47 protein-coding genes and 7 pseudogenes (2 of these 54 only partly in view) are annotated in these 57,671 nt (G+C 60.4%); 11 read left to right on the plus strand and 43 right to left on the minus strand.

Features of this window, described 5'->3' with window-relative positions:
• A protein-coding gene (locus JN403_RS24355; protein ID WP_205484635.1) for a CNNM domain-containing protein crosses the window boundary here: on the plus strand, window positions 1-160 show its 3' end. It extends 1,079 nt beyond the left edge of the window; only the last 160 of its 1,239 coding nucleotides appear in the window; its start codon lies beyond the left edge, outside the window; its stop codon occupies window positions 158-160.
• 301 nt (window positions 161-461) lie between these two features.
• Window positions 462-1,784, plus strand: coding sequence for an MFS transporter (locus JN403_RS24360; RefSeq protein ID WP_172610876.1), 1,323 nt, complete (start codon window positions 462-464; stop codon window positions 1,782-1,784).
• 80 nt (window positions 1,785-1,864) lie between these two features.
• On the opposite strand, the pseudogene purT reads toward JN403_RS24360, so the two are convergent.
• The 4 genes and pseudogenes from purT to JN403_RS24380 all read right to left on the minus strand — a co-directional run bounded on the left by purT (window position 1,865) and on the right by JN403_RS24380 (window position 4,625).
• A pseudogene (gene purT, locus JN403_RS24365) lies at window positions 1,865-3,045 on the minus strand (formate-dependent phosphoribosylglycinamide formyltransferase).
• Between the two features lie 117 nt (window positions 3,046-3,162).
• On the minus strand, window positions 3,163-3,426 hold the full coding sequence (locus tag JN403_RS24370) for a DUF1289 domain-containing protein (protein ID WP_205484637.1): 264 nt from the start codon (window positions 3,424-3,426) through the stop codon (window positions 3,163-3,165).
• Window positions 3,426-3,950, minus strand: a complete 525-nt coding sequence (locus JN403_RS24375) for a gamma carbonic anhydrase family protein (RefSeq protein WP_205484639.1) — start codon at window positions 3,948-3,950, stop codon at window positions 3,426-3,428. The genes JN403_RS24370 and JN403_RS24375 overlap by 1 nt, the downstream gene beginning before the upstream one ends.
• A gap of 63 nt (window positions 3,951-4,013) precedes the next feature.
• On the minus strand, window positions 4,014-4,625 hold the full coding sequence (locus JN403_RS24380) for a CoA pyrophosphatase (RefSeq protein WP_205484641.1): 612 nt from the start codon (window positions 4,623-4,625) through the stop codon (window positions 4,014-4,016).
• A 153-nt stretch (window positions 4,626-4,778) separates the two neighbouring features.
• Here JN403_RS24380 and JN403_RS24385 point away from each other — a divergent pair, with 153 nt between their 5' ends.
• Both JN403_RS24385 and JN403_RS24390 read left to right on the plus strand, forming a co-directional pair.
• On the plus strand, window positions 4,779-5,330 hold the full coding sequence (locus JN403_RS24385; RefSeq protein ID WP_205484642.1) for an NUDIX hydrolase: 552 nt from the start codon (window positions 4,779-4,781) through the stop codon (window positions 5,328-5,330).
• A 50-nt stretch (window positions 5,331-5,380) separates the two neighbouring features.
• Entirely contained in the window at window positions 5,381-5,944 is a 564-nt protein-coding gene (locus JN403_RS24390) for a L,D-transpeptidase family protein (protein ID WP_205484643.1), read from the plus strand.
• Between the two features lie 54 nt (window positions 5,945-5,998).
• Here JN403_RS24390 and JN403_RS24395 read toward each other — a convergent pair whose 3' ends face one another.
• Both JN403_RS24395 and purL read right to left on the minus strand, forming a co-directional pair.
• Window positions 5,999-6,310 (minus strand): YqfO family protein, encoded by a 312-nt coding sequence (locus JN403_RS24395; protein ID WP_205484644.1) that lies wholly within the window; start codon window positions 6,308-6,310, stop codon window positions 5,999-6,001.
• 6 nt (window positions 6,311-6,316) lie between these two features.
• Window positions 6,317-10,215: pseudogene (gene purL / locus JN403_RS24400) on the minus strand (phosphoribosylformylglycinamidine synthase).
• Between the two features lie 212 nt (window positions 10,216-10,427).
• Here purL and mltF point away from each other — a divergent pair.
• Window positions 10,428-11,888, plus strand: a complete 1,461-nt coding sequence (mltF, locus tag JN403_RS24405) for a membrane-bound lytic murein transglycosylase MltF (RefSeq protein WP_163022058.1) — start codon at window positions 10,428-10,430, stop codon at window positions 11,886-11,888.
• Between the two features lie 33 nt (window positions 11,889-11,921).
• On the opposite strand, the gene tadA is transcribed toward mltF, so the two are convergent.
• A complete protein-coding gene (gene tadA / locus JN403_RS24410) occupies window positions 11,922-12,446 on the minus strand; it encodes a tRNA adenosine(34) deaminase TadA (protein ID WP_275900188.1) in 525 nt (174 codons plus the stop codon).
• A pseudogene (locus JN403_RS24415) lies at window positions 12,403-13,775 on the minus strand (multicopper oxidase family protein). Before JN403_RS24415 ends, tadA begins: the two are co-directional and overlap by 44 nt.
• A 171-nt stretch (window positions 13,776-13,946) precedes the next feature.
• Between JN403_RS24415 and JN403_RS24420 the strand changes: the two are divergent.
• Window positions 13,947-16,880 (plus strand): membrane-targeted effector domain-containing toxin, encoded by a 2,934-nt coding sequence (locus JN403_RS24420; RefSeq protein WP_205484646.1) that lies wholly within the window; start codon window positions 13,947-13,949, stop codon window positions 16,878-16,880.
• An 87-nt stretch (window positions 16,881-16,967) separates the two neighbouring features.
• Here the strand turns inward: JN403_RS24420 and guaA are convergent, their stop codons facing one another.
• The 3 genes from guaA to JN403_RS24435 all read right to left on the minus strand — a co-directional run bounded on the left by guaA (window position 16,968) and on the right by JN403_RS24435 (window position 20,835).
• Window positions 16,968-18,545, minus strand: coding sequence for a glutamine-hydrolyzing GMP synthase (gene guaA, locus JN403_RS24425; RefSeq protein ID WP_172610857.1), 1,578 nt, complete (start codon window positions 18,543-18,545; stop codon window positions 16,968-16,970).
• A gap of 144 nt (window positions 18,546-18,689) precedes the next feature.
• Window positions 18,690-20,159 (minus strand): IMP dehydrogenase, encoded by a 1,470-nt coding sequence (guaB, locus tag JN403_RS24430; RefSeq protein ID WP_122535039.1) that lies wholly within the window; start codon window positions 20,157-20,159, stop codon window positions 18,690-18,692.
• A gap of 127 nt (window positions 20,160-20,286) precedes the next feature.
• Window positions 20,287-20,835: a sugar ABC transporter ATPase gene (locus tag JN403_RS24435; protein ID WP_205484647.1), complete on the minus strand. Its 549-nt coding sequence runs from the start codon at window positions 20,833-20,835 to the stop codon at window positions 20,287-20,289.
• Between the two features lie 135 nt (window positions 20,836-20,970).
• Here JN403_RS24435 and xseA point away from each other — a divergent pair, with 135 nt between their 5' ends.
• The 3 genes and pseudogenes from xseA (at window position 20,971) to leuA (ending at window position 25,326) form a co-directional block, all read left to right on the plus strand.
• Window positions 20,971-22,350, plus strand: coding sequence for an exodeoxyribonuclease VII large subunit (gene xseA, locus JN403_RS24440; RefSeq protein ID WP_205484648.1), 1,380 nt, complete (start codon window positions 20,971-20,973; stop codon window positions 22,348-22,350).
• Window positions 22,351-22,353: 3 nt separating this feature from the next.
• Window positions 22,354-23,196 (plus strand): peptidoglycan DD-metalloendopeptidase family protein, encoded by an 843-nt coding sequence (locus JN403_RS24445; RefSeq protein WP_205484650.1) that lies wholly within the window; start codon window positions 22,354-22,356, stop codon window positions 23,194-23,196.
• A 448-nt stretch (window positions 23,197-23,644) separates the two neighbouring features.
• Window positions 23,645-25,326: pseudogene (gene leuA / locus JN403_RS24450) on the plus strand (2-isopropylmalate synthase).
• A 92-nt stretch (window positions 25,327-25,418) separates the two neighbouring features.
• Here leuA and JN403_RS24455 read toward each other — a convergent pair.
• From JN403_RS24455 to trmJ, 23 genes and pseudogenes are all read right to left on the minus strand, one after another.
• Window positions 25,419-25,826, minus strand: coding sequence for a hypothetical protein (locus JN403_RS24455; protein ID WP_205484652.1), 408 nt, complete (start codon window positions 25,824-25,826; stop codon window positions 25,419-25,421).
• Window positions 25,827-25,950: 124 nt separating this feature from the next.
• A complete protein-coding gene (locus JN403_RS24460) occupies window positions 25,951-26,388 on the minus strand; it encodes a hypothetical protein (protein WP_205484654.1) in 438 nt (145 codons plus the stop codon).
• A gap of 58 nt (window positions 26,389-26,446) precedes the next feature.
• Window positions 26,447-27,238: an amidohydrolase gene (locus JN403_RS24465; protein ID WP_122535031.1), complete on the minus strand. Its 792-nt coding sequence runs from the start codon at window positions 27,236-27,238 to the stop codon at window positions 26,447-26,449.
• Window positions 27,226-28,374, minus strand: a complete 1,149-nt coding sequence (locus JN403_RS24470) for a pyridoxal phosphate-dependent aminotransferase (protein WP_205484656.1) — start codon at window positions 28,372-28,374, stop codon at window positions 27,226-27,228. The genes JN403_RS24465 and JN403_RS24470 overlap by 13 nt, the downstream gene beginning before the upstream one ends.
• A gap of 116 nt (window positions 28,375-28,490) precedes the next feature.
• Window positions 28,491-29,963, minus strand: a complete 1,473-nt coding sequence (gene der, locus JN403_RS24475; RefSeq protein ID WP_065990003.1) for a ribosome biogenesis GTPase Der — start codon at window positions 29,961-29,963, stop codon at window positions 28,491-28,493.
• 149 nt (window positions 29,964-30,112) lie between these two features.
• Window positions 30,113-31,262: pseudogene (gene bamB, locus JN403_RS24480) on the minus strand (outer membrane protein assembly factor BamB).
• On the minus strand, window positions 31,255-31,896 hold the full coding sequence (locus JN403_RS24485; RefSeq protein WP_122535028.1) for a tetratricopeptide repeat protein: 642 nt from the start codon (window positions 31,894-31,896) through the stop codon (window positions 31,255-31,257). Before JN403_RS24485 ends, bamB begins: the two are co-directional and overlap by 8 nt.
• Before the next feature lie 38 nt (window positions 31,897-31,934).
• Window positions 31,935-33,224, minus strand: coding sequence for a histidine--tRNA ligase (gene hisS / locus JN403_RS24490; protein WP_205484658.1), 1,290 nt, complete (start codon window positions 33,222-33,224; stop codon window positions 31,935-31,937).
• Window positions 33,225-33,245: 21 nt separating this feature from the next.
• Entirely contained in the window at window positions 33,246-34,355 is a 1,110-nt protein-coding gene (gene ispG / locus JN403_RS24495; protein ID WP_065990008.1) for a flavodoxin-dependent (E)-4-hydroxy-3-methylbut-2-enyl-diphosphate synthase, read from the minus strand.
• Between the two features lie 3 nt (window positions 34,356-34,358).
• Window positions 34,359-35,392, minus strand: a pseudogene (locus JN403_RS24500) (RodZ family helix-turn-helix domain-containing protein).
• Window positions 35,392-36,150 (minus strand): type IV pilus biogenesis/stability protein PilW, encoded by a 759-nt coding sequence (gene pilW, locus JN403_RS24505; protein ID WP_205484660.1) that lies wholly within the window; start codon window positions 36,148-36,150, stop codon window positions 35,392-35,394. The pseudogene JN403_RS24500 and the gene pilW overlap by 1 nt, the downstream one beginning before the upstream one ends.
• A gap of 26 nt (window positions 36,151-36,176) precedes the next feature.
• A complete protein-coding gene (gene rlmN, locus JN403_RS24510) occupies window positions 36,177-37,325 on the minus strand; it encodes a 23S rRNA (adenine(2503)-C(2))-methyltransferase RlmN (RefSeq protein ID WP_205484662.1) in 1,149 nt (382 codons plus the stop codon).
• A 27-nt stretch (window positions 37,326-37,352) separates the two neighbouring features.
• Window positions 37,353-37,778: a nucleoside-diphosphate kinase gene (gene ndk, locus JN403_RS24515; RefSeq protein WP_007916882.1), complete on the minus strand. Its 426-nt coding sequence runs from the start codon at window positions 37,776-37,778 to the stop codon at window positions 37,353-37,355.
• Window positions 37,779-37,868: 90 nt separating this feature from the next.
• Complete coding sequence (iscX, locus tag JN403_RS24520; protein WP_205484664.1) at window positions 37,869-38,069, minus strand: Fe-S cluster assembly protein IscX; 201 nt, start codon at window positions 38,067-38,069, stop codon at window positions 37,869-37,871.
• A gap of 13 nt (window positions 38,070-38,082) precedes the next feature.
• Window positions 38,083-38,424: an ISC system 2Fe-2S type ferredoxin gene (gene fdx / locus JN403_RS24525; protein ID WP_065990018.1), complete on the minus strand. Its 342-nt coding sequence runs from the start codon at window positions 38,422-38,424 to the stop codon at window positions 38,083-38,085.
• 3 nt (window positions 38,425-38,427) lie between these two features.
• Window positions 38,428-40,290, minus strand: a complete 1,863-nt coding sequence (gene hscA, locus JN403_RS24530) for a Fe-S protein assembly chaperone HscA (RefSeq protein WP_205484665.1) — start codon at window positions 40,288-40,290, stop codon at window positions 38,428-38,430.
• Window positions 40,291-40,338: 48 nt separating this feature from the next.
• Window positions 40,339-40,857 (minus strand): co-chaperone HscB, encoded by a 519-nt coding sequence (hscB, locus tag JN403_RS24535; RefSeq protein ID WP_074886345.1) that lies wholly within the window; start codon window positions 40,855-40,857, stop codon window positions 40,339-40,341.
• A gap of 8 nt (window positions 40,858-40,865) precedes the next feature.
• Complete coding sequence (gene iscA / locus JN403_RS24540) at window positions 40,866-41,189, minus strand: iron-sulfur cluster assembly protein IscA (protein ID WP_065990022.1); 324 nt, start codon at window positions 41,187-41,189, stop codon at window positions 40,866-40,868.
• Between the two features lie 51 nt (window positions 41,190-41,240).
• Complete coding sequence (gene iscU, locus JN403_RS24545; protein ID WP_062383507.1) at window positions 41,241-41,627, minus strand: Fe-S cluster assembly scaffold IscU; 387 nt, start codon at window positions 41,625-41,627, stop codon at window positions 41,241-41,243.
• 89 nt (window positions 41,628-41,716) lie between these two features.
• Window positions 41,717-42,931, minus strand: a complete 1,215-nt coding sequence (locus JN403_RS24550) for an IscS subfamily cysteine desulfurase (RefSeq protein ID WP_205484666.1) — start codon at window positions 42,929-42,931, stop codon at window positions 41,717-41,719.
• Between the two features lie 44 nt (window positions 42,932-42,975).
• The gene (gene iscR / locus JN403_RS24555) at window positions 42,976-43,467 is read right to left on the minus strand and encodes a Fe-S cluster assembly transcriptional regulator IscR (protein ID WP_122535019.1); all 492 of its coding nucleotides are present in this window, start codon (window positions 43,465-43,467) and stop codon (window positions 42,976-42,978) included.
• A 167-nt stretch (window positions 43,468-43,634) separates the two neighbouring features.
• A complete protein-coding gene (gene cysE, locus JN403_RS24560) occupies window positions 43,635-44,417 on the minus strand; it encodes a serine O-acetyltransferase (protein WP_122535018.1) in 783 nt (260 codons plus the stop codon).
• Window positions 44,417-45,190, minus strand: a complete 774-nt coding sequence (gene trmJ / locus JN403_RS24565; protein ID WP_122623401.1) for a tRNA (cytosine(32)/uridine(32)-2'-O)-methyltransferase TrmJ — start codon at window positions 45,188-45,190, stop codon at window positions 44,417-44,419. Before trmJ ends, cysE begins: the two co-directional genes overlap by 1 nt.
• 235 nt (window positions 45,191-45,425) lie before the next feature.
• Here trmJ and suhB point away from each other — a divergent pair, with 235 nt between their 5' ends.
• Window positions 45,426-46,241 carry an inositol-phosphate phosphatase gene (gene suhB, locus JN403_RS24570; RefSeq protein ID WP_205484667.1) on the plus strand — a complete coding sequence of 272 codons (816 nt, stop codon included), beginning with the start codon at window positions 45,426-45,428 and terminating at the stop codon, window positions 46,239-46,241.
• Between the two features lie 41 nt (window positions 46,242-46,282).
• Here the strand turns inward: suhB and JN403_RS24575 are convergent, their stop codons facing one another.
• Window positions 46,283-47,212 carry a LysR family transcriptional regulator gene (locus JN403_RS24575; RefSeq protein WP_205484668.1) on the minus strand — a complete coding sequence of 310 codons (930 nt, stop codon included), beginning with the start codon at window positions 47,210-47,212 and terminating at the stop codon, window positions 46,283-46,285.
• Between the two features lie 128 nt (window positions 47,213-47,340).
• Between JN403_RS24575 and JN403_RS24580 the strand changes: the two are divergent.
• Window positions 47,341-48,584 (plus strand): annotated as a pseudogene (locus JN403_RS24580) (cation:dicarboxylase symporter family transporter).
• Between the two features lie 74 nt (window positions 48,585-48,658).
• On the opposite strand, the gene JN403_RS24585 reads toward JN403_RS24580, so the two are convergent.
• From JN403_RS24585 to queA, 8 genes are all read right to left on the minus strand, one after another.
• The gene (locus tag JN403_RS24585) at window positions 48,659-50,257 is read right to left on the minus strand and encodes an argininosuccinate lyase (protein WP_205484669.1); all 1,599 of its coding nucleotides are present in this window, start codon (window positions 50,255-50,257) and stop codon (window positions 48,659-48,661) included.
• Window positions 50,258-50,323: 66 nt separating this feature from the next.
• Window positions 50,324-51,565, minus strand: coding sequence for an OprD family porin (locus JN403_RS24590; RefSeq protein WP_205484670.1), 1,242 nt, complete (start codon window positions 51,563-51,565; stop codon window positions 50,324-50,326).
• Between the two features lie 252 nt (window positions 51,566-51,817).
• Complete coding sequence (locus tag JN403_RS24595; RefSeq protein ID WP_122535017.1) at window positions 51,818-52,363, minus strand: glycine zipper 2TM domain-containing protein; 546 nt, start codon at window positions 52,361-52,363, stop codon at window positions 51,818-51,820.
• A gap of 117 nt (window positions 52,364-52,480) precedes the next feature.
• Complete coding sequence (secF, locus tag JN403_RS24600; protein ID WP_205484672.1) at window positions 52,481-53,392, minus strand: protein translocase subunit SecF; 912 nt, start codon at window positions 53,390-53,392, stop codon at window positions 52,481-52,483.
• Window positions 53,393-53,401: 9 nt separating this feature from the next.
• The gene (gene secD / locus JN403_RS24605; RefSeq protein ID WP_205484673.1) at window positions 53,402-55,270 is read right to left on the minus strand and encodes a protein translocase subunit SecD; all 1,869 of its coding nucleotides are present in this window, start codon (window positions 55,268-55,270) and stop codon (window positions 53,402-53,404) included.
• A 62-nt stretch (window positions 55,271-55,332) separates the two neighbouring features.
• Entirely contained in the window at window positions 55,333-55,671 is a 339-nt protein-coding gene (gene yajC, locus JN403_RS24610) for a preprotein translocase subunit YajC (protein ID WP_037012510.1), read from the minus strand.
• 53 nt (window positions 55,672-55,724) lie between these two features.
• A complete protein-coding gene (gene tgt / locus JN403_RS24615) occupies window positions 55,725-56,840 on the minus strand; it encodes a tRNA guanosine(34) transglycosylase Tgt (RefSeq protein WP_192171046.1) in 1,116 nt (371 codons plus the stop codon).
• Window positions 56,841-56,854: 14 nt separating this feature from the next.
• Window positions 56,855-57,671: the 3' portion of a tRNA preQ1(34) S-adenosylmethionine ribosyltransferase-isomerase QueA gene (queA, locus tag JN403_RS24620; RefSeq protein ID WP_205484674.1), read on the minus strand. Its footprint extends 263 nt past the window's final position; the window shows 817 of its 1,080 coding nt (coding positions 264-1,080); its start codon lies beyond the right edge, outside the window — the gene reads right to left on this strand; it ends in the stop codon at window positions 56,855-56,857.

Consider the following 57,671-nt stretch of genomic DNA (forward strand, 5'->3'; position numbering starts at 1 on the left):
AACCCTCAACGGGCTGATCACTGAAGCGCTGGAGACAATCCCTAACAGCGCGGTCTGCCTGAAGATCGGGCCCTACCGCCTGGAAATCCTCGAGACCGAAGACAACCGCGTCAGCCGGGCGTTGGTGTGGTTGAACACCCGCACCAAAGACGTGATCTGAGAAGGCAGGCGGCGCCCTGAAACACTTGTTTCCGCGCCAATCCCCTTCCTATAATCGATCCGCTTACCCAGCCCCGCCGATCCGCGTGCTACCCGCACAATGCGCGATCCGGCCAGTCACACAGCCTGACCGCTCACGCGACACCCTGGCCTTCGCTCCCATCCCGAGCACGCCACGCGCCTTGCCCGCATCCGGGCTAGTCTGTTCAGCGCTGGACCAAAAAAACAATTAACGATTGCCGCAGCGCGCGAACGAATCTTCGTCTCTCGCTGACAGGCGATACGACTGCCAGGGATTTCCCATGACCACGACTTCTGCCTGTCCAACCCGTGACGAGAGCGAGGCCCGCCCCGCCAACTCGGCGGCCCGCGTCGCCACGGCCAGCTTCATCGGCACCGCCATCGAGTTCTATGATTTCTACGTATACGCCACCGCCGCCGCACTGGTGATCGGGCCGGTGTTCTTCCCACAGACGTCCAGTACCGCACAGATGCTTTCGGCGTTTCTGACATTCGGGATCGCCTTTCTCGCACGTCCGTTGGGCTCGGCGCTGTTCGGCCATTTCGGTGACCGTGTCGGCCGCAAATCGACATTGGTGGCCTCGCTGCTGCTCATGGGCGTCTGCACCACGCTGATTGGCGTGCTGCCGGGTTACGACGCCATCGGGTCGTGGGCGCCGATCCTGCTCTGCGTACTGCGCTTCGGCCAAGGCCTTGGACTGGGCGGCGAATGGGGCGGGGCCGCGTTACTGGCGACCGAGAACGCCCCCAAGGGCAAACGGGCGTGGTTCGGCATGTTCCCGCAGCTGGGCCCATCGATCGGCTTCCTTGCGGCAAACGGGCTGTTTCTGACACTGGCGATGACGCTGGATGACGAGCAATTCCGCTCCTGGGGCTGGCGCGTGCCGTTTCTGCTCAGCGCCGTGCTGGTGATCATTGGCTTGTATGTGCGCCTGAAGCTTGAGGAAACGCCTGTTTTCGCCAAGGCCATCGCCCGCCATGAGCGTGTGAAATTGCCGATTGCTGAGCTGTTCGGTCAATACTGGAAGCCGATGCTGCTGGGCGCAGCGTCGATGGTGGTGTGCTACGCGCTGTTCTATATCTCCACCGTCTTCTCGCTGAGCTATGGCGTAAAAACCCTGGGTTACAGCCGCGAGTCGTTCCTCGCGATGCTGTGTTTTGCCGTGCTGTTCATGGCCCTGGCGACACCGCTTTCCGCGTTGGCAAGTGATCGATTCGGTCGCAAGCCGGTGCTGGTCATCGGCGGCGTGCTGGCGATCCTGTCGGGCTTCCTGATGGAGCCCTTGCTGACCCACGGTACGACCTGGGCGGTGACGCTGTTCCTGTCGATCGAGCTGTTCCTGATGGGCGTCACCTTTGCGCCGATGGGGGCGATGTTGCCGGAGCTTTTTCCGACGCGTGTGCGGTATACCGGCGCGTCGGCGGCCTACAACATCGGGGGTATCGTCGGTGCCTCGGTCGCCCCTTTCTTCGCGCAGAAGCTGGTGGAAATGGGTGGCCTGAGCTGGGTCGGTGGGTATGTCTCGGCGGCGGCACTCATCAGCGTGATCGCCGTGCTGTGCCTGAAAGAAACCCGGCACGCGGACCTGGATACGATTGCCTGAGCAAACCGGACATCGACGGTGCGTGATCGCGAAACAAAAACGGCGCCCCTGAAGGCGCCGTTTCTTATTCAGCGTGACGCTTACAACTGAACCTTCACCGCCATCGACGCGCGAGTGGCCTTGCGACGGGCCGCTTCGATCGACTCGTCGCGCGCCAGGGCAACGCCCATGCGGCGCTGTCCATTGACCTCGGGCTTGCCGAACAGGCGCAGCGCGGTGTCCGGTTCGCTCAGGGCCTGCTCCAGGTTGGCGAACGCCGTTTGGGTCGACTGGCCTTCTACCAGAATCACCGCCGACGCCGATGGCCCGAACTGGCGAATCAACGGAATCGGCAGACCGAGAATGGCACGGGCGTGCAGGGCGAACTGCGACAGGTCCTGAGAGATCAGCGTGACCAGACCGGTGTCGTGGGGGCGTGGCGAGACTTCACTGAACCAGACCTGATCGCCCTTGATGAACAACTCGACGCCAAACAGACCGCGGCCACCCAGGGCCTCGGTCACTGCTTTGGCAACGCGCTCGGACTCGGCCAATGCCACCGGGCTCATGGCCTGGGGCTGCCACGATTCCTGATAATCGCCCTTCTCCTGACGATGGCCAACCGGCGCACAAAGGTCGTGCCGCCGACGTGACGCACGGTCAGCAGAGTGATTTCGTAATCGAAATCAATGAAGCCTTCGATGATCACCCGGCCTTTGCCGGCACGACCGCCTTCTTGCGCATAGTCCCAGGCCTTCTGGATGTCAGCGTCGGTTTTCAGCAGGCTCTGGCCCTTGCCCGACGAGCTCATCACCGGCTTGACCACGCACGGGAAGCCAAGGTCTTCGACGGCTTTTTTGTAGTCTTCGAAGGTGTCGGCGAAGTGGTAGGGCGAGGTCGGCAGGTCCAGTTCTTCAGCGGCCAGACGACGAATACCTTCGCGGTTCATGGTCAACTGCGCGGCACGGGCCGTCGGAATGACCGTGAAGCCTTCGGACTCCAGTTCCACCAGGGTCGCGGTGGCAATGGCTTCGATTTCCGGGACGATGTAATGGGGCTTCTCGGACTCGATCACCGCACGCAAGGCGGCGCCGTCGAGCATATTGATGACGTGGCTGCGGTGCGCGACCTGCATCGCCGGAGCATTGGCGTAGCGGTCAACAGCAATCACTTCAACGCCCAGGCGCTGAAGTTCGATCACTACTTCCTTGCCAAGCTCGCCACAACCGCAGAGCAAAACGCGGGTCGCGGTCGGCGACAGTGGAGTTCCGATTTGAGTCATCTCAGGTCCTCGTGGAGCAGGTCGAGGGTCGCTCGGCGTGTGCAAGCAACCGCAGGTAGAAAGGCGCGCAATTTACCATGAAGGCCGGGGAATGGGATGCAGCCGCCTGGGCTTGATTCACCGTCGAGGGCTGTTGCCACTGACTTGAAACATCATCCCGCCGGCCCTCGCCCGTTCATCACAGGCGATCAAGACAGCGCGGCGTTGCTGATTGTCCATACGGCTCCAGACGGTGATCTCAGCCACGGTGCGCTGACAACCCGTGCAGATATCGGCGTCGTCCAGTGCGCAAATGCTCACGCAGGGCGAGCGGACCGGCTTTTCATGGATCGGCTTTTCATCGACGGGTGCTGCATTGATTGGGGGTTCGGCGCTGGACATCAATCTTCCTGTGGGGCCAGGTCACGCGCGTAGCGTTGGGCGTTGTGGACGTAGTGAGCGGCGCTGGCGTCGAGCATCTGCTTCTGGGCATCTGTCAGCTCGCGGACGATTTTGCCGGGCGACCCCATGACCAGTGAACCGTCAGGGATGACTTTGCCTTCGCCGATCAGCGAATTCGCGCCGATGATGCAATGTTTGCCAATCTGCGCGCCGTTCAGGATGACTGAGTTGATGCCGATGAGCGTGCCGTCACCCACGCTGCAACCATGCAGCATCGCGTTATGACCGATGGTCACGTCGCGGCCAATGGTCAGCGGCGACCCCATGTCGGTGTGCATCACCGTGCCGTCCTGCACGTTGCTGTTCTCGCCGATGTCGATCAGCTCGTTGTCGCCACGCAACACAGCGCCAAACCAGACGCTGGCATTGGCCTGCAAACGCACATTGCCGATGACGGTGGCTGTCGGCGCAATCCAGCTGCTGGCATGCGCGTCGACGCGGGCATCGCCCAGGCGGTATTTCATGGTTTGCTCCTCATGGTTAGGCCCTCAATGGCTCAGTCCTCATGCTCGCGCGGCGGCTGCGGGTCAGGATTTCAGCGTGTGGATGATCGATCGTTTGGGCGGCTCGTTAAGGTCGATGCCGCTGTCGAAAAGCAGGTTCATCAATTCGACGATCATGATCGCGGTCAGGCCCCAGATCTTGTACTCCCCGAAGCGATAACTCGGCACGTACCAACTGCGCCCTTCATAGTCGATGCGATGGGTGTGTTCGCGCGCATCCTGACGGAAGAAGTCCAGTGGCACGCTGAACACGGCCGCGATCTCGCCATCATTGGGTGTGTATTCGACGAAATCAGGAATAACGCCGACATAGGGCGTCACTCTTATACCGTGTTTGGAGATCAACGGACTCAAGGGGCCGATCACTTCGACGAGACCAGGCGGCAAACCGATCTCCTCCTGGGCTTCGCGCAGCGCCGTGAAGATTAGGTCAGGGTCTTCCGGATCACGCCGCCCGCCCGGGAAGGCCACCTCGCCGCCGTGGGTCGACAGGCCACTGGCGCGCAGCGTCAGTACCAGTTCAGGTTCTGCGTTGCGGGTAATGGGTAGAAGCACGGCGGCCTCGGGGAAGCGCGCGTCCGTTTCCAGCATCACCGGCGTGTAGCTGCTCATACGGTGAAGTAGCTCATCCAGCATGGGAATTCTCGATCGGTTGCCTGCCCGGCATCATGCACCAAAGCGACGACGCGCCCAAGTCTTGTAGGACAACCCGCGCGTGCAAGACGCCTCTTGCCGTCCACCCGCGCTACAGCTCAAGATAGCCGCTGCCAACAGGAACCCGATTCGATCATGAAATTCTGCAGCAACTGCGGCAAACAGGTCATCCAGCGTATTCCCGAGGGCGACAGCCGCCTGCGTTACGTGTGTGAACATTGCGACACTATTCACTACCAGAACCCCAACATCGTGGCCGGCGTCGTGCCGGTGTGGGGCGAAAAGGTGTTGCTGTGCCGTCGAGCCATCGAGCCACGAATGGGCTACTGGACGCTGCCCGCAGGGTTCATGGAAAACGGCGAAAGCGTCGAGCAGGCCGCCCGCCGGGAAACCCTTGAAGAGGCGTGTGCAGAGGTCGAGGACCTGCAGCTGTATTCGATGATCGACGTGCCGCACATCAATCAGGTGCATATCTTCTACCGCTCGAATCTGGTCAAACCGGAGTTCGCTGCCGGTATCGAAAGCCTTGAAGTGAAGTTGTTCGACGAAGCGGATATCCCGTGGTCGGAGCTGGCGTTCAATACGGTCAAGCGAACCCTGGAGTGTTTTTTCCGCGACCGGCGGCATCAAGATTTCCAGGTACGCACCGATTGTCTGTCTGTCACACCGCCGCTCAAGGCCCTTTGATCGAAACGATGCTGCGCGATTGCCGCGCAGGCTTCAGGGATACCCTTTTCATGCGTTGGTTGCTTGTCGTTTTATGCCTGTCGGTGGTGCCGCTGTCCCAGGCTGCGTTCACTCAGACCATCGTGCCCAAAGGCAGCGAACAGAAGTTCGTTGGCGGGAAGGTCGTCGACACCCAGAACATCGCGGACCGCACCATCGATAAGGTGTTGGTCCTCAAATCCGCACATCAGTTGCAGCTGATCAGCCGTGGCGAGGCGCTGAAGACCTACCGGATCTCACTGGGCAAAGCGCCTAACGGACCCAAGCTGCAGGAAGGCGACCAGCGCACGCCGGAGGGTTTCTACTGGCTCGACTGGCGCAAGACCAGCGACGCCTACAACCTGTCGATGCACATTTCCTACCCCAACATTTCCGATGCCGCACGCGCCCGACGCGAAGGTGTGAAACCCGGCAGCATGATCATGATTCACGGCACGCCGATCAACGACGATTACCCGGAGTGGTATTTCCACACGCTGGACTGGACGAACGGCTGCATTGCCATGCGCAACAGCGATATTCGTGAGGTGTGGGATCTGGTGAAGGACGGCACGATGATCGAGATTCGGCCGTAGGATTTTGCGGGGGTGATGCAGATCGCTCCAATCTCGAGCCATGCTGCAGGAAAGCTAGATATCTTCCAGCTTCCAGACATCGTAAGCCGGTACTTCATAGGGATGACTGTTCTTCAGCGCAGCAACCGCCTGCCTGATCAGCTCATCTGACACGACAAGCTCGACCTTCCATTCCTGAACCTGCTCGACCTCGCCGGCCTGCCCGATGAACGGCTGGCTGCCGTCCAGCGGACGAAACTGGCCTTGCCCGAGCACCTGCCATGAGCAGCAGTCATACGCGCCGATTCGCCCCGCACCGGCGGCGAACAACGCGTTTTTGACCTGCTCCACATGGCTTAATGGCACAAAGAAGGCCAGCTTGTACATCAGCGATCAGTCCACCCAAACGCGCGCGTTGCGGAACATGCGCATCCACGCGCCGTCCTCTTCCCACTCATCCGGGCGCCACGAGTTGGTCACGGCGCGGAACACGCGCTCAGGGTGCGGCATCATGATCGTCACGCGACCGTCGAGGGTGGTGAGACCCGCGATACCACGGGGCGAACCGTTCGGGTTGGCCGGATAGGTTTCGGTGACCTTGCCGTGGTTGTCGACGAAACGCACGGCAACGGTGCCGGACAAATCGGTTTCAATCAGCGACTCAGGGGTCTTGAACTCAGCGTGACCTTCACCGTGGGCAATGGCGATCGGCATGTGCGAGCCGGCCATGCCTTGCAGGAAGATCGACGCCGACTTCTGGATTTCGACCATCGCCACGCGCGCTTCGAACTGCTCCGAGCGGTTGCGCACAAAGTGCGGCCAGAACTCGCTGCCCGGGATCAGCTCGCTCAGGTTGGACATCATCTGGCAACCATTGCAAACCCCCAGCGCGAAGCTGTCGCTGCGGGCGAAGAAGCCCTGGAACGCATCCCGTGCACGGCTGTTGAACAACGCCGACTTGGCCCAGCCTTCGCCGGCACCCAGCACGTCGCCGTAGGAGAAACCACCGCACGCCACCAGACCTTTGAAGTCGTTGAGGTCAACGCGACCGGCGAGGATGTCGCTCATGTGCACGTCAACCGAGGCGAAGCCGGCGCGGTCAAACGCAGCTGCCATCTCAACCTGACCGTTGACGCCCTGCTCACGCAGCACCGCCACTTGTGGGCGCACGCCCTTCTTGATGTAAGGCGCAGCGATGTCGTCGTTGACGTCGTAGCCCAGCTTCACGTTCAGCCCCGGGTTGTCTTCTTCCAGCAGTGCATCGAATTCCTGATCGGCGCAATCGGCGTTATCACGCAGGCGCTGGATCTGATAGCTGGTTTCGCTCCACTGACGCTGCAGCAGGCGACGATCGCCTTTGAACACGGTGTCGCCGCTCAGGCTGATGATGACATCGCTGTTGTTGATCGGCTTACCGATCACGGCGACGCAATCTTCGCCCAGGCCGGCAGCGCTGAACTGTGCGAGCACAAGCGGCGTGGCGTCCTGGCGAACCTGGATCACCGCACCCAGCTCTTCGTTGAACAGAATGGCTGCGACTTTTTCGCGCTTGGCGGTCAGCGTGTCGAGTTCGAGGTTCAGGCCACAATGGCCTGCGAACGCCATTTCCAGCACGGTCGCCATCAAGCCACCGTCGGAACGGTCGTGATAGGCCAGCAGGTGGCCGTCGGCGTTGAGGCCCTGAATGACGGCGAAGAAGGCTTTCAGGTCTTCGGCGTCATCGACATCCGGTGCAACGCTGCCGAGCTTGCCGTGGGTCTGGGCGAGAATCGACGCTCCCATGCGGTTCTGGCCACGGCCCAGGTCGATCAGGATCAGATCGGTCAGGCCCTTGTCCATGCGCAGCTGCGGGGTCAACGTCTTGCGAATGTCGGTGACCGGCGCGAAACCGGTCACGATCAGCGACAGCGGCGAGGTCACGGTTTTCTCGGTGCCCTCATCGCTCCAGCGGGTCTTCATGGACATTGAGTCCTTGCCCACCGGAATGGTAATGCCCAGCTCGGGGCACAGCTCCATGCCCACTGCTTTCACGGTGTCGTACAGACGCGCGTCTTCGCCCGGATGGCCGGCAGCGGACATCCAGTTGGCGGACAGCTTGATGTCGGAAAGCTTGCCGATGCTCGACGCTGCGATATTGGTCAGGGTCTCGCCAATCGCCATGCGGCCGGACGCCGGAGCGTCCAGCAACGCCAGCGGAGTGCGCTCACCCATCGCCATGGCTTCGCCGGTGTACACATCAAAACTGGTTGCCGTGACGGCGACGTCCGCCACCGGCACTTGCCAAGGGCCGACCATCTGGTCGCGATTGACCATGCCGGTGATGCTGCGGTCGCCGATGGTAATAAGGAAGCTTTTGCTCGCCACGGCCGGGTGATGCAGCACGCGCTGCACGCTTTCTTCGATGTCGAGGGTGCCCGGATCGAAGTCGTCGCCCAGCTCTGTTTCACGCTCGGCCGAACGGTGCATGCGCGGGGCCTTGCCCAGCAGCACTTCCAGCGGCATGTCGACAGGGTTGTTGCCGAAGTGACTGTCGGTGACGGTCAGTTGAGGCTCTTCAGTCGCCTCACCTACGACCGCAAACGGGCAACGCTCACGTTCGCAGATGGCTTTGAAGCGTTCGAAGTCAGGGGCGCTGACGGCCAGGACGTAACGTTCCTGAGACTCGTTGCTCCAGATTTCCAGCGGGGCCATGCCCGGCTCGTCGTTCGGCACGTTGCGCAGCTCGAAGCGGCCGCCGCGACCGCCGTCGTTGACCAGCTCAGGGAAGGCGTTGGACAGACCGCCCGCGCCGACGTCATGGATGAACGCGATCGGGTTGGCGTCGCCCAGCTGCCAGCAGCGGTCGATGACCTCCTGGCAACGGCGTTCCATTTCCGGGTTTTCACGCTGCACCGAGGCAAAATCCAGGTCAGCCGAGCTGGTGCCCGTCGCCATGGAAGAAGCCGCGCCGCCGCCCAGACCGATCAACATCGCCGGGCCGCCGAGCACGATCAGCTTGGCGCCGACGGTGATTTCGGCTTTCTGCACGTGCTCTTCGCGGATGTTGCCCATGCCGCCAGCGAGCATGATCGGCTTGTGGTAGCCGCGAACTTCATCGCCGTGTGGCGTGCTGATCGACTGCTCGAAGGTACGGAAATAACCGGTCAGCGCCGGGCGACCGAACTCATTGTTGAACGCCGCGCCACCCAGCGGGCCTTCGATCATGATGTCCAGCGGCGTCACGATGCGCTCGGGTTTGCCGTAAGGCTTTTCCCAAGGCTGCTCGAAACCCGGAATGTTCAGGTTGGACACCGTAAAACCGGTGAGGCCGGCTTTCGGCTTGGCACCACGGCCGGTCGCGCCCTCGTCGCGGATCTCGCCGCCGGAACCGGTGGCTGCGCCCGGAAACGGAGCGATCGCCGTCGGGTGGTTGTGGGTTTCGACCTTCATCAGAATGTGCACCGGCTCCTGAACAGCACCATACTCGCGGCTTTCAGGATTCGGGAAGAAGCGGCCGGCAACGCTGCCGACGATCACCGAGGCGTTGTCCTTATAAGCGGACAGCACGCCTTCGTTGTGCATCTGGTAGGTGTTCTTGATCATGCCGAACAGGCTTTTTCCTGGCTCTGGCCGTCGATATCCCAACTGGCGTTGAAGATCTTGTGACGGCAGTGCTCGGAGTTGGCCTGCGCGAACATCATCAATTCGATGTCGTGGGGGTTGCGCTTGAGCCCGGTGAACGCGTTCACCAGGTAATCGATTTCGTCTTCGGCCAGGGCCAGACCCAGTTCGACGTTGGCTTTTTCCAGGGCCGCGCGGCCGCCACCCAGTACGTCGATGGCGATCAGCGGCTTGGGCTCGGCGTGGCTGAACAGGCTGGCGGCCTCTTCCAGCGCGCCCAGGACGATCTGGGTCATGCGGTCGTGCAGCGCGTCGGCGATCAACTGTGCGTCGGCGTCGCTGAATTGGCCTTCTACATAAAAGGCAATGCCGCGCTCAAGGCGCTGGATCTTGGTCAGGCTGCAATTGCGCGCGATGTCGGTGGCCTTGCTCGACCATGGCGAAATGGTGCCGAAACGCGGGAGGACCAGGAACAGGCGGCCCGCAGGCTCCTGCACCGGTACGCTCGGGCCGTATTTCAGCAGGCGGGCAAGCACTTGCTGCTCGTCTTCGGTCAGGACGCCATTGACCTCAGCGAAGTGGGCGAATTCAGCGTACAGGCCACTGACAGCCGGAACTTTATCGTTCAGCTGCGCAAGTAATTTCTTGTGGCGGAAGGCGGAAAGGGCGGGAGCACCACGCAGGATCAACATCGTCGGGACAGCCTCGGGAAGGGGTGTGCTTTGAGGCCGTGCATTCTAGCCTAATCAGTCTGCGTCGGCACCCGAAACCACGGCGTGGGATGCACCCGAATGTCGGCTCCGGGCGCTTGCCTGCGCCGGAAGGTAAAAATTCCTCGGCTCTATCAGACGGGACCCGCGCTGTCGAGATATGGCGGTATGGCTCCTTTGCGTATACTGCACCGATGTTTTCCCTATCAGATTTCCGCCCACGCTGTGCCAAGTGGCTCATCGCAACCGGAATCTTCCTGCTGCTCGGCGCGTGTGTGGAGAAACCCAACACGCTGGAACGAGTCAAGGAGGATGGCGTTCTGCGCGTCGTCACCCGCAACAGCCCGGCGACCTATTTTCAGGACCGCAACGGTGAAACCGGTTTCGAGTACGAACTGGTGAAGCGTTTCGCCGATGATCTGGGCGTTGAACTGAAAATCGAAGCCGCCGACAACCTCGACGACCTGTTCGATCAGATGGGCAAACCCGGCGGCCCAGTGCTGGCGGCAGCGGGCCTGGTCAGCAGCGAAAACCGCGCGAAGCAGGTACGGTTTTCCCACTCCTATCTTGAAGTCACCCCGCAGGTCATTTACCGCAACGGCCAGTCGCGCCCCACCGACCCGGGCGATCTGGTCGGCAAGCGCATCCTCGTGCTTAAAGGCAGCAGCCACGCCGAGCAGCTGGCGGCGCTAAAGGTCAAGTACCCCGGCATCAACTATGAAGAGTCCGATCAGGTCGAAGTCGTCGACCTGCTGCGCATGGTGGATGAGGGCCAGATCGACCTGACCCTGGTGGATTCCAACGAACTGGCGATGAATCAGGTGTATTTCCCCAACGTGCGCGTCGGCTTCGACCTCGGCGATGGCCGCGATCAGCGTTGGGCCGTGGCGTTGGGCGATGACAACAGCCTGCTCAACGAGATCAACGCCTATCTCGACAAGATGCAGAAGAACGGCATGCTGCAGCGTCTCAAAGACCGCTATTACGGGCATGTCGACGTTCTTGGTTACGTCGGCGCCTACACCTTTGCCCAACACTTGCAGGAACGCCTGCCCAAGTACGAAAAGCACTTCCAGACCGCCGCCAAGGCTGAGCAGGTCGACTGGCGGCTGCTTGCAGCCATCGGTTATCAGGAATCATTGTGGCAGCCGGGCGTGACCTCGAAGACCGGCGTGCGCGGCTTGATGATGCTCACGCAGAGCACGGCACAGGCGATGGGCGTGTCCAATCGGCTCGACGCAAAACAGAGTATTCAGGGCGGCGCCAAGTATTTCGCCTACGTCAAGGAACAGCTCGACGACTCGATTCAGGAGCCGGATCGCACTTGGCTGGCGCTAGCGTCGTACAACATCGGCAGCGGCCACCTGGATGACGCGCGCAAGCTGGCGGAAACCGAAGGGCTTAACCCGAACAAATGGCTGGACGTGAAGAAGATGCTGCCGCGTCTGTCGCAGAAGAAGTGGTACAGCAAGACCCGCTACGGCTATGCCCGAGGCGGCGAACCGGTCAGCTTCGTCGCCAACATCCGCCGTTATTACGACATCCTCACGTGGGTGACGCAGCCGCAGATGGAAGGCGGCCAGGTCGCGGAAGGCTCGTTGCATGTGCCCGGCGTGGACAAGACCAAGCCGTCAGAAGAGAAGGCGCCGCTTTAGTCAGCGCCAGAATCCGCTCGCCGTCGCACTGAACTAACCCTTCGCCCGCCTCATCCTGAAAAACTCACTCAGCATCGTCCCGCACTCCTCCCCCAGCACCCCGCCTTCAAACAGCACTCGATGATTCAGGAAGGGCTGCGTAAAGAACTGCCCCTGACTCTGCACCACCCCCGCTTTCGGCTCGGTGGCGCCATACACCACGCGGCTGATGCGCGAATGGACGATCAAACCCGCGCACATGCTGCAGGGTTCCAGCGTCACGTACAGCGTGCTGCCCGGCAGGCGGTAATTACTCAGTGACTGCGCCGCCGCACGAATGGCGACCATCTCCGCGTGGGCACTGGGATCGCTGCCGCTGATGGGGCAATTGAAGCCGCGGCCCACGATTTCACCGCCCTGCACCACTACCGCACCGACCGGCACCTCGCCGAGCAACGCACCTTCGGCGGCCAGTGCCAGCGCTTCGCGCATGAAGTGCTGATCGCCACTGCGATCAATGATGGGGGCTGACGCATTACGAAACCTCGATAGCGGCCATGAGACCGGTTTCCATGTGATCGATCACATGGCAGTGAAACATCCACACGCCGGGATTATCCGCGACCAGGGCGACGCGCGCTCGCTCGTTGCGCCCCAGCAGATAGGTGTCCGTGAAATACGGAACCACCTTCTTTCGATTGGAAGCGATGACCTTGAAGCTCATGCCGTGCAAGTGAATGGGATGCTGATACTGCGTCATGTTCTTCAGCTCGAAGATGTAGCTTTTGCCTCGTTCAAGCCTGGCGATTGGCCGGTCCGCGCAGGTCTTGTCGGTAATGTCCCAGGCCTGGCCATTGATCTGCCACAAGCTGGGCGGTTTTCCGTTGTCGACATTCACCGACACCGAACCAACCCACTCAAAATTGAAGTTGAGCTTCTCGGCGTTCGCCAGATCCGGCTCGGCGACTGGGTTCGCCGGCAGCTCAGGTGGCCATTCGCCCGGCGCATCGCTGTTGACGACCGAGCGAAATGTGCCCAGCCGCACCGGGCCGTTGCGCAGGGAGAGTTCTTCGCCGGCGGCAGGCGCCTTGATCGCCAGACAGATGCGCATGCCCGGCCCCAGCCAGTAATCCTTGCCCAGCGCGCGCGGTTTGACCGGGTTGCCGTCCAGGGCGTAGATCATCGCCTCGGCGCCCGGTAGATTCAGGCGATAGGTCACCGTGTTGTCGAGATTGAGAATGCGCACCCGGGTGATCTGCCCGGCAGGCAACTCGATCACGCCCTGTGGCACGCCGTTGATCGTCGACAATCGCCCGGCCGTGCCCTCGCGGGCCGCCTCGCGAATGACACTGAAGTCAGTGAAAGCGCCCTCCTCGTCCACATGCCAGCTCTTCAGGCTGACCACGCGTTCGTGGGTAAACCCCGTCGGCTCGCGCTCCTCGACGATCAGCGGCCCCACCAGCCCGCGGCCCAGCTCTTCGCTGCTGCTGACGTGGGGGTGATACCAATAGCTGCCGGCGTCCGGCACCCGGAATTTATAGTCGAAGTACTCGCCCGGCTTGACCGGCAATTGCGAGACGTAAGGCACGCCGTCCATCTCCAGCGGCAGCCGAATGCCATGCCAATGAATGGTGGTTTCAACGGGCAGATGATTGATGAAGCGCACCCGTAGCCACTCGCCCTGCCTGACGCGTAGCTCAGTGCCCGGTGCCGAACCGCCGAATGCCCAGGCGGGCGTCTGGTGCCCGGCCACCAGTTCAACGTCGAGCGGCGCGGCGATCAGTTCGTAATCATGCCCTTCCCCGGCCCGCGCTTGCCCAGCCAATACCTTGAGGCGCCACCCGCCCCAAGCCCGACCACGGCAAGACCGGCCAGACCTCCGAGTATCTGTCGACGGGTAAAAGACATGTACGCAAAAACCTCAAACGACGGGTCGCATCCGTGAGCGATGCGAGGGGCGGACACGATACACCTGCCCTTACAGAAATTTAAGAAGACCGCGTACGCAATACATATTTAGTGCCAAATGAATCGGCGATCACGCCAAGCTTGTCTTCCCGTTCATCAAGGAAGACGAATATGACCACCGCAGTTAATCACCTGTCCTCTGCAACCCTGGACCAGGATCGAACCGCCCTCATCAGAATAAGTGACCGTCTGGTCAATGCCTGCCCGGACATGCGCGAAATGGCCCGCAGCATCGCTCGAGAAATTCTCTTGCGCCAGACCGGTCACGACACCGAGCCAGATACGGTTTACTGGCACCGCTTCCACACGGCGGTCAGCAGTCCACGATCATTCAATGGCTGGCAGCACCGCGATGTGCCCTGGCAATCGATGACCCTTCCGCAGTTGGTCATGCACCGTTTCAACCCCCGTGATCAGGACAATGCCGACACCCTGCAGATGCTCAGCGGCTTCTATACCGCAGGCGCCGATGCCGACGCATTCGACGAGCGTAACGAGATCAGGATGCTGCCCGCGCAGGTCATGAGCGACTTCTGGGCCGTGGATTTCAAATCCCGCTATCAAGAGAAGTTGAAGACGTTCTGGCGCGACTTCGCTGATGATTTTCGCACCCTGGCCAAGGCCAACTTCATCGCCAGCGCTTTCGAAGACCATCAAGCAGGCTGGCTCAGCGAAGAGGATCTGCGAAGCGTCTTACGTGTGGCGAACGTAGAACCGTCCGAGTCACCGAGCCTGGCAACCCTGCAAGCCAGCGCGCCGGCCAGCGCCGAAGCGAGCGTCTGGACCTTTGACGTGATCGGTTACGAGGCCAGCGATATCCTGCGCATCGTGACCGCGGGCGGCCGACAGATTCTCTACACCCCCGGCGAGGTGCAGGCGTTTCATGCTTTCGCCACCTCGGAAGACCTGCATGGGTGGCTGCTGTCGCAAAATAACCGCCCGGAGCGGCGCGCACGTTTCATGGGCCACTTCCCGTTGTCGGCACACGGAGAGGCCGACAGCAACATCGGGCTGTTCCACGGACTGGATGTGCTCTACACCACGTGGGGCGCGGCGCATCCCGGCGTGATTAATCAACACAGCCAGCCTGTGTCAGGGGACCCTTTCGCTCATCTGCGAGACGCGATCCGAGCGCGGATGTTTGCCGATGCCGACTTGGCACTGCATTCCAACGGCGACCTGCGCAAGCAGATGTGGATCGGCTATCTGCGGTCGTTCTCTCAGCTTTCCGGTGCACTGGCAGCGGTTGACTGGCCGATTGCGCTGGCAGCCGTTGGCGCCGGCATCGCCGACATGGGCCTTAACATTGATCAGGCCATGAACGGCGCGAGCACGGCGGAGCGCAAGGCGGGGGTCATCGGCGCCGTGACGGCCAGCATCGACGTCCTGTTCAACAGCACCTTTCTTGTCGGCGGGGAGGCGATATCGGAAGGCGAGTTGCTTCAGCCTGAACCCGAGGGACAGCCAGTACCCGAAATCGATGGGCCTACTGATGGGTTCGTTGAAACGCCGGGCTTGGAACCCGAATCCGTTTACCCCTTTAAGCGCAACGATGGGCTGAATTCTTTCGAGACCAACATGCTGCTGGATGCCTTCGAGCCCATACGTGAAGAGGGCAGGATGAACGGCATCTACCTGACCGATCAGGGCGAAACCTTCATTGAGATCGATGGCTTCGCCTACGCCGTTCGCTACATCAACGAACTGAAATCCTGGGCCATCATCGACCCGACAAACCCCTACTCGTTTTACCGAAACGTGCCTGTGCGCCTTACCTCCGCTGGCGCGTGGGAGCCCGTCACTTCCTTGAACCTGTCAGGCGGCGGCAAAGTGCTCGGCAAGATGGGTCCCGGTCGTGGGGTCGGCGTTTATCCCCAGACGACCACCCTCCCCAGCCCATACGAAGTGCCAGCGGCGCTGAGGACTGATGTCATGGATGGCGCGCAATATGGCGGCCGCTTTGTCGACGATCGCTATCACAGCGCCGATTTTGACAAACCCGATCCCTACGACGATTTCAAGCGCATCCGTCGCAATCTCCGCGATGACGCCAACGCATTCTTCAACACGCTCGAACTGCCGAGGCGTCCAGCGATGCCAGAGCTGCCTGCCAACGCACCGCTCAAAAGTGTTCTCAAGACGATATTCAAACGCTCATTGGGCCTAATCATCGGCGAGAGTCATGCGGGGATCGGCAGCAAACAGTTTTTGATCGAACAGATGCCGCTGCTCACCAAGCTCAAGGTGAAAACCCTGTATATGGAGCACCTGCTGACCGACTTTCACCAAGCGGATCTGGACGCCTTTTCGAAGTCCGGCGAGTTGTCACCAACGCTTGAGGCTTACGTCGAGTCACTGGACAAGGGCCACCGGACCGACCCCACAGGCAAGTACACGTTCATGGCGGTGTTGAAAGCAGCACGAGAAAACCGCGTCCGCGTCCGGGCTATCGACTGCATGGCCAGCTATCGCATCGGCCGAATCGAAGGCGCGGATCCCACGCTGCGACAGAAAATGATGAATTACTACGCCAAGGGCGTTATCGACGCAGATCAGTCGGCGCAGATCGGTGGTAACTGGGTGGCACTGGTGGGTAATTCCCACGCCAATACGTATCAGGGCGTGCCCGGTCTCGCGGAACTGGAAGGTGCTGTAGGGCTGCGCATTGAAGACGTTCGTGTGGCTGAGTCGGCGGGAATAACGCCGGACCCCGGGGTTGAAACGACCGACACGGTGGGCCGTCGTGCGGGACGCGTACAGAGTGATCTGCGTCTGCAGGTTCTTGTCGCCGCGCCCCGGATTGAGATCAGCCTGGAGAACAAACTGCCTCGAGCGGGCATGTTCACCCTCGATGAAAGTGATGGTCAACTGAGCATCGTCCACCGCAGCAACGAAGGCATTGCGGTTCGTACCGAGATAAAGCGAGAGGGCAAGCGCGTCTATATCGATCGGCCTAAATGGCAGCGAGTGAGCGGACGTCGGTTTGAGACGCTGGCGGATTTGACGACTGCGCTGGAGCTGATGGGGATGACGTTGGTGCGTTGAGGCTTGAATGCAAAAAAGCCGGGGGATGCGTTGATGGCCCCCGGCCTTTTAGCTACGACGTTATAAATAGTTCAGATCAGAAGTTGATCATTCCCACTCAATCGTCGCAGGCGGCTTACTCGACACGTCATACGTCACTCGCGAAATACCTTCGATCTCATTGATTATCCGGCCGCTCACCGTTTCCAGCAGTTCGTAAGGCAGGTGTGCCCAACGTGCGGTCATGAAGTCGATGGTTTCTACGGCGCGCAGGGCGACAACCCAGGCGTAGCGACGACCGTCCCCGACCACGCCAACCGATTTCACCGGCTGGAACACGACGAAGGCCTGGCTGACTTTGTGGTACCAGTCGGCTTTGCGAAGTTCTTCGATGAAGATGTGGTCGGCGCGACGCAGCAGGTCGGCGTATTCCTTCTTCACTTCACCCAGGATGCGTACGCCCAGGCCCGGGCCCGGGAATGGGTGGCGGTACACCATGTCGTACGGCAGGCCGAGCTCGAGGCCCAGGCGACGGACTTCGTCCTTGAACAGTTCGCGAAGTGGCTCGACCAGTTTCAGGTTCATTTCTTCCGGCAGGCCGCCCACGTTGTGGTGCGACTTGATGACGTGCGCCTTGCCGCTTTTGGCGCCAGCGGACTCGATCACGTCAGGGTAGATGGTGCCCTGGGCCAGGAACTTGATGTTGTCGAGCTTGGTCGACTCGGCGTCGAACACGTCGATGAAGGTGCGCCCGATGATCTTGCGCTTCTTCTCCGGGTCGCTCTCGCCAGCCAGGTTGTTGAGGAACTGGTCTTCGGCGTTGGCGCGAATGACCTTCACGCCCATGTTCTCGGCGAACATGGCCATGACTTGCTCGCCTTCGTGCAGGCGCAGCAGGCCGTTGTCGACGAAGACGCAGGTCAGTTGGTCGCCGATGGCTTTGTGCAGCAGCGCTGCGACCACCGAGGAGTCAACGCCGCCGGACAGGCCGAGCAGCACGTTGTCGGTGCCGACTTGGGCGCGAACCTGGGCAATGGCGTCTTCAGCGATCTTCGAAGGGGTCCACAGCGCTTCGCAGCCGCAGATGTCGAGGATGAAGCGCGACAGGATGCGACCGCCCTGCTTGGTGTGGGTCACTTCCGGGTGGAACTGCACGCCGTAGTAACCGCGGGTGTCGTCGGCCATGCCGGCGATCGGGCAGCTTGGGGTGCTGGCCAGTACGTGGAAGCCTTCCGGGATTTCGGTGACTTTGTCGCCGTGGCTCATCCATACGTCGAGACCGAAAACGCCATCGGCGTCGACGTGGTCTTCGATGCCATCCAGCACGCGGCTTTTGCCGACGATGTCGACGCGGGCGTAACCGAACTCACGCAGTTCGGAGCCGGCCACGCGGCCGCCGAGTTGCTCGGCCATGGTCTGCATGCCGTAGCAGATCCCGAAGATCGGCACGTTCAGGTCGAACACGGCCTGCGGCGCACGCGGGCTGTCGGCAACGTGCACGGACTCGGGGCCGCCGGCGAGGATGATGCCTTTCGGGGCGAATTCGCGGATCGCTTCGTCCGACATGTCGAACGGGTGCAGTTCGCAGTAAACGCCAATTTCGCGAACGCGACGGGCGATTAGCTGGGTGTACTGGGAACCGAAGTCCAGGATCAGGATGCGGTGGGCGTGAATGTCGAGGGCCATGAGAGGACTCTAGATAGAGCAGCTTCAAGCCTCAAGCTTCAAGCTGCAAGGTGTCGGGGGCCGCAGATCCGTAGCGACAGGCCTAGAGGCGGTGCCGCTACAGATCGCTTGTAGCTAGTAACTATCAACTTGTGGCTGGAGGCATCAGCCGACCCGGTAGTTCGGCGCTTCCTTGGTGATCTGCACGTCGTGAACGTGGGATTCAGCCATGCCGGCACCGGTGATGCGCACGAATTCAGGCTTGGTGCGCATTTCGTGGATGTCGGCGCTACCGGTGTAACCCATCGAGGAGCGCAGGCCGCCCATCAACTGGTGAACGATGGCAGTCAGGGAACCCTTGTACGCAACGCGGCCTTCGATACCTTCCGGTACGAGCTTTTCCGCGCCGTCGGACGAGTCCTGGAAGTAACGGTCCGACGAGCCCTGGGCCTGGGACATTGCGCCCAGCGAACCCATGCCGCGATAGGCCTTGTACGAACGGCCCTGGAACAGCTCGATCTCGCCTGGAGCTTCTTCGGTACCGGCAAACATAGAACCCATCATCACGCAGTAAGCGCCGGCAACGATGGCCTTGGACAGGTCACCCGAGAAACGGATGCCGCCGTCGGCGATCAGCGGAACGTCAGTGCCTTCCAGTGCCGACGCCACGTTGGCGATGGCGCTGATTTGCGGGACGCCCACGCCAGCGACGATACGGGTGGTGCAGATGGAGCCAGGACCGATGCCGACCTTGACGCCGTCAGCGCCAGCTTCGACCAGTGCGAGTGCAGCGGCGCCGGTAGCGATGTTGCCGCCGATGACTTGCACGTCAGGGAAGTTCTGTTTGACCCAGCGAACGCGGTCGATCACGCCTTTGGAGTGGCCGTGGGCGGTGTCGACCACGATAACGTCCACGCCCGCAGCAACCAGCGCGCTGACGCGTTCGCCGGTGTCTTTACCGGTGCCGACCGCAGCGCCGACACGCAGACGACCCTGGTCGTCCTTGCTCGCGAGAGGCCAGGCTTTGGATTTCTCGATGTCCTTGACGGTCATCATGCCCTTGAGCGCGAACTTGTCGTCGACGATCAGGACTTTTTCCAGACGGTGCTTGTGCAGCAAGTCACGCACTTCGTACTTGTCGGCGCCTTCGCGGACGGTGACCAGACGCTCTTTCGGCGTCATCACTTCGCGAACGGCGATGTCCAGGCGGGTTTCAAAACGGACGTCGCGGGAGGTCACGATGCCGACGAGCTCGCCATCATGCAGGACTGGAACGCCGGAGATGTTGTGTTGACGGGTCAGTTCGAACAAGTCACGAACGGTCGCGTCAGCCTCGATGGTGATCGGATCCTTGACCACACCCGCTTCGAACTTCTTGACCTTGCGCACTTCGGCAGCTTGCTGCTCGACGGTCATGTTCTTGTGGATGATGCCGATGCCGCCTTCCTGAGCCATGGCGATTGCCAGACGGGCTTCAGTGACGGTGTCCATAGCGGCGGAAACGAGGGGGATGTTGAGTTCGATGCCACGGGTCAATCGTGTTTTCAGACTGACTTCGTTGGGAAGCACCTCGGAATAACCGGGCACAAGGAGAATGTCGTCGAATGTAAGGGCTTCTTGGCTTATACGCAGCATCGCTGGGCTCCCGAGCGGGAAAATGGAAGCGCGCCATTGTACCCAGACACCTGCACTATCTCAATGTAAAGATCAGGCTATTTAGCGTACGAGCGAGATTAATGCCGTCTATCACTGCACAGCACCTCTACAGCCTGACTTTGACATGGGACACCGGACGGTCCATACGCTCGGCAAATGCCTCGACGAAGCTGCTTTTGAAACCGGCATCCAGCCAATTATTGAAAATGAACCCCAGATTCGAGAACCCGCACGGCTCCAGAAACAGAAACCCGTTGATGTCGTCTTCATGGCGGCATTCGGGGCACATGAAGTTGTCGGTATGGCCCGGCATCCAGTCTTCAAGGCTGTCGAACAGGGCTTCGCCGATCTCGCGCCGACACTCTGGACAACCGGCCTCCTCCTTGAAGCCCTGCTGCGGGGTATAGATGCAGCGCTTGAGGACAATTTCCAGACCGTTGACCGGTTGACCGAATGGCAAGGCGTCAGGGTTTTCGACGAAGCGTCGCGCGCCCGGGGCAACCGCGTAGGCCATGCGGTTGAAGCTGCGCCCACAGGTGGTCAGAGATTCTTCGACGACGTTCAGCTTCACCAGCCAGCGCAGGATCGCCCGCGCCTTCGCTTCGTGCGCAGGAAAGCTGGAGATTTGCGGGACGATGATGCTTTGGGTGTCCATGACGGGCCTGTCTGACGAGTAATCGGGGGCGGCAGCTTAATCGCGCTGTCTGTGACGTCAAGTATGGCCGTCGGGGCGCGCGCCGTCAGCGATCTCATCTGGTGACCCGTGCCCCAATGCCTTTATGATGCCGCCATGATCAAAGACCCCTTCGCAAGACTCGGCCTTGACCGGGACGTTCTCACTGTCAGCCAGCTCAACGGCCGCGCACGCGTGCTGCTGGAAGATGTGTTTTCCAGCATCTGGGTGGAGGGCGAGATTTCCAACCTCTCGCGTCCGGCCTCCGGGCACGTTTACTTCACGCTGAAGGACTCCGGCGCCCAGGTGCGTTGCGCGTTGTTTCGCAGCAACGCGGCGCGGGTACGTCAGGCGTTGAAGGACGGCCTGGCGGTCAAGGTACGCGGCAAGGTCTCGCTGTTTGAGGGTCGCGGCGACTACCAGCTGATTCTCGACACCGTCGAGCCTGCTGGCGATGGCGCGCTGCGTCTGGCCTTCGATGCGTTGAAGGAAAAGCTCAGCGCCGAAGGCATGTTCAGCGCCGAGCGCAAGGTCGCCCTGCCCCTGCACCCCAAGCGCATCGGCATCATCAGCTCCCCGACCGGCGCGGTGATTCGCGACATCATCAGCGTGTTTCGCCGTCGCGCGCCCCAGGTTGAACTCACCCTGATCCCCACCGCCGTGCAGGGCCGCGAAGCCATCGGCCAGATCGTGCGCGCTCTGACGCTCGCTGACGGCCGGGGTTTCGACGCGTTGATCCTCGCCCGGGGCGGCGGTTCGCTGGAAGACCTCTGGTGCTTCAACGAAGAGGCCGTCGCCCGGGCCATTGACGCCTGCGTGACGCCGATCGTCAGCGCGGTCGGTCATGAAACCGATGTCTCGATCAGTGACTTCGTCGCCGATGTGCGCGCCCCGACGCCCTCCGCTGCCGCTGAACTGCTGGCGCCGGATTCAAGTGATCTGCACCGCCGGGTCGACAGCCTGGAGCGCCGACTGATCAGCCGCATGCAGGACCGACTGATGCGCGAGCAATTGCGCCTGGACGGTATTTCCCGCCGCTTGCGTCACCCTGGCGAGCGTCTGCGCCAACGCGCCCAGCGCCTCGACGACCTGGACATGCGCATGCGACGGGCCTTTGAGCAGCAGATGCACAAGCGCCAGGTGCGCATGAGCCATCTGGAAAGCCGCCTGGCCGCGCAACATCCGGGACGCACACTGATGTTTCTGCGTCAGCGCCTGGCGGTATTGGCCGAGCGGCTGCCCCGTGCGATCAAGGAAAACCTCAAGAGCCGTCGCCTGCAGCTGCAAAGTCAGGTGCAGACGCTCAACGTGGTCAGCCCGCTGGCGACCCTTGGCCGTGGTTACAGTATTTTGCTGGATGAACGCGGCAGGGCCATTCGCGCTGCCGAGCAGACGCATCAGGGTCAGCGCCTGACGGCGAAGCTGGCCGACGGCGAACTGCAAGTGCGCGTCGAAGACAACCATCTGACGCCTGTCACCCTTTCACTTCTGGATTGATCAATGCTGCCTCTTCTATCCCGTTCGTTAGCCACTGCTGCCTTGGTCTTTTGCGCGGCCCTGCCCGCCTATGCTGACAGCTACATTTCCCGCCTGCTCAACAAGCCGGTGCCAGGCGGCGTAGCGGTGGTCGATCTCGGCCCCGCCGCACAAGCGCCCAAAGCCACGTGGCAGGGCAAGCCGGTGCTGGTGGTCAAGGATCAGGACGCGCGCTGGCTGGCCATCGTCGGCATTCCGTTGAGCATCAAGCCTGGAACCTCGCAGCAGGTCAGCAGCGGCGGCCGTAACCTGCCCTTCGTGGTCGGCGACAAGAAATACCCGGAGCAGCGGATTACCCTGAAGAATAAGCGTCAGGTCAATCCCGACCTGGAAGACCTGAAGCGCATCGAGCAGGAGCTCGACGTGCAGGTTCGCGCCTACCGCACGTTCAGCCCGGTCACGCCGAGCAATCTGTTGCTGGACAAACCAGTGGACGGGCCGCTCTCAAGCAAATTCGGTGTTCGACGCTTTTTCAACGGTGAGGAGCGAAACCCTCACGCGGGATTGGATTTCGCCGTTCCTGCGGGTACGCCTATCAAGTCGCCGGCGGCGGGCAAGGTGATTCTGATCGGCAATTACTTCTTCAATGGCAACACGGTGTTCGTCGATCACGGACAGGGCTTCATCAGCATGTTCTGCCATATGTCGAAGATCGACGTGAAGGTCGGCGATGCCGTGCCTCGCGGTGGCGTAGTCGGGCGAGTCGGTTCGACTGGCCGCGCGACGGGGCCGCACATGCACTGGAACGTCAGCCTGAATGACGCGCGTGTGGATCCTGCGATTTTCATCAATGCGTTTCAGCCGTAATGCTTGAGAGGGCCGAGTAGCCCTGTAGGACTGGCTTTAGCCGGGAAGGGATCAGGCGCTGAACTGCAAATCTGATGGTGTGAGTTCTGGCGCTTTCCCGGCTGAAGCCGGTCCTACCATAACAGCCGTTGCGGTCAGCCCCAACCGTGACGGCAATTTAATCGGGCAATTCCCCGAAATACGGCAATAACATCTCGACCACAAGCCATTAGCGCTGACTTCTCTCAATTTTTCCCAACCGCTTGCCAGCTTTCACCCCATTCGTTACGTTTGGCGACATGAAAACCTCTCACACCCTCATTCTGATGCGTCAACATCGCTGCCTCTGCCTCGTCAGTGCACGACTGCAAAGCTGAACGCGGTGCCTCGACGCTTACCCGCAGTGCTACTCTCGCATCAACCGGCTGGCCGCCTTCTTTCGGCCCTGAGTACAACAAGGACTATTCACATGACCATGCTCAAAGATCCCTCGACGAAGTACCGCGCCTTTCCTGTCATTGACCTGCCTGACCGCACCTGGCCTTCCAAGACCATCACTGCGGCGCCGATCTGGTGCAGTTCCGACTTGCGTGACGGTAACCAGTCGCTGATCGAGCCCATGGATGCGGTCAAAAAGCTGCGTTTCTGGAAAACCCTCGTGCAAGTCGGCGTGAAGGAAATCGAAGCCTCCTTCCCTTCCGCCTCGCAAACCGATTTCGACTTCGTGCGTACGCTCATCGAAGACGGCCACATCCCGGACGACACCACGATTCAGGTTCTGACCCAGGCCCGCGAAGACCTCATCGCACGGACGTTCGAATCCCTGCGCGGCGCGAAAAAGCCATCGTCCATTTGTACAACGCCACCTGCCCCTCCTTCCGCCGCATCGTCTTCAATCAGGACAAAGCGGGCGTGAAAGCCATTGCGGTAAATGCCGCCCAGCTGTTCGTCAAATACGCCGCGCTGCAGCCGGAAACCCAATGGCAGTTCGAGTACTCGCCTGAAACATTCAGCGCCACCGAGCTGGAGTTCGCCAAGGAAGTCTGCGACGCCGTCATCGAAGTGTGGAACGCGACGCCGCAGAACAAGGTGATCCTCAATCTGCCAGCCACCGTCGAAGTCGCCACCCCGAACATCTACGCCGACCAGATCGAGTGGTTCTGCCGCAACATTTCCCGTCGTGACAGCGTGATCATCAGCCTGCACACCCACAATGACCGTGGCACCGGCGTCGCCGCGACCGAGCTGGGCCTGATGGCCGGTGCGGATCGTGTCGAAGGCTGCCTGTTCGGCAACGGCGAGCGCACCGGCAACGTCGACCTCGTGACCGTCGCGCTGAACATGTACACCCAGGGCCTGAATCCGCAGCTGGATTTCTCCGACATCGACGGCGTCCGCAAGGTGGTCGAGGAATGCAACCAGATTCCGGTGCACCCGCGTCATCCGTACGTCGGCGATCTGGTGCACACCGCGTTTTCCGGCTCTCACCAGGACGCGATCCGCAAGGGCTTCACCCAGCAGAAGGACGGCACGCTGTGGGAAGTGCCCTACCTGCCGATCGACCCGGCTGACATCGGCCGCAGCTACGAGGCGGTCATCCGCGTTAATAGCCAGTCTGGTAAAGGCGGGATCACTTACCTGCTCGAACAGGAATACGGCATTTCCCTGCCCCGTCGCATGCAGATCGAATTCAGCCAAGTGGTTCAGGGCGAGACCGATCGTTTGGGCCTGGAGATGACGGCTCAGCAGATTTACTCGCTGTTCAAGCGTGAATACCTGCAGGCCAACAAGCCCTACGCACTGGTCAGCCATCGCTTGCAGGAAGAGAACGGCAACAGCGCCGTGGAAGTGGTTGTAACCGGCATGGGCGACAGCGAGAGCAACCTGCGCTGGAAAGGCACGGGCAACGGTGCACTGGAAGCGCTGGTCGCCGGCCTGCCGGTTTCGGCCGAGATCATGGATTACAACGAACATGCCATTGGCGCAGGCACCACGGCCAAGGCCGCTGCCTACATCGAGTTGCGTGTGGATGGCGACCGCGCGGTGCATGGCGTTGGTATCGACGAGAACATCACCACCGCGAGCTTCAAGGCGCTGTTCAGCGCGCTCAATCGTGGCTTGCTGCAGGCTGACGCGACGAAGGCGGCGTAATCGCCGGCAAGCACGCTGCGTGGTAAAACGCGACAGCGACAAAAAAGGCCCTGAAGTGCAAGCTTCAGGGCCTTTTGTTTAACGCCGGATCGTCAGGCCGTGGTGTCGACTTTGACTTTCATCAAGTTCAACAGGGAAGCCTGCAGTGCGCCCAGTTGAGCCATGGTCCCGGAAATTTGCTGCTGGATAGCCATGACCTGCGTCGCCTTCAGCTCATCCGGCGCCTTGCTGCCTTGAGCCGCGGCCAGCTGAGCCTGCTGCTGCTGAAGAATCTTCTGAGTACGCTCAATCTGCTCCTGCAACTGCTTGATCATCTCCTCCTTCATGCTCGGCGCGTCGCCTGACTCGGTGGCGCCAGACGCCTTGGAGTCTCCATACACATTGCCACGCAGCTCGACACTGGCAGCCTTGGCATCGCTCTTGGTGGCGTCGTCAGTCTTGACGGCAGCCGTGAACACGCTGGAGTAAGCACCCAAGGAACTGGTGTTGATAGTGGTCATGATGAACTCCTTATGAGGTGCACGTTGTATCGGCCAGCGTACAAACATCTGAAGTCGAATTTATTGCACCACAGGAACGCCCCACGACCGATGTCATGGAGCGGTTTGCCTCTGAATCAGTGAATCAGGCGGTGGTGTTGATGCTGCCGGACTTCTGCAGTTGCAAGAGGGCCGCCTGCTCCGTGGCCAGGCTGGCGGTGGACGACGAGATCTGTCCCTGAATCGCCATCACGCGCGCAGACTTTTCCTCGTCGGTGCCAGCGCTGGCCTGGGCGGCAGCGAGCTGCTGTTGCTGCTCCTGCAAGCGCTTCTGGGTTTCCTTGATCTGCTCTTCCAGCTTCGCGATGGCCTGCTCGCTGGTGCTGGAAGAGTCTGACGCGCCACCTGCCCCGCCGGCACCGCCGGCGCTACCCGCAGCGGTCGCCGGCGTTGCAGACGCTGAAACAGCCTCTGTGGTGGTCGAGGCGTCGCTGTCAGCCACTTCAGCCGTGGCGTCTTTCTTGACCGCGACCGTGAAGCGGGTGGAGTACGAACTCAATGAGGATGTGCTGATGGTGGTCATACCGATCTCCTGTCTGGGTACAACCGCTATCGACCACGCGCCCCTCAACTCTATGACGTTACTGTATCTCGAATGTATCCGCGTCGAGACAGGCCGGGAATTTCTCGCGATACGCCGCCAGACTCTGCGCTGACAAGCTGACCTGAAACACCCCGTCTGCCTCGCCGATGTTGAGCAGGCTCTCGCCCTGGAAATCCAGCACCTGGCTGTCGCCCGTGTAGGCGAAGCCCTTCCCATCAATGCCGACGCGATTCACCGCCGCGACGTAGCAGAGGTTCTCGATGGCCCGCGCTGGCAGCAAGCGGTTCCAGTGCAGACGGCGAGCGCCCGGCCAGTTGGCGGTGTACAGCAGCAGATCGGTATTCTGGGCGTCACGGCTCCACACCGGAAAACGCAGGTCGTAGCAGATCAGCGGACGAATCCGCCAGCCCTTGAGCTCGAACTGCACCTGGCGCTCGCCCGGGCTGTAATGCTCGTGCTCCCCAGCCATTCTGAACAGATGGCGCTTGTCGTAATGCAGCAGCTCGCCGTCCGGTCGCGCCCACAGCAGGCGATTGCGATGGCTGCCGTCAGCGGCGCGAATGATCACGCTGCCGGTCACCACCGCATTCAGTTGCCTGGCTTGGGCCAGTATCCACTGAGCCGTCGGGCCGTCTTCGGGCTCGGCGAGCAGTTCGGATTCCATGGAAAACCCGGTGGTAAACATTTCCGGCAGGATCACCAGATCCGCGCCTTGGGCCTGGGCCAGCAGTTCTTCGAAGTGAGCGTGGTTCGCCGGGGCGTCGTGCCAGACCAGCGTGGTCTGGACCAACGCGATGTTCAGATTGGGCAGCGTGCTCAGATCGCGCATAGTTTTTCCGCTGCTTGACGCAGCGTCTCCTCACGCTTGGGAAAGCACAGCCGGATCAGGCGCTGGCCTTCAGGCGGATTCTGGTAGAACACCGAAATCGGAATGCTCGCGACACCGTGTTCGCGAGTCATCCACAGCGACATGTCGACGTCATTGAGGTCCGGGCGGATCTGCGAATAATCAACGAGCTGAAAGTACGTGCCGCTGGCGCGCGTGAACGTGAAGCGCGAGGCGTCCAGGCGATCGCAGAAATAGTCGCGCTTGGCCTGATAGAACGCCGGCAGTTCGTCGACGTGTTCAGGGTGCGCCGCCATGAAATCGGCCAGCGCCCATTGCAGCGGTGTCACGCCGCAGAACGCAACAAATTGGTGGACCTTGCGCGCTTCGGCGGTCAGTGCCGGCGGCGCGACAAGGTAGCCGGTTTTCCAGCCGGTGACGTGGTAGGTCTTGCCGAACGAGCTGACCACGAAAGCGCGCTGGTAGAGTTCGTCATGGGCCAGCACGCTGGCGTGCTGCAGGCCGTCGAACACCAGGTGTTCGTAGACTTCATCGCTGAGCACGTAGATGTCCCGGCCCCGGATCAACGCAGCCAGGCGATCCAGTTCCCCGCGGGTGATCAGCGCGCCGCTGGGGTTGTGCGGCGTGTTGATCACGATCATTCGGGTGCGAGGGCTCAACGCGGCGCTGAGCTTTTCCCAGTCGATGGCGAAGTCACCGTCCTTGAGCTGAACATGGACGCAGCGTCCACTGGCCAGCTCCACCGAAGGCGCGTAACTGTCGTAGCACGGGTCGAAGACGATGACTTCATCGCCGGCTCTGACAACCGCCTGGATGGCGCAGAAGATGGCGTGGGTGGCGCCGGGCGTGATGGTGATTTCGCTGTCGACGCCGACCTGACGGCCGTAGCAGCGAGCGATCTTGGCGGCGACTTGCTCGCGCAATGCCGGCAGCCCGGCCATCGGCGCGTATTGGTTGTTGCCGTCCATGACGCGGCGGCACAAGGCTTCACGCAGTGCGTCGGGCCCATCGAAATCGGGAAAACCCTGGGACAGATTGATCGCCCCTGTTTCGGCGGCAAGCTGAGACATCACAGTAAAAATGGTGGTGCCAACGTTCGGCAGTTTGCTGGTGATCATGGGTTTTCCTGCTCCACTCCCGATACCTGAAGGGCTCGGGGACTGGCAGGATAGCCCAGATATCGCGCACAAAAAAGGCGCCACTGGCGCCTTTTCCGAGAAAGACCTTTACACGATCAGCGCTTGTCGCGGCGCTTCTTGTCGGCCTTCTTGTGGTGCGACATCATTCGACGCTTCTTGTTGACCTGGCGGTCGGTCAGCGTGTTTTTGTTGCCTTCGTACGGGTTTTCGCCGCCCTTGAACTCGATGCGGATCGGCGTACCGACCAACTTGAGCACGCGACGATAGGTATTCTCGAGATACCGAACGTACGACTTGGGTACTTTCTCGACCTGGTTACCGTGGATCACGATCAACGGCGGGTTCGCGCCGCCCAAGTGAGCGTAACGCAGCTTGATGCGGCGGCTGCCGACCATGGGTGGTGCGTGCTCGCTGACCGCGTCTTCCAGAATCTGGGTCAAACGGCTGGTCGGCCAACGGGTCACAGCGGATTTGAACGAGTTCTGCACCGACTGATACAGGTTACCCACGCCGGTGCCGTGCAGCGCCGAGATGAAGTGGATGTCGGCGAAGTCGACGAAGAACAGCCGACGCTCCAGTTCAACCTTCACATAGTCGCGCTCGCTCGGCACCATGCCATCCCACTTGTTGAGTGCGATGACCAGCGCCCGACCGGACTCAAGGGCAAAGCCCAGCAAGTTGAGGTCGTGGTCGACGACGCCTTCACGGGCGTCCATCACGAAGATCACCACGTTGGCGTCTTTGATCGCCTGCAGCGTTTTGACCACGGAGAACTTTTCGACTTCTTCGTGGATCTTGCCGCGCTTGCGCACACCAGCAGTGTCGATCAGCGTGTACTTTTCCTCGTTGCGTTCGAACGGGATGTAAATGCTGTCGCGGGTGGTGCCGGGCTCGTCGTAGACGATAACCCGGTCTTCACCGAGCATGCGGTTGACCAGCGTCGACTTGCCGACGTTAGGACGACCGATGATCGCGATCTTGATCCCGTCCTTCTCGCTCGGACCCGGAATGCGCTTGGCTTCCTGACCTTCGGCAACGACTTCCTCTTCTTCGCCTTCTTCGACTTCGTCAGCGTCTTTCGGGAAATCGCGCAGGGCGATCTCGAGCATCTGGGTGATGCCGCGTCCGTGAGCGCCGGCCACCGGAATCGCGTCACCCATGCCCAGCGGTGCAAACTCGGCGCGGGCCATGTCAGGGTCGATGTTGTCGACCTTGTTGGCGACGACGTAGGACGTCTTGTTGCGCTTGCGCAGGTGCTCGCCAATCATCTGGTCGGCGGCAGTGAAGCCTGCTTTTGCGTCAACGAGGAACAACACGACATCGGCTTCTTCGATGGCCAGCAGCGACTGCTCGGCCATTTTTTCGTCCATGCCGTGTTCGTCGCCAGAGATACCGCCGGTGTCGATCAGGATGTAGGAGCGCCCTTGCCACTTGGCCTCACCGTATTGGCGATCACGGGTCAGACCGGACAAGTCGCCGACGATGGCGTCGCGAGTCCTGGTCAGGCGGTTGAACAAGGTGGACTTGCCGACGTTCGGTCGACCCACCAGGGCGATTACGGGAACCATGCGGCTCTCCACTTCGTTATTTCAGAAAATACAAAAGCCGCTGCAAGGCAGCGGCCGGAGTTCGGAGCGACACCGAAGCGTCGCAGGCCCCATGAAAGCGGGACCGCCTGGGGAAGTCGAAGCTCGACCTCCTCAAGCATAGACAGCCACTACTTGATCGTCAGCGCTTCCAGCTTGCCGCTGTTGCCGAAGACATAAATGGTGCTGCCGGAGACCAGCGGGCGGGCACGCAGGCCATCGCTGTCAATCTTTTCACGGGCGACGAAGTGGCCATCGACCTGGCTCAGCAGGTGCAGATAGCCTTCCATGTCACCGACCGCAACGTAGCTGGAAAACACTTCCGGCGCGCCGAGTTGACGACGGGCCAGCGAGTCGTTGCTCCACAGACCGGTGGACGAGCGCTCATCGATGCCTTCCACGGTGCCGTTGGCCAGCGAAACGTAAACGCTGCCGAAGCCCTGCGCCACACCCGAATAGCTCGATGCATCACGCTGCCACAGCACGCGGCCACTCTGCAGTTCCAGACCGGCTACGCGGCCCTGATAAGTCGCGACGTACAGCGTGTTGCCGGACAGCAGCAAGCCGCCGTCGATGTCGACCACACGATCAAGCTCGGAGCGACCTGTCGGAACGGCAACGCGCTGCTCCCAGGCCGGGACGCCGTTGTTGATATCCAGCGCCACGACCTTACCGGTCGACAGCCCAGCAATGGCCAGCGAATCGGTGGCAATCGGTGCGCCGGTGCCACGAAGTGTCAGAACCGCAGGACTGCTCTCGTAGATCCAGCGCTGATCGCCAGTGATGGCGTCATAACCGATAACCCGATCATCCTGAGTCTGGGCAACCACGACACTGCCGTTGGTGGCCGGAGCGGACAGCACTTCGCTGGTCGCCTTGGATTTCCACTTCTGCTCGCCGGTGGCTTCGTCGAGGACGATGACTTCGCCGCGCAACGTGCCCAGCATGACCAGACCGAAACCTACGCCAACGGCGCCGGAAACCGGTTGCTCAAGCTCTTTTTCCAGACCACGTCACCGTTGCTGCGATTGATCGCCATGACCAGACCGTTCGCGTCGGCAGCGTAGATGTTTTCGCCGTCGATGGCCGGGACCAGCATGTTGTATATATCGCCCTGACCGTCACCGACGGAGCGGCTCCACAACTTCTGCAGGGTCACTTCTTCCTTGAAGTCGACGAGCTCTGCCGGAGGCAGCTCTTTTTGCTGTTGCTGCTGCAACCCGCGGCCAGAATGGCCAGAGCCAGCAATGCTGCATGTTTCCAACGAATCACGTCACGCATCCCCTTTCGCCAGATCGTCGAGCTTCATTTGCAGACCGCCAACAGCCGCTTCTTCAGAAAGCGCCGCCTTGGCCTTTTTGTATGCAGCGTAAGCATCATCGGTACGACCCAGCTGCACCAGCAGGTCACCGCGGAGCTCTTCACGGCTGGCCGCGAACGACGTGTCGGCCTGACCGTCGAGCAACTTCAGCGCATCTTCAGCCTTGTTCTGTGCGGCAAGCACGCGAGCCAGACGCTGACGGGCGATTTCACCCAGTGTCGTATTGGCCGGCTTGTCGGTCACGGATTTCAGCTCGTTCGCAGCGTCATCCAGCTTGCCCGTGTCTACGGCCACCTTGGCCACGAACAGGCTGCCGTACTGAGCGTACGCGGTGCCGCCGAACTCGCTCTTCAGCTTGCCGGCGATCTCGGCCACACGGCCTGCATCAGCCTGGCCGCTAGGCGTCAGTGCGGTTTCCAGCAATTGCTGATAAAGCGCCGAACCACCCTGCGCCTGGTTGTTCTGATAGCGCTGCCAGCCTTGCCAGCCCAACACCACGATCACCGCCAGCAGGCCGCCGGTCACCAGAGGCTTGCCGTTACGCTGCCACCAGTCCTTTACGGCAACCAGCTCATCATCATCGGTACTCGACACCCCAATACTCCTATTCGCTAAATCGGCTTTTGTCTGCTTCAACCCTGCGAGATGCAGGTGGCCAGGTGCTCGGAGAGAGCATCCCAGGCAATATTCTGTTGTTCGCCCTGACCACGCAGCGGCTTGACGCCCACTTCCTTGCGCGCCAGCTCTTCATCGCCAAGGATCAGCGCGTACAGTGCGCCGCTCTTGTCGGCCTTCTTGAACTGGCTCTTGAAGCTGCCAGCCCCGGCATTGACGTGCAGGCGCAGGTTCGGCGCCTGATCGCGCAAGCGCTCGGACAAGGTCAGCGCTGCCAGCTCGGCGGCCTCGCCAAAGGCGCAGACGTAAACGTCGACCGTACGGGCGATGTCTTCGGGCACCTGCTCAAGGGTCTCCAGCAGCAGCACCAGACGTTCAATGCCCATGGCAAAGCCCACGCCTGATGTCGGCTTGCCGCCCATCTGCTCGACCAGACCGTCGTAACGGCCGCCCGCGCAGACGGTGCCCTGAGCGCCGAGTTGGTCAGTGACCCACTCAAATACGGTTTTGCTGTAGTAATCCAGGCCGCGAACCAGCTTCGGATTGATCACGTACGGAATGCCCGCCGCATCGAGACGCGCCTTCAGGCCTTCGAAGTGAACCCGGGATTCGTCGTCCAGGTAATCGGCCAGCTTGGGTGCATCGACCAGCACAGCCTGGGTTTCAGGGTGTTTGGTGTCGAGCACACGCAGCGGGTTGGTCTTCAGGCGACGCTGGCTGTCTTCGTCCAGTTGCTCGTGACGCGCAGAGAGATACTCGACCAGCGCTTCACGATAACGGCCGCGGGCTTCACTGGTGCCCAGGCTGTTGAGTTCCAGTTTGACGGCATTGCGGATACCCAGCAGGCCCCACAGGCGCCAGGTCAGAACGATCAGCTCGGCGTCGATGTCCGGACCATCGAGGTTGAACACCTCGACACCGATCTGGTGAAACTGACGATAACGGCCTTTTTGCGGACGCTCGTGGCGGAACATCGGGCCGATGTACCACAGCTTCTGCACCTGACCGCCGCCGGCGATGCCGTGTTCGAGGACCGCACGCACGCAGGCCGCTGTGCCTTCAGGGCGCAGGGTCAGCGAATCGCCATTGCGGTCGGCGAAGGTGTACATCTCTTTTTCGACGATGTCGGTGACTTCGCCGATGGAGCGTTTGAACAGGTCGGTGAACTCGACGATCGGCATGCGGATCTGGCGATAACCGTAGTTATCCAGCAAACGCGATACGGTGCCTTCGAAGTAGCGCCACAGCGGCGTCTGATCCGGCAGGATGTCATTCATGCCACGAATGGCTTGCAGAGACTTACTCACAAATATTCCTTGGAAACTGGGTTAGCCGCGCGCGATCAGCGCTGCGTCGGCCTCGACCTTTTCGGCCGCTCTCTGGCGGATCAAGCGTTCAAGCTGTTCCACCAGATTGTCATTTGTCAGCTTTTGCGCCGGCTTGCCATCGATGTAGATCAGGTTCGGCGTGCCACCGGTCAGACCAACGTGGGCTTCCTTCGCCTCGCCGGGACCGTTTACCACGCAGCCGATCACCGCAACATCCAGCGGGACCAGCAAATCTTCAAGGCGCCCTTCCAGCTCGTTCATGGTTTTGACCACATCGAAGTTCTGCCGCGAGCAGCTCGGGCAGGCGATGAAGTTGATGCCACGGGAACGCAGACGCAGCGACTTGAGGATGTCGTAACCGACCTTCACTTCTTCAACCGGATCGGCAGCCAGGGAAATCCGAATGGTATCGCCGATTCCTTCGGCCAGCAGCATACCTAGGCCGACGGCCGATTTCACTGTGCCTGAGCGCAAACCGCCCGCTTCAGTGATACCCAGGTGCAACGGCTGGATGATTTGTTTGGCCAGGAGGCGATAAGCCTCGACCGCCATGAACACATCGGAGGCCTTGACGCTGACCTTGAAGTCCTGGAAGTCCAGACGGTCCAGATGCTCGACGTGACGCAGTGCTGACTCGACCAAAGCCGCGGGCGTTGGCTCGCCGTACTTCTTTTGCAGGTCTTTTTCCAGCGAACCGGCATTGACGCCGATACGGATAGGAATGCCGCGATCACGGGCCGCCTCCACCACCGCGCGGACACGGTCTTCGCGGCCGATGTTGCCCGGATTGATCCGCAGGCAATCGACGCCCAACTCGGCAACGCGCAGGGCGATTCGGTAATCGAAATGGATGTCAGCGACCAGGGGGACCTTGACCAGCTGCTTGATACGGCCGAAAGCCTCGGCAGCGTCCATGTCTGGCACCGAGACGCGAACGATGTCCACACCAGCGGCTTCCAGACGGTTGATCTGGGCCACGGTGGCCGCGACGTCATTGGTGTCGCTGTTGGTCATGCTCTGCACTGCGATCGGGGCATCGCCACCGACCGGCACCGAGCCGACCCAGATTTTACGAGATTCGCGACGTTTGATCGGAGATTCGCCGTGCATGACTTATTGCCCTAGCTTCAGGCGAGCAGTTTCGCCACTGGTGAAAGGTGCCACATCAACCGGCTGACCGTTGTAGCTCACTTGCGCGCCACGAGCGAAGCCCAGGCGCAGGGTCAGCGGCGGCTTCCCATTGACGTCGAGGCTGTCGCCTTTTTCTTGAGACCGCTCATCAGCACTTTGCCGTTGCCATCGGTGACCTGGGTCCAGCAATCGTTGACAAACAGCACCTGCACGCGGCCGGCACCTGCCGGTACGGGCGCAGCGTCAGCCGTCGCACTTGGCGCGGTGGTGACAGGTGCGGTGGTCGCCGGCGTTGGCGCTACGGTGGTGACCGGCGCGGTCGCGTTCGACGCGGTATGTGCCGGAGCGATCGGTGCGGTGGTGGATGTGCTGTGGGGAACAACAGCGCCTGCAACCGTGCCCGTGGCGGCGGATGCACTGCTGGATGCAGCAGGCGCTTCAGGCGCGGACGCCGGCTCGGCGTTATTCAACGGCAGCGCGGTCTGGCCTTGAGCGACAGCTTGATCTTCCGGCTCGTCAAGCGGATGGATCTGGGTGGTGCCGTCAGCACTTTCGACTTCGACGTGTTCCATGCCCAGATTGGTCGGTTCCTTGCCGCGCAGCGTGGCTTGATCCTGCCACCACACAAAGCCGCCGCCGATCAATGCGATGAGCAGCAACAGGCTGACGATGCGCAGAATGTTGTGAGACAGGCGCACCGGCTCTTCGATTCGGCCCAGCGCATGAACGCTACTGCCCTTGCCGTCAGTGCCGGTGTACTGATCGAACGCACTGACCAGTGCCGCTTGATCAAGGTCCAGCAGCTTGGCGTATGCGCGTACATAGCCGCGGGCAAAGGTATGGCCGGGGAGCTTGTCAAAATCGCCCGCTTCCAGATGAGTCAGGGACGCCACGGTGAGGTTAAGCCTCAACGCCACATCTGGCAGCGACCAGTTCTTGCTCTCGCGGGCCTGACGCAATGTTTCGCCTGGGTTCGTGCGAGTGGCTGCTACAACTTCGGGATGCGCCGCTTTCATCATTGCTCCGACAGGTATTGCTGATATTCCGGCGTACCGGGATAGAGTCTTTTTAGAAGCAACCCGTAACTGGCCGCCTTGTTGCGATCATCAAACACCTTCGCCAGCCGCGTACCGAGCAACAGGCTCCGCGCATTCTGCTCGCTCAACTGGCTGAAACGCTCGTAGTAATCGCGCGCTGGCACATAATGCCTGTCTTCGTACGACAACTCAGCCATTTCCAGCAACGCGCGTGGCTGCTGACGATCGAGACGCAGCGCCTTGTCGAAATGCTCACGGGCGGTGACGCGATCGCCCAGCATCACCGCGGTCATGCCGAGATTCTCGAAAACCCGGGCGCGCTCGGCGTAGAGGTTATCCTCGGCGGCCTGCTCGAAGCGCTCGTAGGCTTCCTTGTAACGCTTCTGCTGGTAGAGAAAGCTGCCGTAGTTGTTGAGGATCCGCGCGTCTTTGGAACGTGCCGACAATGCTTTCTCGTAATACTGGTTCGCCAGCTCCGGTTCCATCTCGGCTTGAAACACCAGAGCCAGCGCGGCATTGGCGTCTGCGTCGGAGCCGTTGAGCTCAAGCGCTTTTTTCAGAGGTGCCTTCGCACGCTCCATCTGGCCCTGCTGAAGATAGCCCAATCCCAACTGCACATAAGCTTGACGAGCCTCGTCACGTCCCTTGCTGGTACTCAGCGGATCGACGTTGCCGGTGGACACACAACCGACCAGCAGCGTGGCAAAACAGAGCAGCAGCGCAACGCGCAGGAACATAGAGATCCTCTCAGTCAAATTCGCATTCAATTGCGAGCAGAAGCGACCTGCACCACCTCGGCATCGGCACTGAGCTCCCGCACGGCAATATAACGCTCGCTGCGACGGGTGCGGTCCATGACCTGCCCGACCAACTGGCCGCAGGCAGCATCGATGTCCTCACCGCGCGTGGTACGCACGGTGACGTTGAAACCGGCTTGATGCAGCAGATCCTGAAAACGACGGATCGCATTATTGCTGGGGCGCTCATAGCCCGAATGCGGAAACGGGTTGAACGGGATCAGGTTGACCTTGCACGGCGTATCCTTGAGCAGCTCGATCATCTCGATCGCGTGCTCAGGCCTGTCGTTGATGTCCTTGAGCAGCGTGTACTCGATGGTCAGCACACGCTTCTCGCCCAACGCAGCCATGTAGTTGCGGCAGGACTCGAGGAGCATCTTCAAGGGGTACTTTTTATTGATCGGCACCAACTGGTTTCGCAGCGCGTCGTTGGGCGCGTGCAGCGAGAGGGCCAGCGAGACGTCGATGTGCTTGGACAGCTCATCGATCATTGGCACCACGCCGGAGGTGGACAACGTCACCCGGCGCTTGGAAATGCCATACCCCAGGTCATCCATCATCAGATGCATGGCGGCAACGACATTGTCGAAGTTCAGCAATGGCTCGCCCATGCCCATCATCACCACGTTGGTGATGGCACGGTCGACGGTAGCCGGGACACTGCCGAAAGATTTGTTGGCAATCCACACCTGACCGATGACTTCGGCGGCAGTGAGGTTGCTGTTGAAGCCTTGTTTGCCGGTGGAGCAGAAACTGCAATCCAGCGCACAGCCCGCCTGGGACGAGACACACAGCGTGCCGCGTTTGCCTTGCGGAATATAGACGGTCTCGACGCAGCTGCCGGACTCGACACGGACGACCCATTTACGGGTGCCGTCGGTGGAGATGTCCTCGCTGACGACCTCGGGACCACGAATTTCGGCACGGCTCTGCAGCTTTTCGCGCAGGGCCTTGCCGACATTCGTCATGGCGTCGAAGTTATCGACGCCAAAGTGGTGAATCCACTTCATGACCTGACCGGCACGGAAGCGTTTCTCCCCGATAGACTCGAAGAATTTTTCCATTTCCAGCCGGGTCAGACCCAACAGGTTGATTTTGCCAGTTGATTCAGTCATGGATTCACCCTCACTCGCAGCAATAGCTTAGCGAGTGGTTACCTCGGTAGCAGCGAAGAAGTACGAGATTTCACGAGCAGCAGCGGCTTCGGAGTCGGAGCCGTGAACAGCGTTGGCGTCGATGGAATCAGCGAAGTCAGCACGGATGGTGCCGGCCGCTGCTTCTTTAGGGTTGGTAGCGCCCATCAGCTCGCGGTTCAGAGCGATAGCGTTTTCGCCTTCCAGAACCTGTACGACAACCGGGCCGGAGATCATGAATGCAACCAGATCACCGAAGAAACCACGGGCGCTGTGCTCAGCGTAGAAACCTTCTGCTTCGGCCTTGGACAGTTGCTTCAGTTTCGAAGCGACAACGCGCAGACCGGCTTTTTCGAAACGGGTGGTGATTTCGCCGATGACGTTTTTGGCAACAGCATCAGGCTTGATGATCGAGAAAGTACGTTGAACAGCCATGGTGTAACTCCAGAAGCAGTGATTATTGCGAAAAATTAAACCCGCGAATTATACGCGGGTTTGATGTTATTGCCTAACGTGCAAATCTGATCAGTCGATTTCGTCGGCCCAGAGCGTCTGCACCGCCTCGAGCACTTTCTCGCCGACGCGGCCAGAAGTGTCGTCGAAATCAGGCAGTTGCTTGATCATCAATTGCAGCTTGGTAAACCCTACCGAATAAGGGTCGACGCCGGGGTGGGTCGCGGCGAGTTCTTCAGCGATGCGTTGTACGTCATTCCAACCGTAACTCATGACAGCTTCTCGATCAGTGCGGCGCTTCGGCAGCGTGGTTAAGCGAATATTTCGGGATCTCGACGGTCAGGTCTTCGGTGCCGACCTTGGCCTGGCAGGCCAGACGGGACTGCGCTTCCAGACCCCACGCACGATCAAGATAGTCCTCTTCCAGCTCGTCCGCTTCTTCGAGGGAGTTGAACCCCGCACGAATGATGCAGTGGCAGGTGGTGCAGGCGCAGACGCCGCCGCACGCGCTTTCGATCTCGATGTGGTGATCGTGGGCGAGCTCCAGAATCGACTTGCCGACTTCAGCCTCGACAACCATTCCGTCCGGGCAATGCTCGGCGTGTGGCAGAAATGTAACCTGCGGCATCAGTTATTCCTCAATCTCATTCAGGTTGCGCCCTGACAGCGCGGCTTTCACCGTCGAGTCCAGGCGGCGGGCGGCGAACGCATCAGTCACCTGCGACAGACGCTTGGTCTGCAGCTCGATGGCCGGGCCGTCATCGCCCTTCATCAATTCACGAAGTTCTTCCATCTGCAGGTCGATGACCATGCGCTCTTCGGCATCGAGCAAGCGCTCGCCATCAGCCTGCAACGCGCCTTCGACGGCCTCGAGCAAACGCTGAGCGTCGACCTGCTGTTCACGCAGCGCGCGAGCCACCATGTCATCACTGGCGTACTGGAACGAATCCTTGAGCATGCGGGTGATTTCGCCATCAGTCAGGCCATACGAAGGCTTGACCTGAATGCTCGACTCAACGCCGGATGCCAGCTCGCGGGCGGACACGCTGAGCAGGCCATCGGCGTCGACCTGGAAGGTCACGCGGATTTTCGCGGCGCCGGCGACCATCGCAGGAATGCCGCGCAGGTCAAAACGCGCCAGTGAACGGCAGTCGCTGATCAGCTCACGTTCGCCTTGCAGCACGTGAATCATCATGGCCGACTGGCCGTCTTTGTAAGTGGTGAACTCCTGTGCGCGGGCCACCGGGATCGTGGTATTGCGCGGAATGACCTTCTCCATCAGGCCGCCCATGGTCTCCAGCCCCAGGGACAACGGGATCACGTCGAGCAGCAGCAGCTCACCGCCATCGCGCTTGTTGCCTGCCAGCGTATCGGCCTGGATCGCCGCGCCGATGGCGACTACCTGATCCGGGTCGATCTCGGTCAACGGTTGACGGCCAAAGAGTTCGGCCACCGCTTCGCGAACACGCGGGACGCGGGTGGAACCACCCACCATGACCACGGCTTCGACTTCATCCAGCTCGATGCCACAATCACGAACGGCACGACGGCAGGCTTTTAGGCTGCGGGCGATCATTGGCTCAATGAGGGCATCGAATGCGGCGCGGGTCAGTACACCCTGCCAGTCGCCATGGACGACTTCGACCGAGTCGGCGTCAGTCAGGGATTCTTTCGCCGCGCACGCCGTCTGCATCAAACGGCGCTGGGCAGCCGGATCGAGGTCATCGGACAAACCGGCTTCAGCAATAATCCACGTCGCGATGGCGTGGTCGAAATCATCACCGCCCAGCGCGCTGTCGCCGCCGGTGGCCATGACTTCAAACACGCCGCCGGTCAGGCGCAGGATCGAGATGTCGAAGGTGCCGCCGCCCAGATCGTAAATGGCGACCACGCCTTCAGCGTTCTGATCCAGGCCATACGCCACGGCAGCCGCAGTTGGCTCGTTGAGCAGGCGCAGCACGGTCAGACCCGCCAGCTTCGCAGCGTCTTTGGTGGCCTGACGCTGAGCGTCATCGAAATAAGCGGGAACGGTGATGACCGCGCCGACCAGCTCGCCACCCAGTGTTTCTTCAGCGCGCTGACGCAGCACCTTGAGGATGTCAGCCGACACTTCAACCGGGCTCTTCGGGCCCTGCACCGTCTCAATGAACGGCATATGCGACTCGCCACCGGTGAAACGGTAGGGTAACTGCCCACCCAAATGCTTCACATCGGAGATCCCGCGACCCATGAGGCGTTTGACGGAAATGATGGTGTTCAGCGGATCGGTCGCCGCAGCGTCCTTGGCCGACTGGCCCACTTCGACGCGCTCGGCGTGATAGCGAACGGCAGACGGCAGGATGACCTGACCGTTTGCGTCGGGAAGCGGCTCACTGATGCCGCTGCGCAGGGCAGCCACCAAGGAGTTGGTAGTGCCGAGATCAATCCCGACAGCCAGGCGACGCTGATGAGGTTTTGGAGCTTGGCCGGGTTCGGCGATCTGCAGTAGAGCCATTGCTTTTCTGATATCACTGGCGAGCCGCCCCAGAAGGACGGCGCGGGGTTAATCGTCGAGGCGCTCTTCGAGCTGGCGCACTTCGTAGGAGAGCTTGTCGAGGAACTGCATGCGACGCATCAGCCTTTCAGCCTGATCACGCTGTGCAGCATCGTCCCAACAGGCCGCGAAGCTTTCGTTCAGTTCTTCCTGGGCAACCTTCAGCCGGCGCTTGAATACCGCGACACCTGCCAGATCCGCTTCGTCCTGCAGGTCTTCGAGCTCTTCGCGCCATTGCATCTGCTGCATCAGAAACTCGGGATCCTGCACGGTGACTTCCAGCGGAACTTCACCCTTCAACGCCAACAAGTAACGCGCCCTTTTGGGCGCATTCTTCAAGGTTTGGTAGGCGTCGTTCAGACTGGCGGAGCGCTCCAGCGCAACCCGTTGCTCAGCCTCGGGGGCGTCGGCAAAACGGTCGGGGTGCACGCTCCGGGCGAGCTCGCGGTAACGCGTCGCCAGCAGGTCGAGATCCAGATTGAAGCCCGGCTGCAGGTCGAACAAAGCAAAGTGACAAGGAGTACCCACGATAAGCCTCAGACGTTGAAGCTTTCGCCGCAGCCACATTCACCGCGCGAGTTGGGATTGTTGAACTTGAAGCCTTCGTTCAACCCTTCCTTGACGAAATCGAGCTCGGTGCCGTCGAGATAGACCAGGCTTTTGGGATCGATGATCACCTTGACGCCGTGGTACTCAAACACCGTGTCTTCGCTTTCAGGCTCATCGACGAACTCGAGCACGTACGCAAGGCCTGAACAACCGGTCGTGCGAACGCCCAGACGAATGCCGTCACCCTTGCCGCGCCCATCAAGGGAGCGACGCACATGGTTGGCGGCTGCTTCGGTCATGCTGATAGCCATCGGAACTCCTTACCTCACGCAAGTTACTTAACGCAGCGGAACATGCTCTGCTTAGAGCAGGCCTTTCTTCTGCTTGTAGTCGCGAACGGCCGCCTTGATGGCGTCTTCAGCGAGTACGGAGCAGTGGATTTTCACTGGCGGCAGGGCCAGTTCTTCGGCCAGCTGAGTGTTCTTGATGGTCTCTGCTTCATCCAGAGTCTTGCCTTTCATCCACTCGGTGGCCAGGGAGCTCGACGCGATGGCAGAACCGCAGCCGTAGGTCTTGAACTTGGCGTCTTCGATGATGCCCTGCTCGTTGACTTTGATCTGCAGACGCATGACGTCGCCGCACGCCGGCGCGCCGACCATGCCAGTGCCGACATCAGGGTCTTCCGCGTTCATCTTGCCGACGTTGCGCGGATTTTCGTAGTGGTCAATGACCTTTTCGCTGTAAGCCATGGTGCAATCCTCATCAGATACAACACGTCGCTCTCACGACACTTGGAAAACCCGGTTTTCAAAGTGCCGCATGAAATGGCGACTTTGAATTAGTGCGCCGCCCACTCGATCTTGGAGATGTCGACGCCATCTTTGAACATGTCCCACAGCGGCGACAAGGCGCGCAGCTTGGTAACGGCCTCGCAGACTTTCTGCGCGGCGTAGTCGATCTCTTCTTCGGTAGTAAAGCGACCGAAAGTGAAACGGATCGAGCTGTGTGCCAACTCATCGTTCCGACCCAGGGCACGCAGCACGTAGGAAGGTTCCAGCGAAGCCGAGGTGCACGCGGAGCCGGACGAAACCGCCAGATCCTTGAGCGCCATGATCAGCGACTCGCCTTCTACATAGTTGAAGCTCAGGTTGAGGTTGTGCGGCACACGGGCAGTCATGCTGCCGTTGACGTACAGCTCTTCCAGGTGCGCGACCTGCTGATAGAAGCGATCGCTCAAGGCTTTGACACGAACGTTCTCGGCAGCCATGTCTTCTTTGGCAACACGGAACGCTTCGCCCATGCCGACGATCTGGTGCGTCGCCAGCGTGCCGGAACGCATACCGCGCTCGTGACCGCCACCGTGCATGGCCGCTTCGATGCGAACACGTGGCTTGCGGCTGACCCACAATGCGCCAATACCTTTCGGACCGTAGGTCTTGTGGGCCGAGAACGACATCAGATCAACTTTGAGGTTGGCCAGGTCGATTTCAACCTTGCCGGTGGACTGCGCCGCGTCAACGTGGAAGAGCACACCGCGGGAACGGGTCATGTCGCCAATCGCCGCGATGTCGTTGACCGTACCGATCTCGTTATTGACGTGCATGATCGAGACCAGAATGGTGTCGTCGCGCATCACCGCCTCAATCATGGCCGGAGTGATCAGGCCATCTTCGGTCGGTTCGAGGTAGGTGATCTCAAAGCCTTCACGCTCAAGCTGACGCATGGTGTCGAGCACGGCTTTGTGTTCGATCTTGCTGGTGATCAGGTGCTTGCCTTTGGAGGCATAAAAATGCGCAGCGCCCTTGATCGCGAGGTTGTCGGATTCGGTAGCACCGGAGGTCCAGACGATTTCGCGAGGGTCGGCGTTGACAAGATCGGCCACCTGACGGCGAGCGTTCTCAACCGCTTCCTCAGCTTTCCAGCCAAAGACGTGGGAGCGCGACGCCGGGTTACCGAAGTTGCCATCCATCAGCAAGCAGTCGCTCATTTTCTGCGCAACACGCGGGTCGACCGGGGTGGTCGCGGAATAATCGAGGTAAATCGGCAATCTCATTGAATATCTCCTATCAGGCAGGCGCGCCGCGCGTTCATCTGCGTTCACTCAACGGCGGATGTTTCAATCTTGTCCAGTGGCTGCGTCTTGCTACCGCAGCGGCGCAGATCCTGACGTTGGGCGACTTCTTGCACTTCACGGCGAGTGACGAGGTCGGCCAGGCTGATACCGCTTAGAAATTCGTGAATCTGCTGGCTGAGGTCGCACCACAAATGGTGGGTCAGACAGGTATCACCAGCATGGCAGTCACCGAGCCCCTGGCAGCGCGTCGCGTCAACCGACTCGTTGACGGCGTCGATCACCTGCGCCACTTGAATACCCTGCATGTCGCGGGACAGCTGATAACCGCCGCCGGGACCACGCACGCTGGAAACAAGGCTGCCGCGGCGCAGCTTGGCGAACAGTTGCTCGAGGTAGGAAAGGGAAATCCCTTGCCGCTCGGAGATATCGGCCAGAGACACTGGCCCATGCTGCGCATGCAATGCAAGGTCGAGCATGGCAGTGACAGCGTATCGGCCTTTTGTAGTCAGTCGCATGACGTGTACCGCGGAGGTTCGGAATGGGGGCGAGTATGCTATTCCCGAGTATTTAAGTCAACTATAAGACCTAGCGGGATAGTCGGGATTACCCGCAAAAGCGCGGCCGCATCATAGCAAAACGCGCCAGGGATTGGCACACGTGCCGCCTGCAGGCGCGCGCTGCCTTATTTGGTAGGAGCATCAGTTTCGGAACGCTCTTTCATGCATTCGAAGACTTCCTGACGCAGCTCCGGCAATTCCTTCTCGCGGTATTCACCGCCCAGGCTCTTCAGTGCCTTGCCCATGTCTTCCACTCGCACGTCCATCGCTTGCAGGTGATCGAGCAATTGGCCGATCGCGCGCGCCACTGGATCCGGCATGTCCTCACTGACGCCATAAGCATCGAAGCCGAGCTTTTCGGCGATGGCCTTGCGCTTTGCTTGCGCCTCGTCGTCAGACTTGACGATGATCCGTCCCGGAATGCCCACCACCGTCGCCCCCGCCGGCACAGGCTTGGTCACGACTGCGTTAGAACCGACCTTTGCGCCCGCGCCTACCGTGAACGGGCCGAGCACCTTGGCGCCCGCACCGACCACCACGCCAGACTCTAGGGTCGGATGGCGCTTGCCTTTGTTCCAACTGGTACCGCCCAGGGTCACCCCCTGGTAGAGGGTCACGTCATCGCCGATCTCGGCGGTTTCGCCGATGACGATGCCCATCCCGTGATCGATGAAAAAGCGCCGGCCGACCTTCGCGCCCGGATGGATCTCGATGCCCGTCAGCCAGCGGCCGAAGTTGGAGACCATGCGTGCTGGCCATTTCAGCTCGTTGCGCCACAGCCAGCCGGACAGCCGATGCAGCCAGATGGCGTGCATGCCGGGATAGCAGGTGAGCACTTCAAAGGCGTTTCGAGCCGCCGGGTCACGATGAAACACGCTTTGAATGTCTTCCCGCAAACGCTCGAACATCACTGATCCTTCCGCTTGTAGGGTTCGCCGTTCGCCGCTTTCTGGGTTTCGGTGAGGATGCCGCGCAAGATGCTCATCTCGGATCTATTCACCGCAGAGCGGCCGTAGAGACGACGCAGCCGGGCCATCAAGTGACGCGGCTTCTCGGGATCAAGGAAGCCGATGGTGACCAGCGTGGACTGGAGATGCTCATAGAATTTCTCCATCTCATCCATGGTCGCCAGTTCGGTACTGCGCACCGAGTTCACCTCAAACTTCTCCACCTTGCTTGCCTGTCCGTCGGCGGCTAGCCAGGCCATACGGGTTTCGTAACTCAACACCTGCACGGCGGCGGCGAGATTCAACGAGCTGAACTCCGGGTCCGAGGGGATGTGCACGTGGTAATGACAGCGCTGCAACTCTTCGTTGGTCAGGCCGGCGTATTCACGACCGAACACCAATGCGATCTCTTCGCCCAGCGCGGCATGCTCGACGGTCTTGACGCCCGCTTCGCGAGGGTCGAGCAGCGGCCAGGGAATGCGGCGATCCCGCGCGCTGGTGCCTAATACCAGGTTGCAACCCACCAACGCATCTTCCAGCGTCGCCACGACCTGCGCGCCCTCCAGAATGTCGCCCGCCCCAGATGCCCGCGCATCGGCTTCATGGTGGGGAAACATGGCGGGATCAACCAGCACCAGACGCGAAAGGCCCATGTTTTTCATGGCACGTGCGGCGCCACCGATATTTCCGGGATGGCTGGTACCGACCAGGACGACACGAATATTTTGCAGCACTGGTGAAGTCTCGCTAGCAGGTGAAAAGGGGGACGAATGTTACAGAAGCGCTTGCTTCAACGCCACGAACCTTGCGCCTCACGCAAGGGATGCGCCACTAAAACGGCACAGAGCATCGCCGAGTTGCCCACACCAAGCCGACCGGACGCGCGGCAAAGTCTGCACTCGCGCTGGAAATCATCCAAGAGAACCAATAGAATGGCCGGCTCTCTTTAACGACCTAGGTGATCCATCCATGCAGCCCATGCTGAATATCGCGCTGCGCGCCGCCCGCAGCGCCAGCGAATTGATTTTCCGCTCCATCGAGCGCCTGGATACCATCAAGGTCGACGAAAAAGACGCGAAAGATTACGTGACCGAAATCGACCGCGCCGCCGAGCAGAGCATCATCACTGCCCTGCGCAAGGCGTATCCAACCCACGGCATCTTTGGCGAAGAAAGCGGCCTGCATGAAGGCAGCGGCGAAGGCACCGACTACCTCTGGATCATCGATCCGCTCGACGGCACCACCAACTTCGTGCGTGGCGTTCCTCACTTCGCCGTCAGCATCGCGTGCAAATACCGCGGTCGCCTGGAACACGCCGTTGTTCTGGACCCGGTCCGTCAGGAAGAATTCACCGCCAGCCGCGGTCGGGGCGCTGCCCTGAACGGCCGTCGTCTGCGCGTCAGCCCGCGCAAGAGCCTTGAAGGCGCACTGCTCGGCACAGGTTTCCCGTTCCGCGAGAACCAACTCGACAACCTCGATAACTACATGAACATGTTCCGTTCGCTGGTGGGCCAGACTGCCGGCATCCGTCGCGCCGGCGCCGCGAGCCTGGACCTGGCTTACGTGGCTGCGGGCCGTTTCGATGCGTTCTGGGAATCGGGTCTGTCGGAGTGGGACATGGCCGCAGGCGCCCTGCTGATTCAGGAAGCAGGCGGTCTGGTCAGTGACTTCAACGGCGGTCACGACTTCCTTGAAAAAGGCCACATCGTTGCGGGCAACACCAAATGCTTTAAAGCGGTGCTGACCTCGATAGCTCCGTTTGTGCCGACGTCGCTGAAGCGTTAAGCCAAGCGGACTGTACAAAAAACCGGCCATGTGCCGGTTTTTTATTGCGTAATTCTCCGCCCGCTCAGCTCTTGTGACAGGGCAACGAAATTGCTCAGCGGCGGCTGTGGATTAAAGCTTGGGCATACCAGCGTTATTGGTGCGTGCAACCGAGGCTTTGCGTCAGCGATCCGGCAATACACCACGCTTTCCTTGTGCACATCGCGCATCGACGCCGGCACGATAGAGATGCCCGCGCCCGCGGCGACAAGGCTGACGTTGGTGAGCATACGCTCGACCTCAAAGGCGACCTTCGGATTGAAACCGGCGTTCAAACAGGCCTTGATCAGGTTGGCGTACATCCCGGGGGCACCCGGACGACGGACCAGGATGAATTGCTCTTCGGCCAGATCGAGGAGCGAAATAACAGGCGGCCCCTGGTCTGCCTGATGCCCGGTCAACAAGCGATGCCCTACCGGTACCGTCAGCAGCATCTCTTCGTTCAGCAGCCGGTAAAAGGCGATGCTTTGATGACGGCTGACGGGCGCTCGCAAGATGCCGACGTCAACGCTGCCATCAATGGCTGACTCGGTCAGCTGCTGCGCGCTGCCCTCCCTCAGCGAAACCGCCACGCCAGGGAAACGCTCACGGTAAGCACGAATGATCCGGGGAATCAGCGGATGGGCAGCGGCCGAGCTGGTGAAACCGATGGTCAGCTGCCCCTCGATGCCGTGGGCGGCGCGCGAAGCCTTGAGCGAACCTTCCTTGACCCTCGCCAGAATGTCCTGCGCCTCTTGCAGGAAAACCTGCCCGCCCGCGGTGAGATCCACCCCTTTGGGATGGCGCTTGAACAGCTCGAAACCCAGCTCGTCCTCCAGCGCCCGGATCTGCTGGCTCAGCGGGGGCTGCTGCATATTCAGGCGTGCTGCGGCGCGGGTGAAATGTCGTTCCTCAGCCACCATGACGAAATAGCGCAGATGACGAAGCTCCATGGTGTCTATCTCGCTATGGGGTTTATGATTGCCGTCGATCTACGCGACGTTGGCCAGCAAGCGTGCCCAATCGCCAACACACTGGCAAGGCGCGCTCATAACAATAAACATGCCCACTCCGGAATCCGATGCCTCTCAGGCTTCTGCGCAGCACAACTCTGCATCTTCTTGTCGCCATCCTCAGTGGCGCGCTGCTTGGCGCCCTCAATCCGCCGCTCGCGGTAGAGATGAAACCGTTGAGCGACGGCTTCATTCGCGTTATTGGCTGGCTGATGCCATTTATGATGTTTCTGCTGATCGCATCCGGCGTCGCGGGTTTGCGCCTCGGGCAACGGGGGCTGGCAGCCAGGCTAATAGTCTATTTTCAAGCCATGGCGCTGTTGTCGCTGTTCCTGGCATGCGTGATCGCCGGCTTGATGCAACCCGGCAGCCACGCGGCGTCGGAGGCTTCCTGGCTGCCGAACAGTCTGGATAGCCTGCGCGTCTCTTCGACAACCCTCTCATGGACAGGGATTGGCGCCACACTTGCCGACGCACTCATGCACAATCCCGTCTTGCAAATCATGCTCGCGGGCCTGCTGACCGGGGCATGGATAGCGCATGCCCGTGGCCATCCACGGGCGGACGCGCTGCGACTCCTGCTTGAAAGAATCGTCGAGCAGCTCTTCAGGTGCCTGAGGCTGATACTGCGCTTCGCTCCCTCGCCGCTTTCGGCGCCATTGCTTTCACCATCGGCAAGTTCGGGCTCGGTTCAGCGTTGCCGCTGCTCAAGTTTGTCGCGGTCATGTACCTGGCCTGTGGCGCGTTCGTTCTGCTGGTACTCGCGCCAATAGCGCGGGCCTCAGGGATTACGCTCTGGTCGCTTGTGCTGCACCTGAAGGATGACCTGCTGCTGGTGACCTTCACAGGTTCTTCTGTAGCGGCGCTTCCCGGCCTGATCGAAAAGATGCAGGGCCTGGGGTGTGAGCGGCAGTTGACCCGCCTGGTGCTGACCACGGGTTACACCTTCAACCTCGCCGGCTCGAATATCTACCTGATCACAGCCGTGCTTTTTCTGGCTCAGATGTCGGGCATCAACCTGACAGGGGCGAACTGGCTAATGTTGCTGCTGATTTCAATGGTGACCTCACTTGGGTCGACCAGCATGGCAGGCTCGGCATTTTTTACCTTGATCGCCACTTTGAATCTGTTCCAGATGGTGCCTATGGAGAGTGTCGGTTTGCTGCTGGGTGTGGAGCGACTGATGAAGTGCCGCGTGCTGACCAACGTGCTGGGGAATTGCGTTGCCTGCCTCGCCATCGCACAGTGGCAAAACACATCGCGGGTTGATTCAGCCCCTACGGCGATTCACGGCGAAGCACCGCAGGACTGACCTGCTTGCCCACCAACGAGGTAAACGTTACAAGCCGGGGCGCAGCAACGCTTCATCGCCACGCCCCTTCGCCATCATCCCTTGGAGGAAAGCAACTTCTCGAACGCGCGATCCAGATTTCCTTCGGCCTGGGTCAGCTTTTCGCTGCGCTCACGCAACCATGCCTGGTCCCCATCGAGGGTTTTGTGCGCTTCAGCCAGCATGCGCTTGACCTCCTCCGGTTGCGGACCGCCAGTGCCTTTTCGAGTCTTCACCATGTTCTCCGGAGAAAGTGAAGCGCGGAACGTCCCCTCATCCAGCGGCAAGGCATTTTGCTTCCACTGATACTTGTCCGCCGCCTGGGTGTAGAGCTTCTGTGCATCGGCGTAGGGGAAGGTCTTCGGAGTAAGCCCTTCACTGCGGGCCTGTTCGACGATCAACGAAGCGAAACTATGGCCGATCCGAAAGGGAACCTTCTGCGTGCGTTCCAGCGTGTCGGCCAGTTCCATGGAGGTCGTCCACTCATTCTCCAGCTCTTCCCGCGCTCGCTGGGGATTGACCTGCAGCGCATCGATCACTGCGTCCACTGCCCCAAACATCTCTTTTGTCGAATCGAACACGCCCAGGGAATCGAACGCGAACTTGTAGTCGGTCATGCCGGTGGTAACGTTATGGGCCCGCAGCGTGACCGTCTGCGCCAGTCCCACGACGTCCGACGCCGATTCACGGGCACGCATGAGCAACCCCGGATTGCGCTTCTGCGGCATCGCACTGCTGGTGTAGGTCTTTTCCTCATCCAGTAGCAACCACGGACGAATCTGGTGGTACTGCGTGTGGATATCGCCAATCAGTGCGCCTACCCGGATGGCTGACGAGGACGCGATGCCCACAGCCTCGATCGGGATGTCGTACGTCGAAACCTGACTCGAATCCAGTGAGTTCTCCCGCACGCCGTCGAAGCCCAATAGTTCGGCGAGCCGCTCGCGGTTGAGCGGGTACGCTGAGTTCGCCAGTACTGCCGTGCCCATCGGACTTTGATTCAAGCGCTGGTACAACTCGCGAATGCGCTGTCCGTCACGATCAAACGCTGCCTCGTACGCCAGCAGATAGTGCGCGTAGGTGATCGGCATGGCCTGGACGCCGTTGGTGTAGGCGGGAATCAGCGTGTCGATGTTCTTGTCGGCGAGATCCAACAAGCGCTTGCGCGTGGCATTCAGCGCTTCGCTGTACGCCAGCACATCGGAGCGCAACTTCGCCAGGCGGTAGGTGGCGAGCATGTCCTGGCGACTGCGGCCGGAGTGAATCAGCGAGGCCTCGGGCCCGATCTTGTCGGTCATGATTGCTTCAAGCTGCAACACATCGGTGGGCCGCTTGCCATTGGGCTGGTCCGCCTGATCGATGGCGAAGCGCACACCCGTGGCGATCTTCTGACCCATCTCGGGCTTGACGATGCCTTCTTCAGTGAGCATCACGATCGACGCCTTGTTAATCCTGTTCAGCCATGAAAACTGGCTGTCGGTGTTGCTGCCTCGGGCTTTCGATTTTTCAACGGTCGCCCCGATTTTCGCGGCTTGAGCGGCGCATTCCTCGGTGGTTTTGCAGGGCACCTCGGCGGTGTTGGCTGCGTACGCGCCATAACTGGTGCTCAATACGCAGGCGACGGCCAGATGAAGAAGGGTTTTTGTTGTGGGCATTTCAGGCTCCAGTGCGGCGGTTGCCGAGGGTGCGTTGTCGTGATGAGTGCGGAGGATGCGCAGCGGCTATAGCAGCGGCAGCGTGTAGCTGACGATGACGCGGTTCTGGTCGATGTCGTTGCCGCCATTACTGCGGTAGCTGCCGTTGCGCCACTTCAGTTCGAGGTTCTTCAACGCACCGCTCTGGAATACATAGGCGATGTCGGTGTTGCGCTCCCACTCGGTGCCTTCTCTGGCGCCGCGGGCAAAGTTGTCGCCTTTGAGGTAGCGACTCATGAAGCTCAGGCCGGGCAGTCCGACCGCTGCAAAGTCATAGTCGTATCGCGCCTGCCAGGAACGCTCTTCGGGGTTGGCAAAGTCCGGGGAAATCATGACGTAGTTGACGAGAAACGAGTCGGTTCCGGCCAGGTGGGGAAACCCGGTCTCGCCGTTCATGCGCTGGTACGCAACGCCAAAGCCATGACCACCGACGCTGTAGGTGAACTTCGCGCCAATGGCTGTGTTATCGATGTTCGTATTGCCGTCCTTCAGCGAACGGGCGTATCGAAGATCACTCTTGAGCGACTGCGACTCACCGAGCGGGACGCTGTGCAGCAGCGTCACGATATGCTGTTTGTAGTTGTTTTCCAGACCGCCGTAGTTATAGGACGTGGTGAGGCCTTTGCTCCAGTTGTAGCTCGCGCTGGCGAAGTCGAACTTGTCGCTGGGGCGCCCGCCCTTGATACCCTTGGCCTCGGCCTCGATGTCTTCATGGCCACTGTCGTTGCGTTCGGTATTGCTGGTCAGCCGCCCCACATTGAGCGTCATGTCGGACACGTCTTTTGAGGTCAACTGGACGCCACGAAAGGTCTGCGGCAGCAGGCGTCCGTCGTTGGGCAGGACGGTCGGCAGCTTGGGCAACAAGGTGCCCACGCGCAGCACGCTCTTGGCCATCCGCGCTTTTGCGGTCACGCCTGATCGGCCGTAATCGTCGGGCGCCTTGTCGTCACCGACCGGCAGGAGTCCACTGTTGCGGCGGTCAGGTCCGGAGTCCAGTTTCAAACCAAAGAGGCCAATGGCATCTACGCCAAACCCTACCGTGCCATCGGTAAATCCCGACTCATAGTTGAGGATCAGACCTTGCGCCCACTCGTCGCGCTTGGACTGAGGCGCGCCGTCCTGGTGGTAATCGCTGTTGAAGTAGAAGTTTCGAAATTCCAGATCCGCTTTGCTGTCTTCAAAAAAGTCAGCTTCCGCGAAACCGGGTAAAGCAAGGCTCAGTCCGAGGGCAGCAGACGTGAGTCCTAGAGACATAGGGCTTTTGTGCATTGTTATATCCCGTTGGGTCCAGCTCGTTTTTATTAGAGTTATTCAAGTGGAATGGGGACTGTAGAAGTCTCCTGCCACCGAAACGAGCTTACCGGCCGGGAATTTTGATTAAAAATATATAGTTGCTACCCACACGATACTTAATACGTATGGCTGTGGCTGCGTAGGAGTCTCGGCGTCTTCAGTGCGTTTATTCCAGGCAAAAAAAACACCCCTGTATAAGGGGCGTTTTTTTGAGCGTTGACTCAGGGCTTACTGGCCGGCCTGGCTCAACTCCAGCTGACCGTCCTTGTTAACAGGGATCTGGCTGCCTGGATCACGATCCATACGCACCTGCCCGACTTTGTCGTTGAGCTTGTACTTCACGTTGTAGCCAACAACCTTGTCGCTGATGTCGTTGACGGTGTTGCAGCGCGATTCAGTCGTTGTGTAGGTGTCGCGGTTCTGCATGCCTTCCTGAACCTTGTTACCGGCGTAACCACCACCCACCGCACCGGCGACCGTGGCGATCTTCTTGCCATTACCGCCACCCACCTGGTTGCCGAGCAGGCCACCCGCTACGGCACCGATGACACTCCCCACGATTTGATGCTGGTCCTTGACCGGCGCTCGGTGAGTCACGGCAACGTCCTTGCAGACTTGTCGCGGGGTTTTGATTTGTTCTTTCACAGGCTCGACGGCAAGTACGTCTGCGTACTCTGGGCCGCTTTGTTTTACGAGGCTATAGGTGGCCAAAGCACCACCGGCGGTTACACCGACAGCACCCAATACTGCACCAATAAGCAACGACTTGTTCACGTGAACCTCCTGACGATATTCAGCGCAATTGCTCGCGCTACTCCCAGCCTTGGAGCATAAAAAAGGCGCGAGTTCACACTCGCGCCTTTTCAGGTGATGGCCGGTTACCAGTATCGGTTACGGACGATCATCCACTTTGTCGACAGTGACCGGTGGCAAGAGGTCTTCGCTGCGCAGGTTCAGCCAGATCAACACCACGTTGGCGATGTAGATCGACGAGTACGTACCCGCCAGAACACCGATGAACAGCGCCACCGAGAAACCGTGCAGGCTATCGCCGCCGAAGATCCACAACGCGACGATGGCCAGCAATGTGGAGATCGAGGTCGCCATGGTCCGCAGCAACGTCTGCGTGGTGGAGATATTGATGTTCTCGATCAGCGATGCCTTGCGCAGCAGACGGAAGTTCTCGCGAACCCGGTCGAATACCACGATGGTGTCGTTGAGCGAGTAACCGATGATCGCCAGCACAGCGGCCAGTACGGTCAGGTCGAAGGTCACCTGGAAGAACGAGAGGATGCCCATCGTCACCACCACGTCGTGGATCAGCGAGATGATTGCCCCTACCGCGAATTTCCACTGGAAGCGGAAGGCCAGGTAGACCAGTACGCCGCCCAGCGCCAGCAGCATGCCGAGGCCGCCCTGGTCGCGAAGTTCTTCACCCACTTGCGGACCGACGAACTCGACGCGCTTGACGGTTACCGGGTTATCGGCCCCTGTCTTGCGCAGCGCGTCGGCAACCTGAGTGCCCAGCTGCGGGTCTTCACCCGGCATGCGAACGAGCAGATCAGTCGTTGCACCAAAGCTTTGTACAACGGCTTCGGTATAACCCGAAGCCACCAGCTCTTCGCGCACCTTGTGCAGATCGGCCGGACGTTCATAGGTCAGCTCGATCAGCGTACCGCCAGTGAAGTCCAGACCGAAGTTCAGCCCTTTATAGAACCAGCTGAACAACGCCAGAACGGTAAGGAGCATGGTAATGGCGAACGCAATGTTGCGAACGCCCATGAAGTTGATCGTACGTTTCATGGCAGCCCCTTAAATCCACAACTTCTTGAAGTCACGACCGCCAAAGATCAGGTTGACCATTGCGCGGGTCACCATGATGGCTGTGAACATCGAGGTAAAGATCCCGAGGGACATGGTGACCGCAAAACCCTTCACCGGGCCTGTGCCCATCGCAAAGAGAATGCCGCCGACCAGCAGCGTCGTCAGGTTGGCGTCGAGGATCGCGGTATACGCGCGGTCGAAGCCTTCGTTGATCGCACGCTGGACCGTCATGCCGTTGGCGATCTCTTCACGAATCCGCGAGAAGATCAGCACGTTCGCATCGACCGCCATACCCATCGTCAAGACGATACCGGCGATGCCTGGCAGAGTCAGCGTTGCACCCAGCAGCGACATCAGTGCCAGCAGCATGACCATGTTGAAGGCCAGCGCCACCGTCGCGATCAGACCGAAGAAACGGTAGATGGCGAGGATGAACAGCGAGACGAACAGCATGCCCCACAGGGATGCATCGATACCCTTGGTGATGTTGTCGGCACCCAGGCTTGGACCAATGGTGCGCTCTTCAGCGAAGTACATCGGTGCAGCCAGACCACCGGCACGCAGCAGCAGCGCCAGCTCGGAAGATTCACCCGCGCCGTTCAGGCCGGTGATGCGGAATTGAGCACCCAGCGGCGACTGGATGGTCGCCAGGCTGATGATCTTCTTCTCTTCCTTGAACGTCTGGACCGGCACGTCTTTTTCGACGCCGTTTACCATTTGCTTGGTATACGTGGTGGTCGGCTTCTGCTCGATGAAAATCACTGCCATGCTGCGACCGACGTTCGCGCGGGTGGCGCGGCTCATCAGATCACCACCATGGCCGTCCAGCTTGATGTTCACCTGAGGACGGCCGTGCTCGTCAAAGCCGGCCTTGGCGTCAGTCACCTGGTCACCGGTGATGATCAGACCACGCTCGACCGGCGCCGCAGGACGACCGCCTTCGCGGAACTCGAACATCTCGGTAGTGGCTTTGTTGTCGTCGGGACCTGCGCCCAGACGGAACTCAAGGTTGGCGGTCTTGCCGAGAATACGCTTGGCTTCGGCGGTGTCTTGAACACCTGGCAGCTCAACCACGATGCGGTTGGCGCCCTGACGCTGAACCAGCGGTTCGGCGACGCCCAGCTCGTTGACCCGGTTACGCACGGTGGTCAGGTTTTGCTTGATCGAGTATTCGCGGATTTCAGCGATCTTGGCTGGGGTCATGGCCAGGCGCAGGATCGGCATCTCGCCGCGATCGCTCGTGGTGATATCGAAATCTGTGTAGTCCTTGCGGATCAGCGCACGGGCCTGTTCGCGGGTATCAGCATCGCTGAAGCCCAGCTGGATGGCGCCGTTATCTTGCGGAAGGCTGCGATAACGCACTTTTTCCTTGCGCAGCAGGCTCTTCACTTCGCCTTCGTAGACATTCAGGCGCGCACTGAGCGCCTTGTCCATGTCGACTTCGAGCAGGAAGTGCACGCCACCGGACAGGTCGAGACCCAGCTTCATCGGCGTAGCGCCAATGCTGCGAAGCCATTTCGGCGTGGTCTGAGCCAGGTTGAGCGCAACAACGTAGTCATCGCCCAGCGCCTTGCGTGCGACATCTTTGGCTGGCAGCTGGTCTTCCTGTTTGGTCAGACGCAACAAACCGCCCTTGCCATTCTCGGCCAGAGACGCGCCCTTGACCGCGATGCCAGCATCGGTAAGCGCCTTGCTTACGCGATCCAGATCAGCCTGGTTGACCTGCAGCGCAGTGCTTGCGCCACTGACTTGAATAGCCGGGTCATCAGGGTAGAGATTGGGTGCGGAATAAATAAAACCGATCACCAGCACTGCCAGGATCAGGATGTATTTCCACAGAGGGTATTTGTTCAACATCACGCCGCCTGCTTATAACGCGGGGCGCCTTGCGCGCCCCGTCGATTGGTAAAAGACTGGAATCAGATGGCTTTCAGAGTGCCCTTGGGCAGGGTGGCAGCGATTGCGCCCTTCTGGATCTTCAGCTCTACGGTGTCGGACACTTCGATAACAACGAAGTCATCAGTCACTTTATTGATCTTGCCCGCGATACCGCCGGTAGTGACGACTTCATCACCCTTCTGCAAGTTACCCAGCAAGTTCTTTTGCTCTTTGGCGCGCTTGGCCTGTGGACGCCAGATCATCAGATAGAAGATGACCAGGAAGCCGACCAGGAAAATCCACTCGAAGCCGCCGCCCATAGGGCCTGCAGCAGCAGGGGCAGCCGCATCCGCGAAAGCGGAAGAGATGAAAAAGCTCATTTAACACTCCAGTTGCATATTTTAATAATAGGAAGCGAAAGACCGGATGTCGCTCAGTCCAGTAACGGCGTCACAAGCCCGCGTTTGGCATAGAACGTGTCGACAAAGGCGGCCAATGTACCTTGTTGAATAGCCTCGCGCAAACCAGCCATAAGCAGCTGGTAATGGCGCAAATTGTGGATCGTATTGAGCATGCTACCCAGCATTTCGCCGCACTTGTCCAGGTGATGCAGATAGGCGCGGGAGAAGTTTTTGCAGGTGTAGCAGTCGCAGGTCGGATCCAGCGGCGACTCATCGTAACGATGAAACGCATTACGGATTTTCAGCACACCGGTGTCGATGAACAGATGACCGTTGCGCGCATTGCGCGTAGGCATCACGCAGTCGAACATGTCGACGCCGCGGCGGACACCTTCAACCAGGTCCTCGGGCTTGCCTACACCCATAAGGTAACGAGGTTTGTCAGCCGGCATGCGCCCCGGCAGGTAGTCCAGGACTTTGATCATTTCGTCCTTGGGCTCGCCGACCGACAGGCCGCCAATTGCCAGGCCGTCGAAGTCGAGTTCGTTCAGGCCTTCGAGGGAGCGCATGCGCAGGTTCTCGTGCATACCGCCCTGAACGATGCCAAACAGCGCCGCCGTGTTTTCGCCATGGGCGATCTTGGAGCGCTTGGCCCAGCGCAGCGACAACTCCATGGAGGTGCGCGCAACCTCTTCGTCGGCCGGGTACGGCGTGCATTCGTCGAAAATCATCACGACGTCGGAACCGAGGTCGCGCTGAACCTGCATCGATTCTTCAGGCCCCATGAACACTTTTGCGCCGTCGACCGGAGAGGCGAAGGTCACGCCCTCCTCCTTGATCTTGCGCATCGCGCCCAGGCTGAACACTTGGAAACCGCCCGAATCGGTCAGAATCGGGCCTTTCCACTGCATGAAATCATGAAGGTCGCCGTGGCCTTTGATGACTTCAGTGCCCGGACGCAGCCACAGGTGAAAGGTGTTGCCGAGGATCATCTGAGCGCCAGTGGCCTCGATATCCCGAGGCAGCATGCCCTTGACCGTGCCATAAGTGCCGACCGGCATGAACGCAGGCGTTTCGACAACGCCGCGAGGAAAGGTCAAACGACCGCGACGCGCCTTGCCATCGGTGGCCAGCAGCTCGAAAGACATACGACAGGTGCGACTCATGCTTGATCCTCTGGGGCCGAGTCCGTCGGGGTGGATTCCCCAGGAGCGGTCGGCACGGGATTGCGGGTGATGAACATGGCATCCCCGTAACTGAAGAAGCGGTAACCGTGCGCCACCGCAGCCGCATAGGCCGCCATGGTTTCGGGATAACCGGCGAATGCCGAAACCAGCATCAACAGCGTCGATTCCGGCAAGTGGAAGTTGGTGACCAGCGCATCGACCACATGGAACGGTCGGCCCGGATAAATAAAGATATCGGTGTCGCCGCTGAAGGGCTTGAGCACGCCATCGCGTGCGGCACTTTCCAGCGAACGCACGCTGGTCGTGCCCACGGCGATCACCCGACCGCCGCGTGCGCGACACGCGGCCACGGCATCGACCACTTCCTGAGTGACTTCGAGCCACTCGTTGTGCATGTGGTGATCTTCAATGCGCTCGACGCGCACCGGCTGAAACGTACCCGCGCCGACGTGCAGCGTCACGAATGCGGTCTCGACGCCCTTCTCGGCAATCGCGGCCATCATGGTCTGGTCGAAATGCAGACCTGCCGTCGGCGCCGCCACCGCACCGGCGCGCTGGGCGTACACGGTCTGATAGCGCTCGCGATCGGCATCGTCGTCCGGGCGGTCTATATAAGGAGGCAACGGCATGTGCCCGACGCGCTCGAGCAATGGCAGCACCGGCTCGGCGAAGCGCAGTTCAAACAACGCATCGTGGCGCGCGACCATTTCGGCCTCGCCACCGCCATCGATGAGAATTGTCGAACCCGGCTTGGGCGACTTGCTGGAGCGCACATGGGCCAGCACACGGTGC

Source organism: Pseudomonas sp. 15A4, from assembly GCF_016925575.1.
Lineage (GTDB): Bacteria > Pseudomonadota > Gammaproteobacteria > Pseudomonadales > Pseudomonadaceae > Aquipseudomonas.

Bases quoted from the DNA above. Each gene is read 5' to 3' on its own strand.
- pilW (WP_205484660.1), bottom strand. From the start codon at position 36,150: ATGTTCCTGCGCGTTGCGCTGCTGCTCTGTTTTGCCACGCTGCTGGTC.
- JN403_RS24550 (WP_205484666.1), bottom strand. From the start codon at position 42,931: ATGAGATTGCCGATTTACCTCGATTATTCCGCGACCACCCCGGTCGAC.
- iscX (WP_205484664.1), bottom strand. From the start codon at position 38,069: ATGAGTTACGGTTGGAATGACGTACAACGCATCGCTGAAGAACTCGCC.
- iscU (WP_062383507.1), bottom strand. From the start codon at position 41,627: ATGGCTTACAGCGAAAAGGTCATTGACCACTACGAAAATCCGCGCAAC.
- tgt (WP_192171046.1), bottom strand. From the start codon at position 56,840: ATGTCTTTCGAGCTGCTGGCCACCGATGGCAAGGCGCGTCGCGGTCGT.
- suhB (WP_205484667.1), top strand. From the start codon at position 45,426: ATGCAGCCCATGCTGAATATCGCGCTGCGCGCCGCCCGCAGCGCCAGC.
- JN403_RS24380 (WP_205484641.1), bottom strand. From the start codon at position 4,625: ATGCTGGATGAGCTACTTCACCGTATGAGCAGCTACACGCCGGTGATG.
- JN403_RS24390 (WP_205484643.1), top strand. From the start codon at position 5,381: ATGCGTTGGTTGCTTGTCGTTTTATGCCTGTCGGTGGTGCCGCTGTCC.
- JN403_RS24435 (WP_205484647.1), bottom strand. From the start codon at position 20,835: ATGGACACCCAAAGCATCATCGTCCCGCAAATCTCCAGCTTTCCTGCG.
- guaB (WP_122535039.1), bottom strand. From the start codon at position 20,159: ATGCTGCGTATAAGCCAAGAAGCCCTTACATTCGACGACATTCTCCTT.
- yajC (WP_037012510.1), bottom strand. From the start codon at position 55,671: ATGAGCTTTTTCATCTCTTCCGCTTTCGCGGATGCGGCTGCCCCTGCT.
- secF (WP_205484672.1), bottom strand. From the start codon at position 53,392: ATGAAACGTACGATCAACTTCATGGGCGTTCGCAACATTGCGTTCGCC.
- JN403_RS24385 (WP_205484642.1), top strand. From the start codon at position 4,779: ATGAAATTCTGCAGCAACTGCGGCAAACAGGTCATCCAGCGTATTCCC.
- xseA (WP_205484648.1), top strand. From the start codon at position 20,971: ATGATCAAAGACCCCTTCGCAAGACTCGGCCTTGACCGGGACGTTCTC.
- cysE (WP_122535018.1), bottom strand. From the start codon at position 44,417: ATGTTCGAGCGTTTGCGGGAAGACATTCAAAGCGTGTTTCATCGTGAC.
- JN403_RS24370 (WP_205484637.1), bottom strand. From the start codon at position 3,426: ATGTCCAGCGCCGAACCCCCAATCAATGCAGCACCCGTCGATGAAAAG.
- JN403_RS24470 (WP_205484656.1), bottom strand. From the start codon at position 28,374: ATGATCACCAGCAAACTGCCGAACGTTGGCACCACCATTTTTACTGTG.
- iscA (WP_065990022.1), bottom strand. From the start codon at position 41,189: ATGGCTATCAGCATGACCGAAGCAGCCGCCAACCATGTGCGTCGCTCC.
- ndk (WP_007916882.1), bottom strand. From the start codon at position 37,778: ATGGCTGTTCAACGTACTTTCTCGATCATCAAGCCTGATGCTGTTGCC.
- JN403_RS24395 (WP_205484644.1), bottom strand. From the start codon at position 6,310: ATGTACAAGCTGGCCTTCTTTGTGCCATTAAGCCATGTGGAGCAGGTC.
- JN403_RS24445 (WP_205484650.1), top strand. From the start codon at position 22,354: ATGCTGCCTCTTCTATCCCGTTCGTTAGCCACTGCTGCCTTGGTCTTT.
- rlmN (WP_205484662.1), bottom strand. From the start codon at position 37,325: ATGACTGAATCAACTGGCAAAATCAACCTGTTGGGTCTGACCCGGCTG.
- iscR (WP_122535019.1), bottom strand. From the start codon at position 43,467: ATGCGACTGACTACAAAAGGCCGATACGCTGTCACTGCCATGCTCGAC.
- JN403_RS24455 (WP_205484652.1), bottom strand. From the start codon at position 25,826: ATGACCACTATCAACACCAGTTCCTTGGGTGCTTACTCCAGCGTGTTC.
- JN403_RS24575 (WP_205484668.1), bottom strand. From the start codon at position 47,212: ATGGAGCTTCGTCATCTGCGCTATTTCGTCATGGTGGCTGAGGAACGA.
- secD (WP_205484673.1), bottom strand. From the start codon at position 55,270: ATGTTGAACAAATACCCTCTGTGGAAATACATCCTGATCCTGGCAGTG.
- JN403_RS24460 (WP_205484654.1), bottom strand. From the start codon at position 26,388: ATGACCACCATCAGCACATCCTCATTGAGTTCGTACTCCACCCGCTTC.
- der (WP_065990003.1), bottom strand. From the start codon at position 29,963: ATGGTTCCCGTAATCGCCCTGGTGGGTCGACCGAACGTCGGCAAGTCC.
- JN403_RS24585 (WP_205484669.1), bottom strand. From the start codon at position 50,257: ATGCCCACAACAAAAACCCTTCTTCATCTGGCCGTCGCCTGCGTATTG.
- JN403_RS24360 (WP_172610876.1), top strand. From the start codon at position 462: ATGACCACGACTTCTGCCTGTCCAACCCGTGACGAGAGCGAGGCCCGC.
- guaA (WP_172610857.1), bottom strand. From the start codon at position 18,545: ATGGCCCTCGACATTCACGCCCACCGCATCCTGATCCTGGACTTCGGT.
- ispG (WP_065990008.1), bottom strand. From the start codon at position 34,355: ATGCACGGCGAATCTCCGATCAAACGTCGCGAATCTCGTAAAATCTGG.
- JN403_RS24465 (WP_122535031.1), bottom strand. From the start codon at position 27,238: ATGCGCGATCTGAGCACGCTGCCCAATCTGAACATCGCGTTGGTCCAG.
- JN403_RS24590 (WP_205484670.1), bottom strand. From the start codon at position 51,565: ATGCACAAAAGCCCTATGTCTCTAGGACTCACGTCTGCTGCCCTCGGA.
- mltF (WP_163022058.1), top strand. From the start codon at position 10,428: ATGTTTTCCCTATCAGATTTCCGCCCACGCTGTGCCAAGTGGCTCATC.
- JN403_RS24375 (WP_205484639.1), bottom strand. From the start codon at position 3,950: ATGAAATACCGCCTGGGCGATGCCCGCGTCGACGCGCATGCCAGCAGC.
- JN403_RS24420 (WP_205484646.1), top strand. From the start codon at position 13,947: ATGACCACCGCAGTTAATCACCTGTCCTCTGCAACCCTGGACCAGGAT.
- fdx (WP_065990018.1), bottom strand. From the start codon at position 38,424: ATGCCGCAGGTTACATTTCTGCCACACGCCGAGCATTGCCCGGACGGA.
- hscA (WP_205484665.1), bottom strand. From the start codon at position 40,290: ATGGCTCTACTGCAGATCGCCGAACCCGGCCAAGCTCCAAAACCTCAT.